The organism is Corynebacterium sp. MSK019, assembly GCF_030232425.1.
GTDB lineage: Bacteria > Actinomycetota > Actinomycetes > Mycobacteriales > Mycobacteriaceae > Corynebacterium > Corynebacterium jeikeium_D.
In genome coordinates, this window is the sequence record NZ_JASPJT010000008.1 from 1 (window position 1) to 57,671 (window position 57,671).

The following is a 57,671-nucleotide window of genomic DNA, read 5'->3' on the forward strand; positions in this document are numbered from 1 at the left end:
CAACCTCGGCATCCAAAAAGGCTGGATCAAATAACCGCAACACGCCCGGAAAAGACACACTTTTCTTTACTTAACCCGCATGTAGCGCGCACAAATAGCAAAAGGCCAGGTCAGAAAACTCTCTGACCTGGCCTTTTGGTGCCCCCAGTGGGACTCGAACCCACACTGAAAGGATTTTAAGTCCTCTGCCTCTGCCAATTGGGCTATAGGGGCCCCTAAGAAAGATTAATGGGCGATATGGGTGTCTACCAAACTCGCCACAATTCCGTCGAGGATATCCTTCTCGCTGATGTAGAAAAAGCGCTGCTCTTCCTTCGCTGCCTCGGAAAGCGGCAGCGCCTCAAACATGTCCATCAGACCGTCCACAATGATGGAACCGCCGGCGAAGACATCCGCGCGCTTCGGATGCATCACGGGATTGGCAGCGAGGGACTCCGCGTCGGTCTCAATCACGGACGCGGTCAGCGCACGCAACGCCGCAAAGCGCAGCTGCGACAGGTGGATTGCCTCCGGGTCGTAGGTTTCTAGCCCCTGTGCCAGCGCCGACAGCGTGGTGAAGGTCCCGGCGCAGCCGACGATGGTGCGAGCCTTGTCGACAGGCACCTTCGCAACAATCTCGTCGGCCAGCTCCGCAACATACGAACGCGCCTCCTGGACCTGTTCCGCCGTCGGTGGCGAGGCCTGCAGGAACCGTTCGGTCAAGCGCACACTGCCCATAGCCACGGAATCAGAACCGGCTACCGTACCATCGTGGTCACCGACAATAACCTCGGTGGAGCCACCGCCGACGTCAATGACGCAATACGGACCGAGCTCGGGCTCCAAGTCATCTACCGCCCCGCGGAAGGACAGCGCGGCTTCCTCGTCGCCGGAAATAACCTCGGCCTCTGCACCCCACGGAGCGAGAATCTCGCGGGTCATGGCGAAGAAATCGTCGCGGTTGCTTGCGTCGCGTGTCGCCGATGTCGCCACCATTCGGACTGCTTGCACTTTTTCGACCTGCATAAGCTCCGCATACTTCGTCAGAGCCTCCCGCACGCGCTCCAGCGCCTCTGGAGCCAGCATGCCAGTGGCATCCACGCCCTGGCCAAGGCGGACGATTTCCATCAGTCGGTGCAGTTCTGTGATTTCGAGAACTCCATCGACAACCTCGACCCGGCTGATAAGCAGGCGAAGCGAATTAGTGCCGCAGTCGACGGCAGCGAGGGTCGTCATTTATCCCTCCACCCCCGGATACGCAATACCGAGCTCGGCAATCGTGGGCCAATCTGCGGGAATCGCGGTGCCGCGCAGCTTCTCGTTCTCCGCCGCCAGCGCCACCGACTCAGTACCCAGTCGGAAGTGATTCGGCCCCTTGGCCAGCGCGTAGGCAATAAGAACGTGGAGGCACTTCACGCGCGTCGGCATGCCGCCACCGGAGAAGTCCGTGCCCAGGTCTTCCATCTCATTGCGCTCTGCCAGAAACGCCTCGTGCGCGCGCTGGTAATCGGCGGCGAGCTCTTCGTCGCTTTCCAGACGCGCGGTCATTTCTTTCATCACGCCGGTCGTCTCCAACCGAGAGGCCTCGGCGGTGAGTCGCGGATCAGTTAGGTAAAAGAGCGTGGGAAACGGAGTGCCATCGTCCAAGCGCGGCTTCGTCTTGACCACACCAGGAGTGCCGTCGGGGCTGCGGTAAGAGATGTCCACTACACCGCGCGGTTCACGTCCGAGCTGCTCCGCTATCACTTCCAAATCTGCGGTATCCACAGACATCGGTCACACTCCTTTTGCTTCCGTTTTTACTGACACATAATCTCACAGTCGCCTTACAAGCGCGTTGCTTCGCTTTACGACGGCACACTCCGCCGCGCATGCAACCTCACCGAGAGGCTCAGGTAGCCGTATGGAGGTTTAGGACTCCGGTACCGTCGGCAAGCTCTCTGGCCTCGTTGCCTGATCGCGCCCCGGATTCGGGCGAGTCTCTTCGGGTTCGGGCGGGATGGAAATGGAATCCCACAGCGTCTCGTACCACTTCTTAGCCTGGTGCTGCGGAATTTCCTCCGGCTGCGTCACAGGCTGTTCGCCCACGGCCGGATCGAGGATACGGAATGGGGTCTCCCCCGGCTCTACCAGCCCCAGGCGCAGACGTGCCTGCTCCTTAACGTAGGCGGGGTTGGAGTAAAGCTCCTTTTCATCCTCTAACTGCTTAATTCGCTGTTCCATGCGAGCAATATTGTCCTGCGTGGCGGCTACATCCGCCTGCTGTTGTGCAAAAGTCCGCAGCGGAATTGCGAGAACAGAAACTAAGAAAAGCACCAGCAGACCAATACCGATCTTCTGTGCCGTGCTCAGCGAGCGCATTCCTGATGCGATTGCCGCTGCCGAACGCTGCCCCGCCCCTGCGGGGCGCGACTGTGTTCCGCGGCGAGATCGGTCCGATGCACTCATGCCCCACACTCTACCCGACCGCCAGCCGATGAAATAACAAAAACCCGCCCACAACCACGTGCGTGGTGCGGACGGGCAGTGCTAGACGCAGCTTTCGCAGCGCCTCAGCTCTTTACTTGAAGCGCGGGAAAGCGCTGCGGCCAGCGTAGACTGCGGCATCGCCGAGGTACTCTTCGATGCGCAGCAGCTGGTTGTACTTAGCAACGCGCTCGGAGCGAGCCGGAGCACCGGTCTTAATCTGGCCACAGTTCAGGCCGACGGCCAGGTCAGCGATGGTGGTGTCCTCAGTCTCACCGGAGCGGTGGGACATCATGGACTTGTAGCCGGCGTTGTGAGCCATTGCGACGGCCTCGAAGGTCTCGGACAGGGTACCGATCTGGTTGACCTTGACCAGCAGAGCGTTAGCGGCCTTCTTCTCAATGCCCTCTGCCAGACGCTTCGGGTTGGTGACGAAGAAGTCGTCGCCGACGATCTGGACCTTGTCACCAAGCTGAGCAGTCAGGGTGGTGTAGCCCTCCCAGTCATCCTCCTGCAGCGGATCCTCGATGGAGACGATGGCGTAGTTCTCAACCAGGTCAGCGTAGACAGCTGCCATCTCCTCAGCGGTATGCTCGCCGCCCTCGAAGTGGTACTTGCCGTCCTTGAAGAACTCGGAAGAAGCGACGTCGAGAGCCAGAGCGACATCGTCGCCCAACTTGTAGCCTGCGGCCTCAATTGCCTCAACAATCAGGTCAAGAGCAGCCTTGGTGGAGTCAACCGACGGAGCGAAGCCGCCCTCATCACCGAGGCCAGTGGACAGGCCCTTGTCCTTAATGACCTTCTTGAGTGCGTGGTAGACCTCAGCACCGACGCGCAGTGCTTCCTTGAAGGTCGGGGCGCCAATCGGAGCAATCATGAACTCCTGGACGTCAACGCCGGAGTCAGCGTGTGCGCCACCGTTGAGGATGTTCATCATCGGAACCGGCAGAACGTGACCGTTCGGGCCGCCGACGTAGCGGAACAGATCCAGGCCAGCGGACTCAGCAGCAGCCTTGGCAACAGCCATGGAAACACCCAGGATTGCGTTAGCACCCAGGCGGGACTTGTTGTCGGTGCCGTCCAGCTCAATCATGGTCTTGTCAACCAGACGCTGGTCCTCAGCCTCGAGGCCAATAATTGCGTCCTCAATCTCCTCGAGCACAGCGCGGACAGCCTTCTCGACCCCCTTGCCCAGGTAACGGTCTCCGCCATCGCGGAGCTCGTGTGCCTCATGAACGCCGGTGGAGGCACCGGACGGAACCGCAGCGCGGCCCACAGCGCCGTCTTCCAACAGCACCTCAACCTCAACGGTCGGGTTACCACGGGAGTCCAGAATTTCGCGTGCGTTCAACTCGATGATTGCAGCCATAGGTCACCTTTCCGCCGGAACCGTTCCGGCACATGACTCCAATTGTGGCACGGTTTGCCAACCTTCGCCTTAAATCCTTTTCACCCTATGCGGGCTGATTCAGCGCATAGTTCGCCGCAGCATCCCGAACATCGCGAAGATACTGCTCAGACTGGTTATACGAGCGAATTGCAGATGCCCACCCTTCCGGGGTGGCGAGGTCGCGTTCCCCACTGCAGAGCATCCGTGCCGTGGTCGCAGTTGCGTCGTCGATGTTGTTGGGGTCGGCGACGCCATCACCAGAAGCATCCATCGCAAAACGATGCCAGGTCTCGGGAATAAACTGCATCGGCCCCACAGCGCGGTCATACTCTGTGTCACCGTCGAGTTCACCGTTGTCAGTATCGAGAACCTCAGCAAACCCACTCGTGCCGTCCAGCGGCGGACCGATAATCGTCGGACTGACTACCCCATCGGCGCCGATATGAGCCGGCTTGAGCCAATTGCCCGAGTACGTGCCGTGATTAGTCTCCACTTTGCCCAGTCCTGCAAGCGTGTTCCACTCCAGGTGGCAGTTCGGGAACTGTTCTGCCGCAATCACATATGCGTTGCCGTAGGCGCGGAGAGCGTCCTCAGAAATACCCGTCTTCGGGGAAATCTGCTGCGCCCACTGTCGGAGCTGTTCCGAGGTGCGCCCGGGCGCGTTGACATCAATCATCGGCGGTGGCTCAGCCGCAGCAGGCGGCACATTTTCCGGAATCGGCTTCTTGGTCAACGACGGGATTACGGGTCCAGTGAACATAGCCAACGCCCCAACCGTGCCAATGATGATCAGCACCGCCAGGGAGGTTAGACCGAGGCAGCCACAGCCTCTCGAGGACTTCTTTTTCCCCTTACTGCGGCCACGCGGCTTCGCCCCGCGGGGTGCGGGGTGCGCGTATTCATCAAAGGGAGAATTAGAAGGCATGGGGAATTACTCTACGGGGTAGACCGTAAAAATCACTCAAACTCGAGGACAGAAATCACTTTTGCTGGAAACTAGCTGTCGCTTTCCGACGGGCCGAGGTCCTCAGCCTCTTCGTTATCTTCGCTGCCCGCTGCCCACTGCTCAGCACTGCCGGCCTGCTGATTCTCCATCTGGGCCAGCTCAGTCAGGAATGCGCGTGAAGCCTGTCGGGTCCGTTCTTCCGCACCGGACTCAGTCTCCAGCCCCGGGGTCGGGACCAGAATCTCCACTGGAATGTCTGCATCGGACAGTCCCAGTGCACGTGCGCGGCGGATGGCTTCCTCAGCCAAAGTCAGAGCTGGCAGCTGTGTGGCCGGGTTCGAGCGCGGACGTCCGCGGCCGTAAGCCCACAGTCGCTCCTGTTCTTCCTCCGACACCATCTCTCCCTCGGCCACAGTGCCGTCGAAGAGGTACGGCTGACGAGCGCGCATCTTCAAAATAAAGTCGGTCGCCACATCGTCGAAGTCGAAGTCCTCCGCGATTTCAGCGTGGAAGAGGATCTGCAGCAGCAGATCTGACAGCTCGCTACGAATGTCACCGCCCTCGTTGACTGCGTCGACAAACTCGTAGGTCTCTTCAATGAGATACGGCAGCAGGCTCTTGTGCGTCTGGCGAGCTTCCCACTGCCCCGTGCGCCGTGCTGCCGCCATGATGTCCACGGCCTCGACGACGTGGGGCAGACGAGCTGCGGCAAGCTGTTCCTGCGGAGTCAGCGGTTCTGCAACAGGCTCTGCCCCTGGCTCTGCAACCGGTTCTGACTCAGGTTCTTTCACCGAGTCCTGCTGGGGAGCCGCCGCAACCTGAGCTGCCGGAGCTGCTGGGTCCTGCGCATCATCCAGCTCGACCGAGTAGACCTTCTCGCCCGCATCGAGGCGATCGAGTACCTCGTCGTTTTCCATATCGGTGGTGACCAGAATCTCCGCCTGGGACACCGAGTGCCCACCGGCGTCGGCGATTGCCCAGCGCACACGGATCGGGACTTCTTCGGTGTAGCTGACTTCACCGGTCAGCAGGCTAGCGGCTTCCAGCGGAATCGCTGTTGGAAAGCGGCTATCGAGCTTGATGATAGTCATACGGTTTCTAGTCCTTTCCCATGTGCGAGATATCCATACGTGGAATTCCCGCCATCGATGTCAAGAAGTCTGCTACCCACTGCACCAATGCAATATCGCGGACAGGTTTTGCCCGCAACCCTCGCCCTTCCTTCGGCATTCCGACGGAAACCGTGCGCGTTGCCGCACGATAGGTCGCCTGTGGATACAGGCGCTTGAGACGCACCTGCTTGGAGTCAGCAAGCTCCATAGGGGTTATTCTAATGTGCGCACCCATGGCTTGAACTTCATGCACGCCGAATTCCCGGCAAATAATTCGAAGTCGTGAAATAACCGCCAGTCTCTCCACCTCAATGGGTGGGGTTCCGTAACGGTCAACAAGCTCTTCGAGCACTACGTCGATATCGTCCAGCGCACTGGCGGCAGCAAATTTGCGGTACGCCTCTAGACGTAGGCGTTCCGACGACACATATTCGGCCGGAATATTCGCATCGACCGGCAAATCGATCCGCACTTCCTTCGGTTCGTTATCGGAAGCATCCGGAGTTTCACCATCGGCCACTGCCTTCAGCGCGGCCACGGCCTCGCCAACCAGTCGGACGTACATATCGAAGCCGACACCGGCAATGTGACCGGACTGCTCCGCACCGAGGATATTTCCGGCACCGCGCATTTCCAGGTCCTTCATGGCCACAGCCATACCGGCACCCAAGTCATTGTTCTGCGCGATCGTGGACAGACGGTCGTAGGAAGTCTCCGTCAGCGTCTGATTTTCCGGGTAGAGGAAGTAGGCATAGGCGCGCTCACGGGAACGGCCCACACGACCACGCAGCTGGTGCAGCTGGGAAAGGCCCATATGGTGCGCGTTTTCCACAATCAACGTATTGGCGTTGGCAATATCCAGGCCGGTCTCCACGATGGTGGTACACACCAGCACGTCGTACTCGCGCTGCCAGAAGCCATCGACCGTGCGCTCCAGCTGCTCCTCCCCCATCTGACCGTGGGCCACTACCACGCGGGCCTCGGGCACCAAATTGCGGATAGTCTGGGCGACTTTGTCAATGGTTTCCACCTTATTATGCAGGTAGAACACCTGGCCGTCGCGAAGCAGCTCTCGCCTGATAGCAGCGGCGACCTGCTTGTCGGACTGCGCGCCGACGTATGTCAGCACCGGGTGACGGTCCTGCGGCGGGGTGAGAATCTGGCTCATCTCGCGGATGCCAGCAATCGACATTTCGAGCGTGCGCGGAATTGGCGTTGCGGACATGGTGAGTACGTCGACGTGGTGCCGTAGCGCCTTGATGTGTTCCTTGTGCTCGACACCGAAACGCTGCTCCTCGTCAACGATGACCAGGCCGAGTTCTTTCCACTGCACGCCGGTCTGCAGGAGACGATGCGTGCCGATAACAATGTCGACCGTCCCGTTCTTCAACCCTTCGAGGACCTCCTTGGAGTCCTTCGGCGAGGTGAAGCGAGACAGTCCACGGATGGTGACCGGGAAGCCCTCCATACGTTGGGTGAAAGTGGTCAAGTGCTGCTGCGCCAGAAGTGTGGTCGGCACCAACACTGCCACCTGACGGCCATCTTGAACAGCCTTGAAGGCAGCACGCAGTGCCACCTCGGTCTTGCCGTAGCCGACATCGCCGATGAGCACGCGATCCATCGGCACCGGCTTTTCCATGTCGGACTTAATTTCGTCGATGGCCTGCAGTTGATCTTCGGTCTCGGTGAAGGGGAAGTTATCCTCCATCTCCTGCTGCCATGGCGTATCCGGCGCGAACGCGTGGCCCGGCGCGGCTTGGCGCTCGGCGTAGAGCTTGACCAGCTCTTCCGCAATCTCGCGGACGGCACCACGGGCCTTGCGCTTGGTGGACTTCCAGTCCGACCCGCCCATCTTCGACAGGGTGGGCTTTTCGCCGCCGACATAGCGCGACAGCAAATCCAGGCTCTCCATCGGCACGTAGAGCTGGTCCGAGGGACCTCCGCGCTTGCTCGGTGCGTACTCGAGCACCACGTACTCGCGGCGTGCCTGATCCTCGCCCGTGCCGATGGTGCGCTCAGTGAGCTTCACAAACCGACCAATGCCATGCGTGTCGTGCACGACATAGTCACCGGCCTTCAGCGCCAGCGGGTCCACCCGACCACGGCGCTTCGCCGGCTTGCGGCGCCCACCAAGCGCGCCTTCCGCGATGCGGTTACCTGTGATGTCCTGCTCGGTAATCAGAGTCAGCGCGCCACCGGGAATACGCGGGAATACCAGACCACCGTGCAAAACACCCTGGTAGACGGTAATTCTTCCGGACTCGGGATACTCCGGGCCTGCCGCCATGCGCGTCGCAATTCCGGCTTCCCTAAACTTTTCCGCTTGCCGACGCGCCCCCGCGGGCGTCGCCGCCACGTACGCCACTCGCTCCCCCGCGATCGTGGCATCGCGCAGCTGCTTCATCAGGTGACCAATTTCCTTTAAGTCGCCGCGTGGCGCGGGCCCAGGCTCAAAGGTCAGTGGCAGCACATCATCTTCAGTGACTCCCGCCTCCAACATGCCGGGCGGGGAAATATGCCACGAAGTGGGCATCGGGATAGAGGCCAAGCTGCGGTACGCGCTGGGCTCCAGCCCATCGGTGGCAATTGGCGCCGAGCCACCCATCGCAGCAGTTTCCCACGCCGCGGCCATAAACTCCTCGCCTGCACTGATAAGGTCCTGTGCGCGAGAGCGAATGCGCTCCGGCCCGCACATGAGCACATGCGTTTTCTCCGGCATGACCTCAGTGAGCATCTTCATCGGATGCTGACTAATCAGTGGGATCAGCGATTCCATGCCCTCCACCCACTGGCCATCGCCGATGCGGGTGAGCATTTCTTGGACCTGGCCAGAGCGCGTGGTGGCGAGTTTCTCCGCGGCGGCCTTCACATCGTCGTCGATAAGCAGTGCACGACACGGGAAGATATCCAGCTGGTCGACCTCTACCTCAGAGATCGTGCGCTGGTCAGCGACGGAAAAAGCGCGCAGGTCGGTGACCTCGTCACCCCAGAGCTCGATACGTACCGGCAGCTCTTCGGTCGCAGGGAAAACATCGACGATGCCGCCACGCACGGCAAACTGGCCACGCCTGCCGACCATGTCCACATGCGAATAGCCGTGATGCACCAGCCGCTCAACCAGGCTCTCGCAGTCCCGGTCCAGTTGGACGTGAATGGGGGCGCTGGCTTCAGCCTCAAGGTCGTCCACAATCGGCTGCACCAACGAGCGCACCGCCGCAATCAGAACGTCGACCTTGCCCCGGCGAACGTCGTAAAGCGCCTTACGACGCTGCGCCACGGTATCCACCGCTGGCGAAAGCTTCTCATGCGGGAGCGTCTCCCACGAGGGGAACATAGCTACACGGTCGCCGATCATCGACTTGACCTCGGCGGTCAGGTCCTCCGCCTCGCGGCCGGTAGCCGTGACGACCAGCACCGGCACCTTCGTAGACATGGCGTAAATAAGGTGCGAACGCACCGCGTCCGCACCCGTGAGCGCCAGCTCGTCTTCGCCGATGCGCCCGAGCACGCCGACAAATTGAGGATCCGTGACAACGAGGCTTTCCAGCCCCGACAGCGGGTTCGGCAGAATGCTGGGTGTGGCTTTCGCCGAGGAGGACGCAGAAGTTGGCATAGCCCCAATATAACCATGCACCCCGGATCCACCCTGCGTGCTGGTTAGCCGTTCTCCGCCACCTGCATCGGGTCTGCTGCAGCACCTGCCCCGAACTTCGCGCCCTCAGCGGCCGCTGGCACATCAGCGGAACCATGGAGAGTCGGAGAACCCTCCATGCCGGCCAGCCCGTTCCAACACAGGTTCACGATGTGCGCCGCCACTGTCTCCTTATCCGGACTGCGCTTCTCCATCCACCAGCGAGCGGTCTGCGAAACCATACCGACCATGCAGTTTCCGTAGAGCACCGACATGGCCGGGTCGAAGCCGGCGCGTTTGAAAGCCTCGGCGAGGATAGGCGTAACCGACTCAGTGGCATTATTCAGCAGCGTCTCATAGCCACCCGCCACGCCGGGGTCGCGAGAAATAATGGAGAATCCCTCCGGGTTTTCCTCCACATAAGTCAGCAGTGCCAACACCGCCTGTTCGATGCGGTAACGCGAGCGCCCCAGGGACAACGCTTCCCTAATCGTGGCCTCCAGGGTCTTCATCTCCTGGTCGACAACTGCCTGGTAGAGCCGCTCTTTGGTGCCGAAATGCTCGTAGACAACCGGCTTTGAGACCCCGGCTGCGGCAGCGATCTCCTCCATTGAGGCGGCATCAAGCCCCTTGGCGGCAAAGATTCCACGGCTGACTTCTGTCAGCTGAGCTTTGCGCTGTGGACCGGTCATACGTCGTCTCGGAGAATTGGAGGCCATGCTTTTAGATTAGTGGCTAAAGTCTTGCTATCGTATATCGCAGGCGCAAGCGAGTTGGCTGAGTCGAATCAGCCATGCAATTTTTCGCGTTTGCCCCATTCTCCCATGGTGTAATGGCAACACTCCGGTTTTTGGTACCGGCATTCTAGGTTCGAGTCCTGGTGGGAGAGCAAGCGGGGGGCCGGCCCCTTAATTAAGAAGTGACTTTTCGCCCCGCCGTGACCGTGATGCACCCTGACCGAGGAGTAGCAAGTTTCATGTCGAACGGTTCGGCCACCGCTGTGGTCATTCTCGCCGCGGGTCAAGGCACCCGAATGAAATCCGATACGCCGAAAATGCTGCACGCTATCGGCGGTCGTACCATGTTGGAGCACGCGCTCTATGCCGCCAAGGGCATTAATCCGGATGAGATTGCTGTTGTCGTTGGCCACCAGCGCGAAAAGGTAATCGACGCCATCGGGACTTGGGCTTCGGATACCGAGCACTCCAACGGTGTCGTCATTGCCCACCAGGACGAGCAAAACGGTACCGGCCACGCTGTTCAGTGCGCGCTGGAGCACCCCGAGCTGCAGAACTTCGATGGCACCATTCTGGTGACCACTTCCGATGTTCCGCTGCTGGATTCCGAAGCGCTCCAGGCGCTGCTCGAAGAGCACAACCGCAAGCCACGCGCAGCTGTGACTGTGCTGACCTCCACTGCTGACAACCCGCACGGCTACGGCCGCATCGTTCGCAACGCCGACGGCGAAGTTCTGCGCATCGTGGAGGAAAAGGACGCCTCCGACGAGGAACGCGAGATCACCGAGGTCAACTCCGGTGTCTACGCATTTGATGCCGAGACCCTGGCAAACGCTCTCAAGCAGCTGGACACCAACAATGCCCAGGGCGAGCTCTACCTCACCGATGTCATCGGCATCGCCCGTGAGGCCGACCGCTCAGTGCGCGGTCACCGCCTCGCCGACGCCACCGTCGTCGCCGGTGTCAATGACCGCGTCCAGCTGGCTACCCTTGGCCGTGAGCTCAACCGTCGCACCTGCGAGGCAGCTATGCGCGGGGGCGCCACTATCGTCGATCCGGACACCACGTGGATTGACGTTGAGGTGGAAATCGGCCGCGACGTCACGATTCTGCCGGGCACGCAGCTGCACGGCAAGACCGTGATTGGCGACGGGGCCACCGTGGGACCGGACACGACGCTGACCAACATGGTCGTCGGCAAGCGCGCCAGCGTCGTACGTACACACGGTTCCGATTCGGAGATCGGCGAGGATGCGACGGTCGGACCGTTCACCTACATTCGCCCGAACACCAAACTCGGTGTCGGCGCGAAGCTCGGCGGCTTCGTAGAAGCGAAGAACGCGCAGATTGGAAACGGTTCGAAGGTTCCGCACCTGACCTACGTCGGCGATGCGGAGATTGGCGAGCACTCCAACATTGGTGCCTCCAGCGTGTTCGTGAACTACGACGGTGTCAACAAGCACCGCACTGTTATCGGCTCGCATGTTCGCACCGGCTCCGACACCATGTTCATCGCTCCGGTGACCGTGGGTGATGGTGCGTACTCAGGTGCAGGTACTGTTATTAAGGACGACGTTCCTCCGGGAGCATTGGCGGTCAGTGGTGGCCGTCAGCGCAACATCGAGGGATGGGTCGAGCGGAAGCGTCCAGGTACCGCTGCTGCTGAGGCAGCGCAGGCGGCGCAGGTAGCTGACAACGCTGACAACAACAAGGAAGACCAGGAAGGCTAGACGGCAGATGACCGGCCAGTGGATCGATAACCAAAAGAACCTCATGCTCTTCTCCGGAAGGGCACACCCGGAATTGGGCGAGGCAGTTGCCAAGGAGCTCGGCACAGAGCTGACTCCGATGACCGCTCGTGATTTTGCCAACGGTGAAATCTTCGTGCGCTACGAGGAATCCGTCCGCGGTTCCGATGCCTTCGTGCTGCAGGCGCACCCGGCACCGCTGAACAAGTGGCTCATCGAGCAGCTGATTATGATTGACGCGCTCAAGCGCGGTTCGGCCAAGCGCATCACCGCTATCCTGCCGTTCTTCCCATACGCCCGCCAGGACAAGAAGCACCGTGGCCGTGAGCCGATTTCCGCTCGCCTGGTCGCTGATCTGCTCAAGACCGCAGGCGCTGACCGCATCGTCTCCGTGGATCTCCACACCGACCAGATTCAGGGCTTCTTCGACGGCCCGGTCGATCACATGCACGCCATGCCGATTCTGTCGGAGTACATCAAGAAGAACTACTCCCTGAACAACCTGGTCGTGGTCTCCCCTGACGCCGGCCGTGTGAAGGTTTCCGAGAAGTGGGCCAACACCCTGGGCGACGCCCCGCTGGCCTTCATTCACAAGACCCGTTCCGTCGATGTCGCAAACCAGGTTGTCGCCAACCGCGTGGTCGGCGAGGTCTCCGGTAAGACCTGTCTGCTCATCGACGACATGATTGACACCGGCGGCACCATCGCCGGCGCTGTCAAGGTGCTGCGTGAGGCTGGCGCTGAGGATGTCATCATCGCTACCACGCACGGCGTCTTCTCCGACCCAGCTCGCGAGCGCCTGTCGAAGTGCGGTGCCCGCGAGGTCATCACCACCGATACCTTGCCGCAGTCCACCGAGGGCTGGGACAACCTGACCGTCCTGCCAATCGCACCACTGCTGGCTAAGACGATCCACGAGATCTTCGAAAACGGTTCCGTCACCACTCTCTTCGAGGGCCAGGCATAAGCTCTTTCCGCTTGCTGACGGGCACCCCGCCGCGACCAGCAACCTAGTTTTGCTGGTGGTGGCGGGGTTTGCTGTTTGACCTGTTAGTCCACTACAATTTTTCCGGTAAGTCTCGGCGAGGGCGGCCACAGTAGGTGGTTGCCGTTATCGACGCGACGCTCGCAGCCCAACTTTTGCGCCCACGGTGGCATGGATGCGGCACGTGCTCGACTCGACGACTCAGTATCGAATCGTTTAGGAGTCCATTTTCATGGCAAAGCCCAACATCATCAAGATTGATGCTCGTAACCGCACCGAGTTCGGCAAGGGTGCCGCTCGCCGTGCCCGCGTTGCTGGCGACATCCCGGTTGTCATCTACGGCGCTGACCTGGATGCTCCGAAGCACATCCTCGTTGACACTCTGGATTTCCACGCTGTCATCCGTAACCACGGTGTCAACGCTGTTCTGGACGTCAACATCGAGGGCGAGTCCCAGCTGTCCATGGTTAAGGCTGTTGACCAGAACCCGCTGACTCTCGACATCGACCACGCTGACCTGCTCGCCATTCACCGTGACGAGAAGGTTGAGGTTGAGGTTCCGGTCGTTCCGACTGGCGAGCTCGCTCCGGGTGCCCTGCTCATGCAGGATGCCGAGACCATTCTGGTCAACGCACCGGTTCTGGCTATTCCGGAAGAGATCGAGGTCTCCGTCGAGGGTGCAGAGGTCGGCACCATGGTTCACGCCGGCGACGTTACCCTGCCAGAGGGCCTGGTCCTCACCGACGACGCTGACCTGCTCATCTTCAACATCGTCGAGCCGGAGGAGGAGCCGGCTGGTGACGTCGATGCCGACATCGAGGGCATGGGCGAGGCTGAGACCCCGGATGAGCCAGCTGAGGAATCCGCTGAGTAATGTAAGCGCTGAATAGCTCTAGCTGACTGAGCCAATACAGGCTTTCACGCTTAGCTAACAAAAAAGGGACGGACGCTCTTGTCCGTCCCTTTTTTGCACTCCCCAAAATCAAAAGATTGCTTACCGTGTGCCAAGATTGAACTCATGAACGCCTCCACCACGCCTCTACTTGTCGTGGGCCTCGGCAACCCTGGGCCCAAATATGAACTCACCCGCCATAACGTCGGACATCTGGTGCTAGATGAACTAGCTAGCCGGACTTCTCCGATGCCGTCGTCGTTTAGCGTGCACAAGAAGTCCAACGCTGAGATTGTGCAGACTCGGTTTAAAACCTCCGATGGTGGCGAGCGACAGGTGATTCTGGCTAAACCCCGGACGTACATGAATCTGTCGGGTGGGCCGGTCGCGGCGCTGGCGAAGTTCTTCAACATCGCACCTACCGACGTCGTGGTGGTCCACGATGAGCTGGATCTGGACCCGGGCGTGGTCCGTCTCAAACGTGGCGGTGGCGAGAATGGCCACAATGGGCTGCGTTCGACCTCGAAGTCATTGGGCACGAAGGACTACATGCGCGTGCGCATTGGCATTGGTCGTCCTCCGGGCCGCCAGGATCCAGCTGATTATGTGCTGCGCAACTTCAATGCCAAGGAGCGCGAGGAACTCGCTTTCACCCTGCCCACCGCGGCGGAGGCAGTGGAGCTAATCGCCAGCCACGGGCTGGAAATTGCTCAGAACCAGGTGCACGGGCGGTAGCAGATAGAGGCAAATGGCAGCAACGAGCCCCCTTCCCTCCCAACTTTCACTGGGATGAGAAAAGGGGGGCTATTTTCGCGTTCCCGGGAGCTTCATTCTTTACAGCTCGTCGGTGTTCGTGCTGCTCGGCGTTTTCGTCGGCGGTTTCGCTCTGTCCACCGAGCGCCTGGCGGTGGGATTCGGGAAGCTGCGGCAGGGCGCCCGTGAGGGCATCAACCAGGTGATGAGGATCAGGCGCCCGGGGAGCTCCCCGTCCGGCACGCCCACGACTCGGCGTAGCGACCGCCCTTCGCCAGCAATTCATCGTGCGTACCCCGTTCTGCGACCGTCCCGTCCTCTGACAGCACGACGATGAGGTCGGCATCGCGGACGGTGTGCAGGCGATGGGCGACGACGATCACGGTGTGATCGCCGCGCAACGCCTCCATCGTGCCGACGATCGCCCGCTCAGTGGCCGCATCCAGCGAGGATGTCGGCTCGTCGAGAAGCACCACCGGGGAATCCTTCAAAAGCGCCCGGGCGATGGCGAGGCGCTGCCGCTCGCCTCCCGACAGCAGCGTCCCCTCCTCCCCCACCGGGGTATCCCACCCGGAAGGCAGCAGCTCCACGATGCGGTCCACCCCGGAACGCCGGGCGGCCTCGCGCAAGCGGTCCCCGTCACCGGGCCCGGAACCGAATTCGGGGTCGGCGAAGACCACGTTGTCCCGCACGGACGCGTCGAAAAGGAACGTCTCCTGGAACACCGGGGTCACCAGCGAGTTCACGCCGTCGGTGCCGATCCGAGGCAAGGGCACCCCGCCGATGAGGATCTCCCCCGAGTCCGGATCATGAAAACGCGACAGCAGCCGCATGACCGTCGTCTTGCCCGCCCCCGACGGTCCTACTACGGCAACCAGCGCTCCCTGAGGTGCACGGAAGCTGACGCCGTCGAGAACCTTCTTATCCCCGTACCCGAAGCTCACGCCGCGGAACTCCACGTCATGCCCGTCGGGCGGCTCCGGTGCGGCAGGTTCGGGAAGGGCGGGGATTGCCCGCAGGTCACGCAACGCAGCCAACGTGTTGCGGCCCGCACCGAAACCGCCGGACAACGCTCCCGCCGTGGTGATCGGTCCGGTGAACTGGACGACCACGATGAGCATTGGCGCCAAATGCGCCGGCGCCATCCCGCCCGTCGCGGCGACTGCCACGGCGACGATTACCGCCGCCGTGAACACCGCATGGACGACCGAACTCAACCGTCCGATGGCCGCCCCCTGCGTCGACGTCGCCTTCGCGAACGCATCGTGTTGGGCCCGGATTGCCTCATCCACCATCGCGTCCGCCGCCGAACCGTCGCTCGCGGCGCGAATCGCCTGCTGGCAGCGGGTGAACTCGATCAGCCTGCCGGAGACGGCAGCGACGGCGTCAGCATGCGCTTCGTCCGACTCCCCGCCGACCCGGCCAATGGCCCGGTAGGCGAAGAAGAGCACCGGCGCCGACGCGACGAGAACCAAACCGACGCGCCAATCCACCGCCAGAATTCCGAAGGCGATGACGGTCGGCGCAACCACCGCGGCGATGACGGGCCGCAGGATCACGTGCGGCACGGACGCCGCGAACGCGATACCCGACGACGCCATCTCCGAAAAGCGGCCGGCCGTGGACTTGGTGACGTACCCGAGTGGCAACGTCAGCACCCGTTCGCCCAGGGAACGCAGCAGGGACGACAGCACCGCTGCGGAATTCGCCCTGCCGACCGTCCCCGCGGCGAGGGACAGCACCGCATGGGCGGCCGCGAGGCCGGCGATGACGCCGGTTAAACGCCACGCCGTCGCATCATCTCCCTCGGCCAGAGCCGACAGCAGCGGCAGCAGCGCGACGAACGCCGCTCCCTGGGCCAGCGCGGCAAGCGCGGCCAACGCAATGAGCCACGCCAGCGTCATTCTCGAGCGCCGATCTGTCATCGACCACAAGTCCCGAATCATCGGTTCCCCGCCTTTTCATCGTCTGATTCAGTGCCCCGCGGGGCGGATGGTTCGTCGTCGAGCGCGAACGCGCGCCACAAATCCCGGTAGCGGCCACCGCGCGCAAGCAACTCGTCGTGGGTACCCGCCTCCGCGACCGCTCCCCCATCGAGAACGAGGATGCGGTCGGCGTTGCGGATCGTGCTCAACCTGTGCGCGATCACAATCACCGTCCGCGAACGGGCCAAACGCTCGATTGCGGACTGGATGAGGGCCTCGGAAGCCGGATCCGCGTAAGCGGTTGCCTCGTCGAAGATGAGCACCGGCGCGTCCGTGACGATCGACCTCGCGATGGCCACGCGCTGCGCCTCACCACCGGAAAAGGTCACGTCGACGTTGACCACCGAATCCAGACGCTTCGGCAGCGCCGCGATGACCGCATCGAGGTTCGCGAGCTTCGCGGCCGCCATGATTTCGCCGTCGGTGGCGTCTCTCCTGGCCAGCCGGATGTTCTCCCGCAACGGCAGCGTGAGCAACTGCGGATCTTGGAACACCACCGACACCGAGCGGTGCACGTCGCGCACGGCAATGTCGCGAAGATCGGCGCCGCCCAGCAGCACCGAGCCTTCAACGGGGTCGTGGAAACGCGCCAACAGCCGGGCGACGGTGGACTTTCCGGAACCGGAGGACCCCACCAGCGCAGTGAGGGTCCCCGGTTCGAACGTCGCGGACATCCCGTCGAGGACCCGCGGCCCATCGCCGTAGGAGAAGACCAGGTTCCGGACCTCGAGCGCGCCTCCGCGCACGGGCACCGGATCGGCGGGCTCGGCGATCGGCGGCGTGCCCAGCACCTCCGCGATGGATTTCAGGGCGGCAATCCCCGCGATGATGGGTTCGGAGTTCATGGCTACCCGCACGATCGCCGCGGAGAGTCCAAGGCCGAGAACCAGCCCGGCGACGAGACCTTCCGGTGTGCCGCCCGCGGCGTCCCTCAGAGCGAGGCCGGCGCCGCACACCACTGCGAGGACCGTGATCGGAGACGTCACCACGTCGATGAGCCCAAGATAGATGTTCGACTGCCGGGACCAGGCGGACCACGCGCGGACGAACGACGACGCCGCGGCATCGTAGCGGCCCGAGCCCTGGTTGGCGCGTCCGAAGGACTTCATCACCGGGATGCCGCGCACCAACTCGATGACCGCGGCCGTCACTCCTTCGGAGGCTCGCTCGTAGTCGCGCTGAAGGCCGGCGCCACGCGACATCATTACGCCCATCAGGGCGAAGGTGACCAGCACCGGGACGACCGCCACCGCCGCGATTCGCCAATCCACCGCGACGAGCGCGATGAGGGAAAGCAGGGGAACCAGCACCGCCACCACGGTCTCACCGACGGTGTGGCCCATGAGCTGGTGGACAGCCGCGACGTCCTTCTCAACCGACCCGATGATTCCCGACGAGCGCCGGGCGTCTAGCCAGCCCAGCGGCAACTTCCGGATTTGGGCGACCAGCCGGCGCCGGAGGTGGAGCTGCAGGTCGTTATCCGCCCGGTGCGAGAGCATGCCGGCGGCGCCGTCCGCGGCCATGCGCACCGTTGCGGCGACGACGATGACAGCCACGGCCAACCACGTCCGATGCTCCGGGGCCTCCGGGTACGTCATCGCGATGTCGATGATGCCGACCAGCGAAGCGACGGTAGCCACCGACGACAGGACGGATAACGCGACCACCGCACGCATCCGGGTCCGGATCGGGGCGAGCAGCGACCACGGGCCTACGGTCCCGTCCACGGCGCTCACTTGCCCGCCTCCCCGATCGCGCTTTTCTTCGTGAGAGTGCAGAAGTACACCATGCCGGCGTGTGAGGCTCCGCCCAGCTTCAGCCCGTTGGCTTCGGCGAGGTCCTCGAGCTCGCTGCCCCGGAACACCCGGTGGCCCATCTTCGCCATGACGGCCATGTCGACCCGCTCGTTCACGTCGGGATCCTCGGCGAACGTCTGCACGTAAGCGATGCCGCCGTCGGCGAGCAGCCTGGCGACCCTGCCGAGCGCGGCACCTGCATCCTTCATTTGGTGGAGCGCGCCGCACACCCAGATTTCATCGGTCCTGCCGGGCTCTCCCGCGAGCGGCGCGAGGACGTCGGCGACGTGGAATTCCGTCCGGGCCCCGAGCCCGTCGACGGCGGCGGCGTCCATCGGTTCACGCGCATAGCGGCTGAGGAACCTCGGCTGGACCTTGTCCTGGTAGGCCGCGAGGAGTCTGCGGTTGTTCTGGACGATCTGGGCAATCGACTTCATCTGGTTCTGTCTCCGGGGTGTGTGGGCCGCGTCCGCGCGGCCGTTTCGGGTTAGGTGCTCGGGTTCGCGGGCCGTCGTCGGCGGCGATGCCCCCGTGGACGTGCCCGTCATGCAGACTCCCCCGGCCTCGTTTTCACGGCGATGCCCCACGCCGCGAGCACGGCGATGCCTAAGAACCAGGCCGCGCAGACCACCAGACCCGCAGCCCCGGTGCCGTTGACGGCCTCGCCGGCCGCGGATACGGGGGTGTGCCCGGCGATTCCGCGCAGGAGAGGACGGAAGTGGTCGGCGGGCATGAGCACCGTGTTGACGAACATCGCAACGATGATTAACGGGATGAGGGCCACGGAGCCCTGGGGGCTGGTGATGGAGAACGCGATGTACGTGCCGGTGCATGCGGCCGCCGCGGCAACCATCGCGCCGGTCATCGCGATCCTCCACCACCAGGACGCCTCAGGGGGGCTGTCGGAAAGCAAGGCGGCCACCGCCGCGACGACGGCCGTCATCGCCATGATCCGGATGAACTCGGCGATGATCCGTGCGGCCGGCACGGCCGCGTACGGCGCCGGCATGGTGATTAACCGCTCGTGGAGGCCATTGCTGCGTTCAACGAACACGGTGGACGATCCCGTGATGGCCAGGATGAACGCCCACGCCGTCACGACCAGGATGACCGCGTTCGGGAGTTCGAACTCTCCGGTGAGCTGCCTGACCAGGCCACCGAACATGCGGTTGACGATGAACAGGTACACGAGCGGAGCAATGAACGTCATGAACCAGAAGTCGGGGCGCCGCAGCCAAATGTGGGCGATGCGCCGCAGATGCACGAAGATGGGGCCGATCATGATTCGCTCCTCGAGGTGAACCGGCGGATGAACAGGACGATTCCGGCGACCGCCGCGACACCGAGCCACAGGGCGGCCTCTTCCCCGGCGCGATCCGGGAAGGCGTCCGGGGACGCCGCCCTAATCACCTCGATCACCGGCGAAAAAGGCATGTGGCGCACGACGTCGCGAAGGGAGCCGTCCAAAGCGGTCGCCGGAATGAACGCGGTGGAGAACATGAGCAGCAGCATTTCCAGCGCCTGGATCGATGAGGCCGTCGACACCGGGGCGGGCACCATCAGGATCACCCCGTCCGTGACCAGGGACAGGACCGCCGCGGCGAGCAGCGACCACAGGACAGTCCACGCGACGTCACCGATAGCCATGTCGAGGCCGCAGGACCACGCGACGACCAGCAGCGCCGCGATCGACGCGGACATCCGCAGCACATCGGTGGCGAGCCTGCCGGCGACATAGCCGCCTGTGGCCCCGGGCAACACGCGCACGCGGTCAACGAGCCCGGACTCGACGTCCTGTCCCACTGCCATCGCCGACGCCGCGGCGGTGAACATCGCCGCCTGGAACAGGCAGCCGCCGAGCACGAAACGCAGGTACCCGAAGCCGGATTGCCCCGCCGAGTACCCAAACACCGCGTACAGGCACAGCAGGAAGAGCGGCGGAACTACGAACATGGAGATCAGCGACGCGGTGTTGCGTCGCAACAGCAGCAGATCCCGGCGGAGAAACGCCGCGACCGACGTCGCACTCATCGCGCCGCACCCCCTGCGTTCATCGATATGAACACCTCGTTGAGGGTGGGCGGCGACACGCTCAGCGAATCCGGCGACGCTTCCGAGGCCTCCATCGCCTGCGCCACCGCCTCGAGGACCCGCGGTCCGGGGTCGACGTCGAGGGACACCGACTTCCCCGCGACGCGGGCGCCGTCCAGGCACGTTCCCCCGAGGCAGCGGGCGAACGCCTCCGCCTCGGCGGCGGTGGCAAAGGACACGCGGAGCACGTGCGACCCGAAGTCGCGGCGCAATTCCTCCGGCGTTCCGCTGGCGACGATGCGGCGATCCTTGAGCAGATGGACGTGGTCTGCCAGCGCCTCCGCCTCTTCCAGGTACTGGGTGGTCAGCACCAGGGTCATTCCGTCGTCCCGCAGTTGCCGGATGAAGCCCCACAGCTCTTCGCGGCTGACCGGGTCCAGCCCCGTCGTGGGTTCGTCGAGGAACAGCAGCCTGGGCACGACGCACAGCGACGCGGCGATGTCGAGGCGGCGCCGCATGCCACCCGAATAGGCCGACGCCAGCGTCGAGGCACTGTCCGCGAGCGAGAATTGCGCGAGCAGTTCCGTCGCGCGGGCGGCCGCGGCGGCGCGGTCGAGTCCGCGCAGCCGCCCGAAGAACTCCAGGTTCTCCCGGCCGGTGAGGTTCTCGTCGATCGCCGCGAATTGGCCGGTGGTGGCAATGTCAGCGCGCACGCCCGCCGGGTCCTCTTTCACATCGCGCGAGAAGATGCTCACCTCGCCGGAGTCGGCGGTGATGAGCGTCGACAGGATTCGGATGAGGGTGGTCTTGCCTGCACCGTTGTGGCCGAGGAACGACACGATCGCCCCGGTGGGCACGGTGAAACTCACGCCGTCGAGCACATGCTTGCGCATCCGGGCACCGCGCTTTCCCTTGCGGCCGCCGTCCGGCGGGGCACCTGCCCCGCCTTCGGGCGGGGTGCCCGCTTTGCCCGCAATCGGGTAGCTCTTCGTGAGGTCGCGGACGACAATCGCCGCACCTCGTTCAGCTTGATCCGTCATCGTTTCCCCTTTCCTTTGGTATCGCAGTGGGCCGCTGTCGGCAGCGGCCCCGTGGTCGGGTTGTCATGCGGCACCTCGATATGGATGCCCGCATCTCGGGCGAAGGCGAGGACCGGTTCGAGGAGCCGGGGGTGGCCGACGAGATCCCGGCACCCCGGCGCGACCGGCTTCCCCGCGACCGCCACAACGGTGGCGGCAGCAATCGCCGCGGTCATTTTGTAGGAACCCGGGCCGGTCGCCCGGACGACGGTCGTTTCGGCCGGTGCCTGGTCACGGCCTCGAACCACCTCGGGGGATCGGCGACCACCTCGGAAACCGGCAGCAACACCTGGTCGTAACCACGAAAAAGGGCGTAGACGTGGAAGCCGATCAGCGAAAGGTTGTGGGTCAAAGGTAGCCACGTGAGCATCTTGTTCTCGTACCGGTGTGCGTGGCGTGGGATCGTCGCGTGCAGACCGTTCAGCACGGACTCGTTGGTTACGATGACGCCCTTTGGCGATCCCGTGGAGCCGGACGAAAACTGGATAAGGGCTTCGCCGGCCGTCCCACCTCGCACCGGGAACGCGGGGACCGCCCCGGAGCCATCCCCGGAATCCACGTCCCCCGCCTGAGAGAAGTCCGATTCAGCATCACCCGGCATCGCCGCACCCGGTTCCGCGGCAGCGTCATTGACGATGGACACGTCGAGCAGCCGGTCCTCGCCCACGACCACGGCACCGTTTGCGCCGGTGAGCAGCGTGTGACTGCGTTCGTCGACCAGGATCGGGGCCCCGGGCATCATGTCCGAGAGCGTCCGCACCCTGTCGACGTCAACCGGGCCCGCCACCGCCTCCGCATGGACCCGGCCATACGGGACGAAGACGTCCCGCCGATTCTCGACGAAGGTGATCCCCTTTTTCGTCTCATCGGCCTTGTCCCGAAGCACGTCGCTGATGGTCCGGATCGTGTTCATTGGTACCTCTTTCGGTTGTCGGCGCCATGCCGGTGCCGGGCGGACCGGGCCGCATGGCGTGACCCGGCGGATGTGTCTGAAGGGTGGAAAGGGTGAAGAAACTGGGTGGGGCGCGTCTCCGCACAAGCTCGGAACCGCTCGTGGGCCCGGGACCCGCCGGTTCCGGGTGCCCGTCAAGTCACTGCGGACACCAGGGCGGCGACGAAGGCCGCGGCGGACGCTGCGGCCGCGAACCCGTCACGCACTCGCCAGGGGTGATTGGTGCGGAAGGTGCGCCACGGATGGCGGCCGAAGTTGCGCATCGCCAGGGTCAGGGACAGCTTTTCGGCGCAGCGCACGGCGCTGACGAACAGGGGAAAGGCGATGCGCGCGGGCGTCGTCGCGCGGATGAAGCCGGAGCGGAAAGACTGCTCCGGTCGCATCGAGCGCAATCTAATCGCCCATGTCAGCTGGGGGATTTCGCTGCGCAGGAACGCCGCGATGCTCACCCCGGCAATCGCTATGGTGCACCATGTGTAGGGCACCCGGAGGCGTTGCACCATGGCGTCGAAAAGCTCCTCGACGCGCATGCACGCGGAGACCAGGACCGTCCCCGCGAACACGGCCGTCAGCAGCAGTCCGTGATGGATGCCGTGGCGGACGGCCTCCGCCGGATCCCCACCTCCGTAGAACTCGGAGCGCCACCCGAGCAGGCCGAAGAACACCCCGATTAACAGGACGAGAAGGACCTTCCCCGCCGTCGCCCGAACGTCGCGTTCCGCGATCGCAGCGAGTGCGAGGAACGCCACCCCAGTCAGCGCGAGAACGGCGTCTCCGCCGGAGAGCAGCCCGGCGACGAGGACGAGCATCACCGCCGCGACGATCGTGATGGCGTTCAACCCCGCGCGCCTCCGAGCGGCGGATCCACCGGTCCAGGGGCTTTCGTCCCCGGACGTCCGTGCGCCGGCGGCGGGCAGTGCGCGATCCCGCCGGGACGACTCCGGGGCAGCCGGCACGGCGGCCGCGGGACCGGACCAGGCGACCTTCCCTTCGGCGACGATGCTCGCCCGATCCGCCCACGTTCGCGCGACACGGCGGTCGTGGCACGTGAACACAACGGTTCCGCCGGCCCCGGCGTATTCCGCTAGGGCATCCAGTACGATGCGCGAGCTCGGCGAATCCAGGTGCGCCAACGGCTCGTCGAGAAGCAGCAAACGGCGATTGGCTGCCACCGCCAGGAAGATGCCCAACCGTCTTTTCTGTCCGCCCGACAGGACGAACGGCGAGACGGGGTCAAGTGCCCGGGGGCACAGGGCTTCCCGCAGTTTCCGCAGCTCATCGGTGCCGAGTGGCCCGTGCGGGTCCGTGCCGGCCAGCGCGGAGTCGATTTCCGCGGCGACGGTCGCGCGGGTGAACTGGTGCTCGGGGTTCTGGAACGCCAACGACGCGAAGGCGTCGGGAGCGCGCCGGGCTGGCTCGCCGTCGATCCGGATGTCCGCTCCCGCCTTCATCTGGCCCGACAGCACCGCCAGCAAGGTGGACTTACCAGCTCCGTTGGTGCCGACCAGGGCATGGATCTCGCCCCGTTCCAGTGTCAGCTCGGCCCCGTTCAGGATCCGCTCCCTGCCCCGGGTCACATGGGCTCCGGTCAAGGCCAGCAGTGGAACGGCATCCGCCTCCGATTCCAAATCGGGACGGTCCGGTGCCCCCGTGCCCGGCGTACTGGCGTCCGGCGCTCCGGCGGTCGCGGCCGACGTCGCAATGCCCTTCACCGCGATGCCCTCCGGCGCTCCGTGCGCGGCGACGCTCCCGTCCGCATCGAGGATTGTCACCGTGTCAACCCACCCGTCGAACGGACGGAGGTCGTGCTCGATGAGCAGGATGACGCGCCCCGGGGCCCGCAAATCACGGATGGCGGCGAACAGCGCCCGCCGACCGTCCTCGTCGACGTGGGCCGCGGGCTCGTCGAAGATCATGACCTCCGGCGCCCTGGCCACCGCACCGGCGATGGCCATCCGCTGGCGTTGCCCACCCGACAAAGCCCACGGATCCTTCTCCGCGAGCTCTGACAGCCCGAGCTCCGATAGGGCCTCGGCTGATCGCTTGGCGACGATGTCGGCTTCCACGAGGGAAAACTCGAGGGCCATGGACGCGTCATCGACGACTCGGAGCGTGAGCACCTGCGTCGCCGGATCTTGCCCGACGAAGGTGACCCGGTCCCCGTCCACGGGGCGTTCGGTGCCGTCGGCATCGACGATGTGCACAAATCCGGCATGGTCGATGGGGATGTGCGAGGGGATCAGTCCAGCGATAAGGTGGGCCAGGCTCGTCTTTCCGCATCCCACGGGTCCCGTGATGGCGTTAATCGTGCCGAAATCGAAGGAGAGATCCACCATGTCGGGTGCCCATCGCCCATCGGCGTGCCGCACGCCCGCACCACTAACCCGTAACCGGGCCGGGGCCGTCCCGCGTGTCGCACCGGCGCACGCGGGTGCTCCGCCGGTCACCGGGTGACCCCGCGGCTGCGAAGCCCCTTTGCGACGGCAAAGCCCAGGACCAAAAACACCAGGCTCGATGCCAAGGCTACGGCGAAGCTGATCAGGGTCATGGGCGTGGTCGGCGAGTCGACGCCGACTGCGCGCGGGGCCATCGTTCCCATCAGCGCGGAGAACAATATCGCCGATGCTACGAACTGGGGACGCGTCCACCGCCGGTACAGGGTGATCATGAACGGAAGCTCGATGAGTAATCCTTCCATAATCAGCGCCCCGATTGCGGCGACGCCGAACGGGGTGGTCGCTGCGGACACGACGCCCATGGCAAGGCACGCGATAAGGCTCGCGCCAGGCTTGCGGACGACGATGAGGGGAACAACGCACGGCAGGAACCACAACCCGAGCGTCGCCGCGACGAGATAAACGTGGGCGATGCCAGCGAACACCTGCAGGTAAGTCAGGGGCACGACGATGAGAGACCCCGCGACGCCGATTGCGGCGGCGACGAGCATGTCGCGGGTGGATGGTCGGCCACCCGCTGCGACCGGTGCGACGTGCACCAACCGCCCGTCACCCGTCCCGTCTGGGCCCGCGTCCCCGGCTTCCCCTCCGGAGAGGGGTTCTCCGGTCGATCCACGTTTTCCGTTCATCGTCGCCGCCTCGCTTCCGTTGCCGATTCCCAATCGGGAACACCACCTGAAACAGTATTAGGTTAGGCAATGCTTATTGACTTACGCCAGGCTCAATTTGCTGACCTTACCCCCGCCCCCCGTTACCGTGATGGTGCCCCCTCACGGGGCGCGGTCACCGGGCCCGGCATGGCTTATCTGCGTGAACATTTCCATAATCCGGAGTGTTGCCGCCGGACACCGGGGACAACCGCTGACAGCTAATAGGGACACGGACCAAACAGAGGTCTCGTCGTAGCGTGGGTGCCTGCAACGGATGTCCAAGACACCGGCGACCAGCCGCAACAGAAGGACACCACCATGGAACCGTCCAGAACACCCGAAATCATCATCGGCCTCGACGTCGGCAAAACCGGCCACCATGCCTGCGCGCTGACCAACACCGGCGAGAGAATTTACGACAAACCACTGCCCCAAGACGAAGCCGCACGGCGCGAAATCTTCGCGTCCATGCAAGCCCACGGCAGCGTTCTCATGGTCGTCAATCAACCCAACACGATCGGCGCCCTGCCCATCGCCGTGGCCCGCGACTGCGGTTGCACGGTCGGAGACCTCCCCGACCTAGCCATGCGAAAAGCAGCCGACCTCTACCCTGGACGATCAAAAACCGCCGCCGGGATGCATTCATCATCGCCGACACCGCCCGCACCATGCCGCACACACTGCGGGCAGTCGACCGCGACGACGAGACACTAGTAGCGCTGAAGATGCTCGCCGGATTCCACGACGACATCGTCAAAGACGCCACCCGAACGAAAAACCGCCTTCGCAGCGTGCTCACACAGATTCACCCCGCACTCGAGCGCGTCTTTGCAGGCGAGATTCTCTCGCGCACGCTGGTGCTGGACTCGCTCATCCACTACGAAGGTCCGACAAAACTGGCCGCCGCAGGTCGAGGCCGGGTCCTGAAGTGGATGCGCAACCGCGCCAAGAAGGACCCTGTTGCCCTCGCAATTTTCGCCGCCCTTGCCGAGCAAACTGTCACGGTACCCGGCATGGCGGCAGCAGAATTGGTCATTCCCCAGCTGGCGGCGAACATCGAAGCGCTTCAAGCACAGCGCGACACGATCGCCGGACATGGCTCGGAGATGCTCGAATCGTTCCCTCTTGCCCAGGTCTTGATGTCGATGCCCGGCGTAGGCATCAAGACCGCCTCTAACATCTTGTTGTCCATCGGCGATTGCCAGGACTTCGCCGACGCCGCGCACTTGGCCGCTTACGCCGGCATCGCGCCGACCACCCGGCAGTCGGGTACGTCGATCCGCGGCGAGTTTCCCACCAGGGCCGGCAATAAACAGTTGAAAACGCGATGTTTCGATCGGCGTGGATCGCGTCGAACTGCCATCCCGCATCGCGCGACTACTACCCGCGTAAACGGGCTGAAGGACAGAAGCACAATGCCACGGTGATGTGCCTTGCCCGGCGGCGCTACAACGTCATTTATGCCCTGTTGACTCGGCGTAAGCTCTCCCGAGAAATCCCTGCTAGAAACATCGCCACGGCTGCGTAGGCCGCTGGGCTAATCACCGCCGACCCGCATGATACGGCCCGGCGATCAGTCATGGCTACCCCCCATACGATGTACGTGAAAGTCCCGCCTGACTATTGACAATCCACATAGGGACACCCCCCTGGGGTTAACGCCATGACTAGATCTGACGTGACCTTCCCCTCTGGAGATGGATCCTGCGCCGCGTGGCTGTACGTCCCCGACGACGCCCCTGCCCCGGGGCCGATCATCGTGATGGCCCACGGTCTCGGCGGGGTACGCCAGATGCGCCTCGATGCCTTCGCCGAGCGTTTCAGCGCCGCCGGCTACCGCTGCCTGGTGTTCGACTACAGGCACTTCGGTGCGAGCGCCGGGGAGCCCCGTCAGCTCCTGTCGGTGCGGCGTCAGCTCGAGGACTGGAACTCCGCGATCACCCATGCGCGGGGCCTCGACGGGGTCGACCGCCCTGATGACGGCGCCCGACTGCGTGGCGGGCATCGAAGCAATTGTGCCCGCCGGAGATGACATCCGCTCGGACATCACGGCACGATTCGGGTTGGATATTCTGCGCTATTTCCCGGGACGACACGCCCGCAAGATCCAGTCCCCGGCGCACTTCGCGGTCTGCGAGAACGACACGCTGGCCCCGCCGGGCCCCACCCTGCGGCATGTGCGGAAGGCCCCGAAGGGCGAAGTGCGAATGCAGCCCGGCGGGCACTTCGACATCTACGTCGGCGATGCCTTCGAGCACAACGTCGCCGAACAGCTGGCCTTTCTCGCACGGCACGTCCCGACTGCCGTCAACGAGCGGTGAGCCGCACCGCAGGCTGGCTTTCCCCAAGGATCAGACGCCCCTGATCTACGAATATGTGTACTCCGCACTCCCGGGTCATGCGCGGAGAACGAACTCCTCGACGTCGCCGTCGGAGATGCGGACGACGTCGGCCATGGTCTTGTCCATGTCGATCATAAAGCCCTGCCACCCGGCGCGCCGAGCCTCCGGGCCGAGAGGCTTCCGGGGGGACGAACATTTCCGCGGTTTGCAGGTCGCGGGGCAGGAAGTAGATGCTGGCCTGCCCGACCTCATTGACCAGGACGACGTAGAGGCTGAAGTAGATGCCCGCTTCCATGCGTTCACGCTGCGAGCCCCATGCGGCACCGAGGATCGTGCCGGTGATGGTGTCCGGCAGTTCCCCCTTGATCCGCTTCGACTTCACCTGAGCCAGGTAGCCGCAGAAGTCGCAGACGAGATCGGCACATTTGAAGTTCGGGGGCAGGAGTTTGAACGACTTGTCGGTGCGCTTGCACCCCGGGCAACGGGCATGCTTGGCGACGAGTTCTTCTCCCGCCGTGCCGAGTTTCTGCTTCGTCGTGGCCATGTCATGTTCCTCCTCAACGGTGCGCGCTCTTCTGCGCGCGTGCGTCGGCCCGTGGCCCAGCCTCCGATGCCGGGACATCCTGCCCCCATCTTGCTAGATTCTGGGTCAAGACCACTTGAACGAAGGAACGGTGCCATGACCACCTCGGCGGAATTGCGCGAGGTCTCGGCCGCACATGGGCTCACATGGCCCGAGGAGTACTTGACGATCGCCGACGACGGCATGGTGGGCATGTCCCCCACCGGCGACGAAGTCCCGCTGCTGCACTTCAGCACGAACTTCGAGCTGCTCGGGGCCAAGGACATCGCCCGCCGATTGGAGATGTTTGCGGAGCCGGACGATTTCCGGAACATCGATCCCGCCGAGGGCCTGTTGCCCTTCGGGATGGAGCCCGGCGGCAACCTCTATTGCTTCCGCACCGGGGCCGCCGGCGCGGGTCCGGTCCCCGTGGTTCTGCTGCAGAACGATGAGCAGGAGGATGAGCGTCTCGCGCCGGATCTCGCCGGGTTCATTTTCGCGGAGATGGTCGTCGCTTCCGCCGAGTTCTACGACGACGATTACCTGGGTGAGGGCGAGCCCCGTCGTAACGCGGAAGCCTGGCTCCAGTCGCACGAGCCCTACCTGGGGCAGGAGCAGGCCGCGGCGCTCCGCGAACTCTTCGCGCGTCCGCTGATCGTGCGTGACGACGACTCGATGGGGTTCCTCGAATTCTCGGAGGTGGATGAGCTGGTGGACCCGGTTCTGCGGTATCCGGAGCGCCACGAGCCGATTCAGCTCTGGGAGCGCGGGTAGCTCCACCTCCACCGGCCGGTGCGTGCGACTCCCCGACGGTGGCGTTACGCCTCGAGCACGTAGCGCAGGATCTCCACGACCTGGTCGGTGGTCGTGCACCACGCCTGGGCGGCGGCGTCGACTTCCTTGAGCGGGTGGACGATGTCCTCGCCGTGAAGCGTGACGTACGGCTTGTCCAGGGCCGCGCAGTAGCCGGCGTCGAAGGCGGCGTTCCACTGCTTGTACTGGTCGCCGAAGCGCACGACGACCATGTCGGCCTTCTCGATCAGCGTGCGGGTCCGGATGGAGTTGACCTTCGACGACTGGTGGTCGCGCCAGAACCCGGCGGGCGCCTCTCCCAAGTGGTCGCCGGCGGCATCGCTGGCGTCGTGATCGGTGACCGGCGCCGTGAAGACCACGTCCAGTCCGGCGGCCTCGACGCCGCGCTGGATTTCCTCACGTCAATCGGTGTGGATCTCGCCGGAAAGGTACACGTTGAAGCTCATGGCCGATTACTCCTTCACTGAAACTTGGATGTGCCCCCGCACCTCCCCCGTTCATCGGCGCACCATACCCGAGTGGCCCTCATTGATCGCGTTCAGCGGCGGTTGCGCAGTCGGGACGTGAGAGCGCCGAGGAGACTCGCGCCGTGGCCCGAGGAGTATCTGGTCCTCTCCGAGGCTGCCGACCGTTTCGCCGAGTTCGGGATCTTCGTCCGACGGCGATTCCGAAGACCTGCGCCTGGCCCCGGATCTGGCGGGCTTCGTTTTCGCCGAGATGATCGAGTCGGCCGCCGAGTTCGACGACGTCGACGAAGTCGTCGACCCGGCGCTCCGGTACCCGGCGCGCAACGAGCCCATCCAGCTTTGGGATCGAAGCAACTGGCATCAGGGCCGATCGCGGCTTCGCCGTTTGCCGCGCAACTGAGGGCGGAGGTGTTTCTCGGCGCGGCGAACCCGAATCCGATCAACTTGTCGACGTACGAGCTGATCATGTTGCCCGCGTGCGCCCGCCGGTTCCCGCGCACGATGCCCAAGTACGCCGAAGCTGACGGTGGCAATCGTCGACGCGCACAGGCCATGCGGGGGCGTGCCATCCCCGACGCTTTACGACGTCCCGTCGCCACGCAAACGGCCGACACCCGGGTCGGCCACCGGCCCCGGGGCCCGGCCCACCACCCGCCGGCTCATGCCGGCGCCCTGGACCGCCACCGGCGGGGCCCGGGACCGCTATCCGCTGACGCTCTGCGCCTCGCCAATCCCCCACGTCGCCGCTTCCCGCCACTGCTCCGCGATGCGGGCGAAGGGCCCATCGGCCTTCTCCAACTCATCGATGGGGCCAGCTTCCACCACCCGCCCCGATTCCATGACGATGACGCGATCGGCGATCTCCACCATCGCGGGGCGGTGGGCGACGACCACGGTCGTGTACGAGCCGCGCAGCCCAGACAGGGCATCGGTCACCGTCCGCTCATTGCGCCCGTCCAGGGCCGAGGTGCCTTCGTCGACAAGCAGGATCGATGCCGGCTTGGCGAGGGCGCGGGCCAGGCCCAGCCGCTGCCGCTCGCCCCCGGACAGCCGATTGCCCAGCTCGCCGACGGGAGTGTCCCAGCCATCGGGCAAGCGCTCGATCGCCTCGGCCAGGCCGCAATTGACGGCGATCGCATCCAATTCCGGCTGCGTCAGATCCGGGTTCACGGCGAGCAGGTTGTTGCGAATCGACCCCGTGTGCAGGACGGTGCGCTGGAACACCATCGCGGCGCGGCCGCGCAGGTCACCGGGGGAAGCCGGTTTCCCGTCAACGTCGACCGTGCCCACGCCGGGAACCGTCAGCCCGGCCAGCAGCGACACCAGCGTCGACTTGCCGCTGCCGGACGGGCCGACGACGGCCGTGATCGTGCCCGGCGCGAAGTCCACGTCGATGCCGTCGAGCCCCGTCGTGCCGTCGGGGAACGTGACATCGACGCCCCGGACCTCCACCGTGGCGGGGCCCTCGCCCGGGCCGCCGGCGCGGACCCGCTCGACTTCCATCAGCTCGCGCACTTCGGACAGGGAGCGCCGCAGCTCGACGACGGCCCCCACCGACCCCGCCTGAACGTTGGCCTGCTCGACGACCCGGAGCAACACCACAATCGACGCGGCAGCCGCGGCTCCGGTCAACGCCGAACGGTCGTAGGACCACCACACCGTGAACGCAAACGCCAACAGCACCAGCTGAACCACGACCGTGAACACCTGCTGCCCGGGGATCTGCCAAAGCAGGACCCTGCGGGTCTTCCGCCGCGCCTCGGCGATGGCCCGGTCAACCAATCGGGTGCTCGCGTCCACCCGGCGCGCGGTGCGCAAGGTCGGCTGCACGAGCGCGAACTCGAAAAGCCTGTCATCGAGACCGGCATTGGCCGCCGCAAACTCCGCCGTGGACCTGTCCTCCAGCTTCGCCGACGCCCACAGCGACCCCAGGCAAGCGATGCCGCCGAGGAACGTCACCGCGCCAAGCGCGGGAGAGACGAGCAGCAGCCCGATGCCCAACCCGAAGATGAACACAATCGAGGTGATCACGGGCCCGATCAGCAGGATCACCGCCGAGGTGACCGTGCTGGCCTTGGTGACCAAATCGCGGATGGCACCTTCCTTTTCGGAAGTCAGCCGAGCATCCGGCCACGAAAGCACGGCACCCGGGGCGTTGCTGTGGATCTCGCGCATGACGGCGATGCCCAGATCGAGCCCCCTGTGGGCGGCGAAGATGTCGACACCCCAACTGCAGGCCACGAACAGCAGCAACAGCGCCAGCCACGGCAACGCCGCCCCGGGGTCCGCCGAGAACAGCGCGCCCAACAGCGGGTAGAGGGTAACGACGGCCGCCACCTGGAGCAGTGCCGACACGGCAACCGCGCCGAAGAAGGACCACAGGGGACGACCTCCCCCGACGACGAAGTGCAGATCCCGCAACATCAGTTCTCCTCCGATTCAACGGCGACGGACACGGGTGCGCCGCAATGCGCATCCCACATCCGCCGATAAGCCCCACCCGCCGCGACGAGCCGGGAATGCGTGCCCTCTTCCACCACTTTCCCCTCGTCCAGGACGAGGATCCGCGAGGCATTCTTGATCGTGTGCAGCCGGTGCGCGATCATCAGCACCGTCTTGCCCGCCAGCAGGCGTTCGAGCCCACGGTGGATCGCGGCCTCGGAGTCCGGGTCGGCCGCGGCAGTGGCCTCGTCCAACACGACGATCGGGGTGTTCGCCAGCAGCGCGCGGGCGATGGCCACCCTCTGGCGTTCGCCGCCGGAAAGACGGTTCGGTTCGACCACGGTGTCGTAGCCGTCGGGAAGCGCTTCGATGACCCGGTGCACGTCCGCGGCCTCCGCAGCCTCGCGGATCTGGGCGTCGGTCGCCTCGGGACGGTTCAGCGCGATGTTGTCGCGGATGCTCGCATGCACCAGCTGGGCATCCTGCAACAGCACCGACACCGAGGAATACAGCTGCTCCTGGGTGAGATCGCGCACGTCGACCCCGTCGATGCTCACGGAACCGCCGGTGACGTCCCACAGCCGGGCCAGCAACGCCGCCACCGTCGACTTGCCCGCCCCCGAGGGGCCCACCAGCGCGGTGACGCTGCCGGGCTCCAGCGTGAGGGAAAGATCGTCGATGACCTTCCGGCCGCCGCCGTAGGTGAAATCGACGTGGTCGAAACGCACGTGGCCCGGGGGCGCGGGACAATCCACCGGGGGCGCGAGCTCCGGCGTCGCCAGTAAAAGCTCGACGCTGGCTTTGGCGTCAAGTCCGCCCGACAAACTGGCCACGCCCAACCCGAGGTTCAGCAGCCGGCCGCCGAAGGACGTGCCCAGGATGAGGAAGGGGATCAGATCCGTCGCCGGCATCCAGCCCGCCACGACCATCGCGAATCCCGCCACTAGAAGCACGCCCAGCACCGTGGTGGGGCGGTTCGTCATCACCGCGATGATCTTGCGGGGGCCGGTGTCGCGCTGCCAATCGGCCATGAAATCACCGGATTCCCGCAGCGTGCCCTCGAGGTCGACGACCGCTTTCGGCCCGAAGACCGCGGAGGTCCCGCGCGAGCCGATGAAGGCCTGGGTCTGGCCCGCCGCCAGCACCTCGTACCGCTGGTTCTGCAGCACCTTGTCCTTGTCGCGGCGCTGGATTCCCTTGATGACGTAGATGTAGGCGACGATCGGCAGCAGCAGTACCAGGCCCAATCGCCATTGGACGGCGAACAGGTAGATCAGGCTGCCCAGCGCCGCGACGACGGCGCCGACGATGTCGGGCACCGCGTGGGTGACCAGGTAATGCAGTGCCCTGACGTCATCGCCGGCAATCTTTTTGACGTCGGCCGCCCGGCCGCGCATGAACCAGCCCAACGGCAGCCGGGAGAATTTCGCCAAGAGGCGATGCCGCAGCGCCGTGGCGAAGTTGGCGTCCAGGAAGTGAAGCCACAGCACCAGCAGCGTCGTCCCCGCCGCCGAGACGGCCATCGCGACCACCGCCCAGATCGCCGGTTTGGCGAAAGCCTCCGCAGGTGCCCCTTCGACGAACAGCCGGGCCAGTTCCGCGAACAGGATGAAGGGGCTCAGCTGCAGCAGGGACAGCGCTCCCTCGACGATGCCTGCGGCGATGAGCGGACGCTTGAGCGGCCGGAGCACACCCCCCTTGCCGGCGTCGGCGCCGGGGGTTTGCCGGGGTTCGGGAGCGTCGGTGGAGCCGACGGCGCCGGCACTTGCGGACGTGGAGGCGCTGGACGAAGCGCCGGTGGTGCCGGCGGTGGCCGAGGCGCCGGAGGCAGCGGAGGCAGCCGCCATGACGTTGACATCGGAGGCGGCGTCCGCGTCGGCGGCGGCAGGCGCAGCCGACGCGCCCTTCGCCTCGGTTGCCTCCGGACCCGCCGAATCGATGGTCTGCGTCTTGCCCATCTGGCGTCCGCGGACCCAGTAGGCATGCGCGTGCAAGGTCGCTCGGTTGAGTCCGAATTTCTTCTGCAGCAGTGTCTTCGCGTGCCGGGTCGACGCGGTTTCCGCTGTCACCCAGGCGTACCAGCCGGCCCAGTCCCCGTCGCTGATCGCCTGGACCAGCGCCTGCCCGTCGGGAAGCTCGTCGACCCAGGACGCGGTGATGTTCGGGCCCTCGGGCAGGGCGATGTGGTCGTCGTCGGGGCTGTGCCGCTCCAGGTAGACGACCACGGGGCTGTCCTCGGGGATGGCGGCGACCAGGGCGCGGATCGCCGGATAGCCGGCGAGGTCCCCGAGCAGCAGGTACCCCGCCGGGGGCGGCTCGGGCAGGGCGAAGGGTTGCTCGCCGTAGCGCATGGCGACGATCCGGTCGCCTTCCTCGCAGTTCACCGCCCAGTGCGAGGCGGGCCCGGCGGGCTCGTGTATGACGAAATCGATGGAGAACTCGCCGGTCGCCGGATCGGGATCGACGAGCGTGTAGCCGCGCTGGAACTCCTTCGGGCCGCCGTCGGGGTCGGGGAACCAGAGGCGCAGCCAGTTCGCCGGCGCTTCCCCCTTCGGATCGAGCAGCCCTTCCGAGCGGCACGTGACCCGGATGAAGTGCGGCGCGAGCCGGCGTTTCCCGATCACGGTCACCGCATGTTCCTTGGCGCCCAGGCCACGGAGTACGACGGCCTCAAACCCCTTCGCCATCGACCACTCACCTTTCGAGGATGGGTCCCGTCGCAAAGCGCACGGGGCCGACGCAGACATTTGAAGGACAGCCTAGCCTAACTATATGACAGGTTCCATGGCGTCCGACCATCGGCAAGGTAGCGCCACTGCCCAATGCGGCCATCCCCGATCGAAAGGGCGGCACGATGAAGCTCGGCGAGCTCGCGGCGGCCACGGACACGTCGACCGCGACCATCAAGTACTACATCCGCGAGGGCCTGCTTCCGCCCGGGGCGAAGAAGAACCAGACCACGTCCGTCTACGGTCCCGCGCACCGCGAGCGCCTCGAATTGATTTCCGCTTTACGGGTTCTTCACGATTTAGAGTGCGTTGATCCGGGTGTGCAGCTGCCCGGAGTGAATCAGGCACCGCAAGATGTAGTGGTCGAGGTTGCGGAACCCCAGGGCGATCCCCCGTAGATTCTCTAACCGGCCATTGATGGCCTCGACCGGCCCGTTGGACGCCCCGATGTCGAAGTAAGCCAGCACGTCCTCGCGCCGGCGCCACAACGTCCGACCCAGCTGGGCCAGCTCCTCCAGACCTTTCGGCACGCCCTTACGCAGGGTGTTGATGATCCTCAACTTCTTGCCCTCCGATGTCTTCGGGTGCCCGTAGGCCTGGATCATGTCCTGTGAGAGCCATCCACGTGACCTCGAGTGCCACGTATTCGTCATCGGTGGCCCACAACAGGTCCAGCCGCCTGTTCTGCCGCTCGGCGAGGTAGTTCCTCCTGGCCAGCAAGGTCCGCCGGTGCTTGTACAGCGGATCATCCTTGCGTCCACGCCGCCCCGTGATCTCACGTTGGAGCCTCCGCCGGCAGCCAGTGAGCTTGTCCGCGGCCAGATGCACGACGTGAAACGGATCCATCACCTTCCTCGCCTGCGGCAGAACCTGGTCGACGGCGGTGGCGTAGCCGGTGAAGCCGTCCATGGTCACCACCTGCACCTGGCTGCGGAAACCAGGGTCGCGTTCCTGCAGCCACGTGCGCAGCACGTCCGCGCTGCGGCCAGGCCGGATATCCAGTAGTCGGGCCGGCCCACGGCCATCGGCCAGCGGGGTAAGGTCGACCAGGATCGTCACCAGGTTCGACGGCTGGCCTGGCTTTCGGGTGTGCTTCCACACGTGCTCATCCACCCCGAGGATGCGCACCCCGTCCAGATGGGAGGGGTTGTCGTAGACGAACTTGCGGCAGGCGTCCACAGCTACCTGATTGACCAGTTCCCACCCCACCCCGAGGGCCTTGGCGGTGGCGGCCACGCTCATCCAGTCGATGGCCAGTCGCTGGAGGATCCAGCCGGTCACCCGGTCGGTGAGCTTGGCCCCGTCATTGGCGCAGTTGAGGGAGGCTTGGAAGATTTTCCTCCGACATTGTTGATTGGTGCAGGTGAATCGGGGGACACGAACGTGCAGGCGGGTGGGAAACCCCACGACCGGCAGGTCAACCAGTCGGCGGACAGTGTGATCACGCAGTTTCCCGGGTTGGGTGCAGTCGGGGCAGTGCCCCTCGACAGCGACCGGGGCGGCGTCGATGATGGTGAAGGTTCCGGCGTCGGCGGCTCCGGTGATCGTCAAGCCGATTTCTGGGTGCTGTTGCAAAGTTGGGGCAGTAGGAAGAGCGACGTGAATTAATCACAGCCATGGGTATCTTCTCCGGTCGTCATTTCCCCCGTGACATCATTCTGTGGGCAGTGCGGTGGTACTGCCGCTACGGGGTGAGCTACCGCGATCTGGAGGAAATGATGACCGAGCGGGGCGTGCCGGTCGATCACACCACGATCTACCGCTGGGTCCAGAAATACGCCCCTGAGCTGGACAAGCAAACACGGTGGTACCGGCAGGTACCTGACTGGCAGGCCAGTTCCTGGCGGGTGGATGAGACCTATATCCGGGTCGGCGGGAAGTGGTGCTATCTCTATCGGGCGATCACCGCCGGTGGTCAGACCCTGGACTTTTACCTCTCTCCGAAGCGGAACGTGGCCGCAGCGAAGCGTTTCCTGGCCAAGGCCCTCAGATCCAATGCATCAGCCGGGTATCCCAGAGTGATCAACACCGATAAAGCACCCTCCCTAGCCAGGGCAATCGCCGAGTTGAAGTCAGAGGGAATCTGCCCGCCAACAGTGGAACACCGGCAGGTGAAATACCTCAACAACATCCTGGAAGGCGACCATGGTCGGCTGAAGCGGATCCTCGGGCCGAAAGGCGCGTTTAAGAACCGGACATCTGCATATCGGACGTTGAAAGGGATGGAGGCGATGCACTCATTGCGGAAAGGGCAAGGCACGATGTTTGCCCACGGGCAACCGAACCCGGACGCGGTGATCGTCAACCGGGTGTTCGAGACGGCCTGAGAACGCCCACACGCAGCGGCCATCAGGGAATGAGAAACTGAGTCTTCGCTGCTCTCCGCCCAACTTTGCAACAGCACCGTCGGTCCGCGGCGAGTTTCCCACCAGGGCCGGCAATAAACAGTTGAAAAACGCGATGTTTCAATCGGCGTGGATCGCGTCGAACTGCCATCCCGCATCGCGCGACTACTACCTGCGTAAACGGACTGAAGGACAGAAGCACAATGCCGCGGTGATGTGGCTTGCCCGGAGCCGCTGCAACGTCATCTATGCCCTGTTGACTCGGTGTGAGTTCTTCCGAGAAATCCCTGCTAGAACCATCGCCACGGCTGCGTAGGCCGCTGCGCTAATCACCGCCGGCCCGCACGATGCGGACCGGCGATCAGTCACGGCTACACCACCATACGATGTACGTGAAAGTCCCGCCTGACTATTGACAATCCACATAGGGACCCCCACGCGGATCGGGACCGAGTGGCGACCGTCACCTAGACGCCGAACAGGGCCACTTCCGCCGAGCCGTATTCGACGATCCCGAAATCACTTTCCCGGATCTTCATCCCCCGCCGGTGCTCGATGTCGCCGGAGGCCCGGAACTGGAGGCCGAAAACCAGATCCTCGTCGCCCAGTTCCGGCAGGATCACAATCCTCACCAACTCGAACGGCTCATACGCGGAATCCAGGTCGTCGTCGATGGACAGGAAAATCTCTCCGCCCCCGTCCGGCACGTCGACGAGCGCCTCGAAGCCCTCCCCATCGCCTCAACCCCCGTGGTTTAGGAGGGGGAAGAGGGCGTTCGAGGGCTCAACAGCTCAAGCCCAGGACCGCCGACTTACAGCTCGTCGATGTGCTTGCGCTTCGGGTAGACGCGCGGGCGAGCACCGGCAATCTCCTCAGCAATGCGGATGACCTGGTTGGAGTAACCGAACTCGTTGTCGTACCAGACGTAGAGCACTAGGTGCTTACCGTTGGCGATGGTAGCCAGACCATCGACGATGCCAGCGTGGGTGGAACCAACGAAGTCGGTGGAGACCACTTCTGGTGAGTGGATGTAGTCAATCTGCTGGCGCAGGACGGACTTCAGGGAAACTTCGCGCAGGTAGTTGTTAACCTCGTCGCGGTCGACCTCAGTGTCCAGAGTCAGGTTCAGCACCGCCATGGAAACGTCCGGGGTGGGAACGCGGATGGCGTTACCGGTCAGCTTGCCCTCAAACTCCGGCAGAGCCTTGGCGACGGCCTTTGCGGCACCAGTCTCAGTGAGAACCATGTTCAGGGTGGCTGCGCGACCACGGCGGGAACCCTTGTGGAAGTTGTCAATCAGGTTCTGGTCATTGGTGAAGGAGTGAACAGTCTCGACGTGACCGAACTCGACGCCCCACTTGTCATTGACGACCTTCAGCACCGGGGTGATGCCGTTGGTAGTACAGGAAGCTGCCGACAAAACATTGTCAGAGTCCTCGATGATGCTGTGGTTAATTCCGTAGACGATGTTCTTTACATCGCCCTTGCCCGGCGCGGTGAGCAGAACCTTGGAAACCCCCTTGGACTGAAGGTGCTGCGACAGTCCCTCACGGTCACGCCAACGACCGGTGTTGTCAATGACAATCGCATCGTTAATGTCGTAGGCGGTGTAGTCAACAGTTGCCGGGTCGTTGGAGTAAATGACCTGGATCGGGGTGCCGTTTGCCCAAATAATGTTGTTTTCGCGGTCAACCGAGATGGTGCCGTCGAATGCACCGTGGACGGAGTCACGGCGCAGCAGCGAAGCACGCTTGACGATGTCGTCCTCACCATTCTGGCGAACCACAATCGCGCGCAGGCGCGGGCCGTTGAACAGTGCCTCACGAGCCAGCAGAATGCGGGCCAGCAGACGACCGATACGTCCGAAACCGTAGAGGACAATGTCGGTCTTCGGGGTGTGAGTCCCGGCACCGATAACCTCGGCAAGCTCCCGCTCGAGGAATGCGCGCAGGTCGCCGCCTTCCTCTTCGAAGCTGGTAGCCAGGGCGCCCAGGTCGATGGAGGCGGTGCCGAGATCCATCTTCACCAGTTCCTGCAGAATCGGCAGAGTCTGGCTCAGAGGCAGCTCCTGCGAGGTAATGCGACGGGCGTAGCGGTGCGACTTAATGATGCCGGTCTCGGTGACGTTTTCCAGTCGGCGGCCGAAGATTGAAGTCACGACATCGTTGTTGCGTCGCAGCTGTCCCAGGAGGGGGATCATCTGCTCTGCAAGGCTGATGCGCTCATTCCAGTCATTGCGCTTGATGGGGGCCGAATCCGACATAAATCCTCCTGGCTTAAATGAATATGAGTTCCCCCTCAAAATACCCCGCACACGCCGTTCACCGGCTATCGCCCTCAACTGGGTACCCCGTATTGTGGCCCAGCTTTCACCCAATCGGGGGAGGCACTGGGAGGCGACCTGAGGAAGAAAAGTGAACCCTACTTACCCGTTAGAATTAAAGCCATGACGGAACCCCTGGATATCCAGCAGCAATCTCCCGCCCAGCCGCCATACCGCCTTGTAGTCACGGATATGGACGGGACTCTATTAAATGAAGACAAGGAAATCCCGGATTCCTTTTGGCCGGTAGTCACCGAACTGCTCGACCGCGGTGTCCACTTCGCTCCCGCATCGGGCCGCCAGTACGCCACTCTGGCCGACCAGTTCGCCCCCATTGCACACCGCATCCCAATCATTGCGGAAAACGGCAACTATGTCGCGGATGCGGGCGAGGTGGTCTCGGTTACCAGTATCGACCACGACATCGTCACCCAGTTGGTACACGCGATCCGCCAGTTCAACGACAACCGCGTGGCAGCGGGGCGCACTCCTCTATCGGTTATCATCTGCGGCGCTGCCAGCGCATACGTGGAGTTTTTCCCGCCGCATTTCAATATTCCGGAGGAAGTTCAGCAGCTGCAATTCAACGAGGCCGCCAAGTACTATTTGAAGCTGCAGAAGGTCGATGATGTCATCGCCGCCGCCGCCGAGGACGGCATCGTCAAAATTGCCGCCTTTGATCCTTACTCCGTCGAAGACGAATCCGCCGATTACTTGCGTTCCCAGAGCCCGCACCTGCGCGCGGTAGTCTCCGGTGCACATTGGGTCGACCTCATCGACGCCAACACCAACAAGGGCACGGCACTCGCCGCCCTGCAGGAGGCCCTCGGTGTCTCTTCTGCCGAAACTGTCTGCTTTGTTGACTACCTGAATGATCTCGAGCTCATCGACCACGCAAGCCGTTCGTTTGCCATGTCCAACGGTCACCCGGAAATCAAACGCCGCGCCACCGACATCGCACCATCGAACGCGGAGGAAGGCGTCATCACGACGCTGCGCGAACTGTTCAACCTCTAACGCCGCCCCAACGTAATTGACCCCTTACCCCACTGGAGCGGTAAGTTAGAAAGGTTGAACCCGATTCCCTTATTCCGATTTTCTTTTTAAGGAAAGCGTAGTCTCCCTGTGACCACTCTCGCCGAAGAAGCAGCACGCCGCCGCACATTTGCCGTCATCGCACACCCGGATGCCGGTAAGTCAACGCTCACCGAGGCGCTGGCGCTGCATGCTCATGTCATTAACGAAGCCGGTGCTGTCCACGGCAAGGCCGGCCGCAAGTCGACTGTGTCCGACTGGATGGACATGGAGAAGGATCGCGGCATCTCGATTGCCTCTTCCGCGCTTCAGTTCGAGTACCAGCCAGAGGGGCACGACGGCGAGCCGTACATGATCAATCTCGTCGATACGCCTGGTCACGCTGACTTTTCCGAGGACACCTACCGTGTGCTCACCGCTGTCGACGCCGCTGTCATGCTTGTCGACGGTGCCAAGGGTCTCGAGCCTCAGACGTTGAAACTGTTCCGGGTTTGTAAGTCCAACGGAATTCCCATCGTCACCGTCATCAACAAGTGGGACCGCCCGGGTAAGGCTCCCCTGGAGTTGATGGATGAGATTGTCGCGGAGATTGGTCTGCAACCGACTCCGCTGTACTGGCCAGTTGGTGAGGCCGGCGACTTCCGCGGTCTATTGGAGCGTGGTGAGGACGGCCAGGCCAAGCAGTTCATTGGCTTCGAGCGCACTGCCGGTGGCGCCACTATCGCCGCTGAGCGTCACCTCACCCCAGATGAGGCCGCCGCGGAACAGGGCGATGCCTGGGAGACGGCAGCCGAGGAGTCCGAACTGCTCTCCGCCGATAGCGCTGACCACGACCAGGAGATGTACCTAGCTGGCGACACCTCTCCGGTGATTTTCGCCTCGGCCATGCTGAATTGGGGTGTCCACCAGATCCTGGACACTCTCTGCGAACTGGCTCCGGCACCTGGCGCCCGCGAGTCCGACCCGGCTGCCGTTGCCGCTGCTGCGGCTGGCGGCCAGGGAGCTATCGTCGAAAAGCGCGAACCGACGGATGATTTTTCGGGCGTCGTGTTCAAGGTGCAGGCGGGTATGGATACGCACCACCGCGACAAGCTGGCATTCATGCGCGTTGTCTCTGGTGAGTTTGACCGCGGCATGCAGGTCACGCATGCGCAGTCGGGACGCAGTTTTTCTACAAAGTACGCCCTGACAGTGTTCGGTCGGACGCGTTCGACCGTGGAGACGGCCTACCCGGGCGACATTGTCGGCCTGGTCAATGCGGGTTCGCTGGCGCCGGGTGACACCATTTACGAGGGCCGCAAGGTTCAATTCAAGCCGATGCCGCAGTTCGCGCCGGAGCACTTCCGCACCCTGCGCGCCAAGAGCCTGGGCAAATACAAGCAGTTCCGCAAGGCTGTCGATCAGCTCGATGCCGAGGGCGTGGTGCAGATTCTGCGCAACGATGCCCGCGGCGATGCCGCCCCGGTCATGGCCGCGGTCGGACCGATGCAGTTCGAGGTAATGATGGCGCGCATGGAAAACGAGTACAACGTCGAGACCATCGCAGATCCCATCCCCTACTCCGTCGCCCGCCGCACGGACGAAGAGACCGCGCCGGAGCTTGCAAAGCAACGCGGCGTGGAAATCTTCACGCGTTCCGACGGCGCCCTCATCGCCCTCTTCGGCGACAAGTGGAAGCTGTCATTCATTGAGAAGGAGCACCCGGAGTTCACGCTCGAGACGCTGGTCGCAGACTAGAGTTTTAAGGAGATTTCACCAACATTGAGCCAAACGGTTGAGCTTCCTCCACAACCAAGTGCATGGCAACTTTTTACTGCCTTCCACTCCCGTGCGCAGAGATGGCCCGGTGCCCTCCGCGCAGCACTCGCGCTATTCCTGCCGGGTGCCGTGGCACTTCTCACCGGCCATGGCTCGGAGATGCTCCTTATCGCCGCTGGTGGTTGCGTGGTCATCTATGGCGAAGGCCACCCCTACCGCAGTCGCCTGCGCGTGATGGCCATCGCCGGACTATGCCTGGTCGCCGGCGTTATGTCCGGCAGTTTTGTTGGCTCAGTGGTCCACAGTGAGATCGCTTCCGGCGACAGTAATCTATGGCTGCTGCTCATCGCACTTTTTACCACGGCGTTGGCTACAGTCGGGGCCTTTATCCAAAACGCACTGCGCCTGCCACCACCAGGTTCATTCTTCATTGTGATGGTCTCAGGCGGTACCACAATGGTCGCCCGCCTTGGCTTCAACCCGGTTGAAACCGCCATGTGGGCTACCGTTGGTGTGCTTTCGGCGATAGTCATCGGCATGGCACCGCGGTTGTGGAATCCGCACGGCCCCGAGATGGCGGCCGTCCAATCCCTTGAATCAGCCATCGAGGCGATGGAAAAGTCAGACTCGACATCGTTCGCCGTTCATCACCAGGCGCAAACTGCACTCACCGACGCATGGGAATCGCTTGCCGACGCAGGCATCATCCGTGGCAGCAAAATCGTCAAGCCCTCCCATACGGAACTGGTCAACCGTGTCATTGCTGCTCATCAGCGGCTGATTGCTATCCGCGGCCGCTTGGGCGTGCACGGCAGCGCTGTGGACATCGTGGACACACCTAACCTCTTCGACGAGACACAGACAACCATTCCACTCGCACGACCAAGCGTGAGTTACCGAATCTTCCGCTCTTTCGACCGCTATTCTCACGCATCGATGACTGCGACAAAGGTGGCTATTACTGGCGGCTTAGCTGGTCTCATTAGCGTCCTTGTCGGCCTCGACCGGCCTGACTGGGCGGTGGTCAGCGCATTAATGACGCTACAGTGGGGCCCCGACCGCACCGCCGGTTCGATTCGAGGGATTCACCGCATGGTGGGCTCGATTATCGGCATTTTCCTCTATGCGCTGCTCTTTTCCTTTGGCCTGGACAGCTGGACGCTACTTATCGCGCTTGCAGCCTGCCAATTCGGCGCGGAGATTCTCGTGGTGAAGAACTATGCGCTGACGACGATCGTCACCACTCCGCTGGCGCTGCTGCTGGGCGGAAATGTCGCTGGCGAGCTCGCACCGATTGTGACCGATCGTGTTTTGGAAGTCGGTATCGCCTGCGCGCTGGCTCTCGCTGTCCTGCACTTCTGGCCGACCGAGAGCATTGAGAAGCACTACCTGCGTCATATTCCGCGCTGCTATCGACAGATGGGTGCTCTTCTCGGCGCGCTGCTAACCGGCACTCCGAATCAGGCACTCGATATTCGTCGCGATCTCCAGTACGAGCTGCTCAGTGAGCGCCAGGCCATCTCGTCTCTGGCCACCAACGACCCCAAAACCGCCGCTCCACACTGGGATGGGCATCGTCGCATTCGCACGGCCGGTTACTTGCTGTTGGACTACTGCCGTACGCATCCGAATATTAGGCCTTCTCACGAAGAGATTTCCAAGCTCGCCGAAGTGGTTCAAGCAGCTAAGTCCGAGGAATACTAGTCCTCCGGCAGCGGAGGCTCCTTGCGTAGGTCGCGGGCGGTTGCCCGCCGTACCTCGCGCGGTTCCTCCTCCGAGCCCCTCGAACGGAACTTGGCCGCGATGTCCTTCAACGAAGACGACAGTGGCGGCAGCTTCTCTAGCGCGTCACGGCCCGCGTCCCACGCGTCGGCAGCAATGTTTTCCGCTTTCCGACGGAACTTGCGGACCTTCTCCTCGCGCTGACGCTTAGTCTCTGCCGCGTCATTTTGCCGCTCGCGCTCACGCTCAAAGGCGGCGACATCGCGGGCCTCCGCGTCGGAAAGCCTCTTTGAAGCGTGTGCCGCGGCGTCCCACGACTCCTCCAGCGACTCCGCGAGGTGCAACATGGCATCGATGCGCTTTTCAACTTCGCGCAACTTCTCGCGGTAGCCCCGTTGAATGTCGTAGCGGCGCATGATGCGGCGGGCACGAGTGGCCTCATTGCGCCAGGTGATGATTGCGCCCTCAGAAATCGACTCATCGACGACGAAACGCATCGTCCACGGGTCGACATCAGCGCTGGCCAGATTGTTGCGTACCCGCTCCTCGCGGTCGAGGACGTCCTGCACGAGACTGCGGGCACGCTCTTCGGCTTGATGGGCGCGGTTGGTACGGGAGTTATCTGGTCGGAAGCTCACCTGGACTATCCTACCGCTCGGCTGCTGCCAAAGCCGGTACTTGGTCGGTCGCGGAGCTCTTCTGCTGGTCATTGTCGCTCTGGTGCTCGAGGCGAACCCAGGAGACAAAGCCCCAAATAACGAAGCATCCGTAGAAGAGGTACAGCGCCGCCGACGGGTAGTAGCCACCCTTGAGCAGCAACGGCACTCCCACGGCATCAACGGCAATCCAAATTAGCCAGAATTCGTTCCACCCGCGGGCCATACCCCAGGTCGCCAACATCGAACCGACGAAAATCCAGGCATCGGCCCATGGCCCCCACGAGCCCAGCATCTCAAAGATATTGGCACAAATCACAGTGGCGAAGATAGCCACGGTAATCATCCCAATGCGTTCCGATGCCGTCGCCCACCGAGGCTCAATTGCGACCTCGTCACCGCTCTGATTGCGGCTCTTGACCCAGCTGAACCATCCGTAGAGACTGACGACGATAAACATGACCTGACGCCCCGCCTGGCCATAGAGATCAAGATTTTGCGGCGTGTGGAAAACTCCGCCGAGGAAGACGGTAAACAGCAAGGCATTTCCGATAATGCCGACCGGCCAAGCCCATACCTTCCGTTTCATACCTAGGAAGGCACACGCCAGGCCAAAGAGGTTACCGACAATTTCTCGAATCAAGATTGGTGCTCCCGCCACACTGAGCTGTGCAGTGAGGAAACCCACCAAAAAATCCGACACGTATTCCACGAATTATTCAACTCCTTCTCTTTCATCCGGACTATGACCGTCGGTTTCGGATTCCAACCGAAATCTGCTTGTCCCCTACCTGACGACCCTTCTGGCCACAGGTAGGGCGCTCGTGGACTTGTCTGCGTCAGCCGCAGCATCACCACCGGTGAGGAATTTCACCTCGCCCTGAGAATGCGAGTTCAACGTTAGCACTGTCGCCTTGCGCGCATGTGCATTTTATTCAATGAGGTTTCAATATGAGGTTCTAATACAGCCTCGACATAATTACGCATCTACAATGCGTAGTATGAGCCAAAAGCCCCGCCAACCACGTCCTCCCCGCCCCGCCCGCCGCTCCCATCACAAGCGCTCCGCTGGCTGGGTTCCGGACCAGCACGGCGCCTGGTTCATGGTCACCATTCCCCCGCTGACCGCTCTCGCCCTCACCCCCACAGGGACAGGCCTTGCCGTCACCGCGACCTGGCTGCTCGGCTACTTCGCATTCTTCGCCGTGAGCGTCTGGCTCCGCTCTCGTCGCCAACGCCGCCACCTCGCACCCGCCGCCACATACACCGCGCTCACTGCCGTCGCCGGCTGCATCACACTGCTTGCCGACGTTTCCCTCCTCACCTGGGTCGCCCTCATTGCCCCTCTTGCCGCTATCGCTATTTGGGAGACCTACCGCCGCCGACCGCGCTCACTTCTCTCTGGTGTCTCCACCGTTCTGGCCGCTAGCCTCATGGTGCCTATCATCGCCGGACCAACCCCGAAAGCTTGGGCAATTGCGGCTATCTACGCTGGATATTTCGTCGGCACCGTGCCCTATGTAAAAACTATGATTCGCAAGCGCGGCAACCGCCAGTGGCTCATTGGCTCGGTCACGTATCACGTTCTCATTACCGCCGTGGCCATCATCGGGTGGCTCCTCCTCCACGACCGGAACCTCATCAGCATCGGTGTGCCCATCGTCGCAATTGGGCTTCTCATCAGGTCTTTTGCCATGCCAATCTCCGGCGCTCGCCGCGCTCGGCCGTGGACTCCGAAACAGGTCGGAATTCTCGATGCCTTCTTTGGAGTCGCCGTCGTTCTGGCTGCGTGGTAAAAACGACGGCGGGGACATACTTTGGGGATTTTTGGGGAGGCGATGAAGTCTATGACTTCCACCAAACACGCAGTCAATCACGCAGTTTCCGTCTCAGACTTGGCCGCTAGCCTGAACTCGCGGCAGGCACCACAGTCGGGCTGGCGCAGCTGGGTTCATAAGGCCACCTGGGGCGCAATTTCACCGCGGGAATCATCGTCGGCACGCAAGCAACGCGAGCTGATAGAGCGGGTGCGACAGCCTATCTACGGTGACTACAACATCGCTGTTATCAGCGTGAAGGGCGGCGTTGGCAAGACGTCGACAACCATGTGCCTGGGCGCCACGCTTGCAAGCCTGCGCAGTGACCGAATCGTCGCGATCGACGCGAATCCGGACTTTGGCACCCTCGGCGCACGCGTCACCGCAGCCAATCCCGCATCTATTCGCGATCTGCTCCGAGCTCCGGATACGGACAAATACGCGCAGGTCCGCGCATATACATCACACACGCCGTCACGGCTGGAGGTTGTCGGCAGCGACCAAAATCCGACATCGACGATCGCGCTTTCCGACGGCGAATACTGCGCGGCCCTCGACATCCTTCGGCGGCATTACAACGTGAGTCTGACTGACTGCGGTACCGGCCTGACGCAGCCCATCTCCGCTTCGATTCTGTCTGCGGCCAATTGTCTGGTGCTGGTCACCACGCCTGCACTGGACGGCGTGAAAAGCGCCTGGACGACATTGGATTGGCTTTCAGCGCACGGCTTCGAACGGTTGGTTTCTACCACTGTCGTGGTGGTCAACGAGCTAAATAAACAGGGACTGTCCACAGAGACCGTGCACGAGTTATTTGCCCAGCGCTGCCGTGCAGTGCAGGTCATCCCCTATGATCCGCATATCGCGAATGGTGCCAATATCGAGCTGGACAATCTCCAGCCCGCCACCACCCAGAGCTATCTCGAATTGGCGGCCATGATTGCCGATGATTTCGCGCCGACGACTGGCCGCCACAGCTTTGTCTAACGCATAGCCAGCTAACGAAGGTGCTGACGAATCCCCTCGACATCGACCTCCTGAACGGAGGCGGGCTTGAAGGTGGCGTCGCGGTCCTTGTCCACCAAAACCGCCCGCACGCCTTCGGCAAAATTGGGGTGCTGACGCATGTAAGCGCCGAGCTTCATCTCCCGGTTCAGAGCCTCCTGCAGCGTAACCCCCGGACCCGCGTTCGCTGCATAGAGCTCCGCTGCCGCCACGAGACTCTCCGGGTTGGCGGGTGCCAGCAGATCGCGGAAGGTCTCCACTGTTGACGACGCACAGGAGCCAGCCTCAGCGGCTTCGTTGAGAGCTCGCTCAATCTCCGCCCAGGTATCAGCCCCAAAGCAAGCCTCAATGCAGTCGCTCCACTCGGCCAACTGCGGATCCCCGAGCAGATCACGAGCCTCAGCTGAGTCCACATCGAGCGCATACTCCGCGAGCGCCGAATCAATTCCATCGCGGTCCAGAGCCGCAACAAACTCGTCCAGCTGCGCGGATGGCACCGCATGTGTCGCCCATCCAGACCACAGCATGTCCGCCGCAGTTAGGCGGTAACCGGTCAGCCCGGTAAACCTCGCGATTGCCGACGAGGGCCCTCCTAACCGCGTGTTCACATGCTGCGAAAAGTGGGTAATTCCAACGTCGGGAATAAAGCCGATTGCCATTTCTGGCATGGAAGCGCTGGCACGCTCGGTCACGATTCGGTGGGAGCCGTGCATGGAAACACCAAGGCCACCGCCCATAGCGATGCCATCAATAATCGCGATATATGGCTTGGACTGCGCGAATTCCGCAATCATCGCGTTCATCTCGTACTCATCCCGGAAAAACTCCTCCCCCTGCTCCGGAACGCCATCGAGCACAGCCTGCCGAACTGCGCGCACATCACCACCGGCACAAAACGCCTTGGGGTGACCGGATGAAACAACAATGTGGTCCACCGAGTCGTCGTCACGCCATGCGCGGAGCCCCTCGACGACCTCGGTGACCATATCCAAATCGAGCGAATTAAGTGCCTTCGGCCTATTCAGCCGAAGGTGACCAGATCGCCCGTGGACTTCTCGCAGCACCTTCGGCTCATCGACCTCGGTGCGTGCAGTGCCAGAACCGTTATCAGTAGCAGTCATGTCACCCAGTGTGACACAGATAACTAACCAGGGAAAGGTTCTGACGGGAAGGTTCTGCTGCGAAGGTTCTGACGACCAGAACCTCACTGAGACTAAGGAGCTACTTCTTCTTGCTCTTCTTGTCCTTCTTGTCCTTCTTGTCCTTCTTGTGCTTCTTGCCCTTCTTATCGGACTTGCCTGCACCCTTCACACGGTCAGCTTCGAGCTTCGCGGCAATGTCCGGCACATAGCGGAATTCAGTACGCGGCGGACGCTCGTAGCTCCCCTCAGACTCCGGACGCTCCGGAATTTCCGGAACATCCCGCTGAATGTGCTCGTACGGAATGGTGGTCAGCAGGTGGTTGATGACATTGATACGCGAGCGCTTCTTGTCCTCGGACTCAACCGTGAACCACGGTGCGGACGGGATGTCGGTGTGGATGAACATCTCATCCTTTGCACGGGAGTAGTCCTCCCAGCGAGTGATGGACTCCAGGTCCATCGGCGAGAGCTTCCAGCGGCGCAGCGGATCTTCACGACGGGACTTGAAGCGAGCAACCTGCTCCTCGTCCGACACGGAGAACCAGTATTTGCGCAGGATAATGCCGTCTTCAACCAGCAGACGCTCGAAGATTGGAGCCTGGTGCAGGAAGCGACGGTACTCCTGCGAGGTACAGAAGCCCATGACGCGCTCAACGCCGGCGCGGTTGTACCAGGAGCGGTCGAAAATCACGATTTCGCCGGCAGTCGGCAGCTTTTCGACATAACGCTGGAAGTACCACTGACCCTGCTCACGGCTCGTCGGAGCCGGCAGAGCCTCAATGCGACAGGTACGGGGATTCAGGTACTGCGTGATGCGCTTAATGGCCGACCCCTTGCCGGCGGCGTCACGACCCTCCATCACGATGACAATTCGGGCACCGGTTTCTACCACCCACTGCTGCATTTCGACGAGCTCTGCCTGGAGCTTTTTGAGCTCGGCCTCATAAGCCTTCTTGTCGAGCTTCGGTGGGCGCTGGACGTCGTCATTATTCATAGCTTTCAGCTTACCTGGCACCCTGCCCTGACCCTATTCACCGGGTTTAACCGAGGGGTCTAATCGCAAACCTAATTGGAACCCTAGTCACGCGAGTAAAGACGCAGCGTGACCTGTGCAACAAGCCCAGCAAAGACCATGCCGATAATGACCACGATTGGCGCCACCACACCAATATCGCCGTTGGTCAGCGGCGCCAGAAGCTGTGCCTTGTACAGGTTACTCAGCGCCGGATCGATGACCGTCGCCTTACCCAGGAACAGCGCACCGATAGCCAGCAGACCACCAATCAGCGACGCAATCACAGCCTCGAGGACGAACGGCGCCTGTGTGAACCAGCGGCTGGCACCGACCATGCGCATAATCTCAACTTCCTTACGACGCGAGAACGCCGCAATCTGGACCATGTTCGCAATCAGGAACACAGCGGCAACGGCCTGCACCGCCGCCAGCAGGAAGGTCGCATTTCGCACCGAGTCCAGGTTCTGAGCTGCAGTACCGATCTCTTCATGCTGGTCAGTAACGTGGTCGACCTGTGGCAGCTCCCGAATCGGATCGAGCGGGCTGACATCGGTCGGGTCGCTCAGACGCACCATCACGACAGCCGGCAGCGACTCCGGCGTCGCGTTTTCCACGAGCACGGGGTCGCTATCCTTGAACATCTCCACAAAGTGGTCAAAGTTTTGCTGACGATTTCGGAAGGTCACCGAATCAACGCCGTCAGTCTCTTCAAGCTTGCCGACGACCTCAGCACACTCCGGCGAGGAGCAAGTTTGGTCTTCGGCGGAGATTTGTTCATTCAGTTCGATCTGCACTTCTACGCGATCGAGATAGAGATCCTTCGTGCGGCTGGTCTGCTCAGTAACCAGGATGCCCGTCGCAAGCAGCGCCAACGACACCGCAGTCGTAATAATCATCGCGATGGTCATCGTGATGTTTCGGCCCAAGGAGGAGAAAGCCTCACCGAGGACAAAGCGAGTCTTCATAGGTCAGTAATACCTTTCGAATGAGTTCTTCTACCGATGGACTGTCTGCTAGTTGTTCAGGCCGTAAACACCCGTGGCGTCGTCACGCACGAGACGCCCCAGCTCCAGCTCCAGCACGCGGCGACGCATGGAGTCCACGGCATCGTTGTCGTGAGTCGACACAATAACGGTCGTGCCCATGCGATTGATGCGGTCAAGCAGGAGCATGATGTCACCGGAGGTGCTTGGGTCGAGGTTGCCGGTGGGCTCGTCGGCAAGCAAGATGAGCGGGCGGTTGACGAAGGCGCGAGCAATGGCGACGCGCTGCTGCTCACCACCAGACAACTCGTGCGGGTAGCGGTTTTCCTTGCCCGAGAGCCCGACCATTTCGAGCGTTTCCGGAACTGCCTTGTCGATTTTCGCCTTCGGCTTGCCAATTACCTGCAACGCGAACGCGACATTTTCGTACACCGTCTTCTTTGGCAGCAGGCGGAAGTCCTGGAAGACATACCCCACTTTTTGACGCAATTTAGGGATGTTGCGACGAGAAATCTTGGTTAGATCCTGGTCTGCAACCGTCAGTTTTCCTGAATCCACTTTCTCTTCACGCACCATAAGGCGCAGGAAGGTCGACTTACCAGAGCCCGACGGTCCAATGAGAAAGACAAACTCACCTTTATCTATGTGGACTGAAACGTCGTCGAGAGCTGGTCGGCTAGAAGTCGAATAGGACTTGGTAACCCCGTCGAAAGTGATCATAAGTAGACACTCTAATCACTTAAGCCACTCAAGTCACTCTGGAATGCGCGAAACTAGACGCTGGGATGGCGGGATTGCGGGGACGAGCAGCGGCTAACACTAACCCCCAGAGCGTGCGACCGCACAGAAGTACACACTACGACAGAATTCGAAACCATTTTCCCCAAAAATCTTTACCCCCCCCCCCTTTACTTCGCTTACCTGTTCGATTAAAATGAGCGATGAAAGATTAAACGCGAGGATTAAAAACACCAAATAACGTCGCCGAGCTGCTTAAAGCTCGGAAAATTCGCTCAGAGTTAGTCGAAAATATTTTCACTACCTCTTCCTTATTTCAACATTTCAACGTCCAGGCCTTATCTTTCAGGGGGATTCAACAATGGCCAGCGGGGAACATATACCACGGAAACGCACTTACGCTGCGGCGATGGAAGCAACAGCGCCACGCTTTCACCATGAGATTTCTCAAACAGCACCAGCACGTCTTGGAATTGACCGTAATCGAGCTGATCTGCAGCTTGCCCTTGCTTGTGTTCCGTCTTCTTCAACAAAAGATGTCGAAGATTACATCGCCAAAATCGCTCCAGCTCTTGGCATGTCGCGCGGGAGAACACTCCAGTACATCGATATCGGGATGCAGCTAGAGCGGCTCCCGCGGTTGAAAGAGCTTCTGCTCAAACGCGCACAGCTACCGCTTCCCCACATGCGGGTCATTGCCACAGCCATCCTCCCCTTGGATGACTCCTCTACTGTGAAATATTTCGAAGACCATCTCCTCGAACTGATCACGCCGAGAGTCAATGGTGAAGTTCTTCGCGGAGTTCGGAGTCTTCAACAGAATATTCAGCGATTTATTAATGAAGTCAGCCCGCTATTGCGCCCTAAAAATGAGTACGACCCGCCGATTACTTCGTTTCAAAAAGGCATCGAGCAAAAAGCTGGCGAATCTATAAAGTTCGAGTTAAAGAACAACCTCACTGAAGTCACCATGGAACTGATGCCTGAGCGGGCAATTGAGTTTCAGAAAGTCTTGGAAGAAATTACCGCTGATCAGGACTGCGACTTCGTCGAGGCTTTTTCACACCTTCTGCACGGGACTGCTCAGGTCACCGCCACATTGAATCTGTACTGCCCACTTACTCAAGACAAGCCGCAGGAGGCATGGATCGGCGGTCTGGGGTGGATCAACAAAATCGCCACTGAATCCTGGCTCGATCGAGTCACTAGCATCCGGCTACTAGCGGACGAGAAAACGGAAAAGTACTCGCCAACAGAGCGACAGCGTACTTACGTCCAAGGTAGAGACGGCACCTGCCGCTTTCCCGGATGCGATGTCGATGCAACGAAGTGCGACATCGACCACATTCAGTCGTATAACCACGAGAATCCCGAAGAAGGTGGCCAAACCGAAACGCCTAACCTCCATTGCCTATGCCGCCGCCACCACAATCTAAAAACGGCCGGTCTTTGGAATGTCGTGCGCGATATCGACGGCGTGGAGTACTGGACCTCCGTCACTGATCAAAGCACCGAAAAAGCTGCGCTTATCAGCACAGAATCAGGACCGCTCTCCGGCCACGGTCGCTACTCTTTCGACCTGCGCAAGACAAAGAAAGCACAGACACTCAAGGAATACAACGAGCAGAGGTTGGAACACCTCCGCGAATCACAGGAGCTGACAAATCAGGCTCGCGAAGAACTGGGAATGAACAAAACCGAGAGAAACGGAGAAGCCGACGAACCCACCACACCGGAAACACCCGAGGCACCGGAAGCGCCCGAAGACGAACCGCCCTTCTAGCGCTACTCGCCTTCGGACTGCTGAGCCATGCGCCAGCGAATACCGGCCTCGATGAAACCGTCTAGGTCACCGTCGAGGACCGACTGTGGGTTGTTGACTTCGTATTCGGTACGCAGATCCTTGACCATCTGGTACGGGTGCAGCACATAGGAGCGCATCTGGTTACCCCACGAGGCATTGCCGCCTGCGCCGAGAGCATCCAGCTCCGCGCGCTCTTCCTGGCGCTTCTTCTCCAGCAACTTCGCCTGCAGAACTCGCATGGCAGATGCCTTGTTCTGGTGCTGGGACTTCTCGTTCTGACAGGTCACCACGATGCCGGTTGGGACGTGCGTAAGTCGGACCGCGGAGTCCGTGGTGTTCACCGACTGCCCACCTGGGCCGGAGGAGCGGTAGACGTCGATACGCAAATCTGACTCGGGGATGTCGATGTGATCCGTTTCCTCCACAACCGGCAGCACCTCAACCTCAGCGAAGGAAGTCTGGCGGCGCCCCTGGTTGTCGAAAGGACTAATACGAACCAGACGGTGCGCACCCTGCTCGACCGAGAGGGTGCCGTACATGTACTCGCCATGGACGACGAAAGTAGCGGACTTAATACCGGCCTCTTCAGCGTAGGACGTGTCGTAAACCTCGACCTTATGCCCATGCTTGTCGGCCCAGCGCAGGTACATACGCATGAGCATCTCGGCCCAGTCAGCGGCATCCACGCCACCGGCACCGGAGCGGATGTTGATGACCGCCTCGCGCTCGTCGTAAGGCCCCGAAAGCATCGTAGTGACCTCGAGGGATTCGATGTCGGCACGCAGCTCAGCGCGTTCGGCATCGGCCATCTCGACGGCGTCGGGGTCGCCCTCCTCTTCCGCGAGTTCGTACATCACAGAGAGATCGTCGAGGCGCCCGCGCAGCGAGTCGATCTTTTTCTTCTTCGCCTGCGCCTGCGATAGTGCGCTGGTGACCTGCTGCGCGTGGTCGGGGTCATCCCACAGCGACGGGTCGGCGGCCTGGGCTTCCAACTCCCTGATCCGGTCGGAAAGCTCGTCGACATCAACCACCTTCTCAATGGTGGTCAGCGTCGCGTCGAGTTCTTTGAGGTCAGCATTCAGATCCGGGTTCACGGGTACTACCTTAGCTATACCGCCTGTTTCGGTGCACAATAGGACGTATGTCTGAAGCCACCGCCAGCCAAGATTCCAGCCAAGACCCGCACCAAGATTCCAGCCAAGACCTAGAACTCTTTCTCTCCCAAGTATCCGAGTCGATTGTGGCATCGGATACCAGTGTTGCGGTTGCCATCGTGAAGCGTGCCGCTACCATTGCCGCTCGTATGCGCGACGAAGGCCTGGTCACGGAGTACAAGACATCGATTTCCGACGTCGTCACCGCGGCCGACCGCGCAGCGGAGAAATTCGTCGTCGAGGCTTTGGCCGCGCTCCGCCCGGAGGACGGCATTCTTGGCGAGGAAGGGTCCGCGAAGGAGTCCCAGTCTGGTCGCACGTGGGTGATCGATCCTGTCGATGGCACCTACAACTTCACCACTGGTTCGGACTACTGGTGCAGCGCATTGGCGCTGGTTATGGGCGATGCGAACAATCCGGATGAGGTCGTCCTCGGCGCGGTGCACCGCCCGGCAACGGGCGAGAGCTGGATTGGTGGCCCCAATCTCCCGACCACTCGTATCAACCTCGATGGCACTGTTGATGACCTCCGGGTCACTGACCGCCCCCTCTCGGAAGTCTGCGCAGCGACCTACCTCCACACCACGGTGGTGAGCTCGAGCGAGGAATCCGAGGCCACGGCTACAAAGTCCTGGCTGGATGCGGTGTCCCGCAGCGCTACCTGGCGCATGCTGGGCTCAGCGTCGGTGGATATGGCAGGCGTTGCCGACGGCCGCATCGGCGTATGGTTCCAGCGCGACGTCGCAGCCTGGGACTGGCTGCCTGGGTATGCGCTTATCTCGGGCGCAGGCGGCGAATGTACGTCGGTGGGGCGCTGGAAGCTTGCGGGCTCGAGTGGCCAGGTCGCAGAGCTGAGTGAGGTTCTGCGCTAGAATTTCGGCCATGACCACCTCTTACTCCGAAGATCTCGCCCTCGCACTCTCGCTTGCCGACGCAGCCGACGACCTCACGATGTCCCGCTTCGAGGCGGCCAATCTAATCGTCGAGTCCAAGCCCGACCTGACTCCGGTCTCCGATGCCGATATCGCGTGCGAGAAGCTGCTCCGCGAGATTCTGTCGGACAAGCGCCCGAGCGATGAAGTTCTCGGCGAAGAATTCGGCGGCGAAGCTGTGTTTGAGGGCCGTCAGTGGGTCATCGACCCCATCGACGGCACCAAGAACTTCGTGCGCAATGTCCCGGTCTGGGCCACCTTGATTGCCCTGCTGGAGGACGGCAAGCCGGTTGTCGGCGTAGTCTCTGCCCCAGCACTGGGCCGTCGCTGGTGGGCATCCAAGGGCGACGGCGCATTCAAGCGCACCCACGTCGGTGGCCGGGAGGCCACCGAGCGCCGCATTGAAGTCTCGAAGGTAGCAGATGTCGCGGACTGCTCAATCTCCAACTCTTCGCTCACAGGTTGGGCCGAGCGCGATTTGCGCGACAACTTCATCGGTCTCACCGATGACGCCTGGCGTCTGCGTGGCTATGGCGACTTCTTCTCCTACTGCCTGGTAGCGGAGGGTGCGGTCGATGTCGCCGCCGAGCCAGAAGTTTCCCTGTGGGATCTGGCAGCTCTTGCAATCCTGGTCGACGAAGCTGGCGGCCGCTTCACTTCCCTAGCGGGTGTCGACGGGCCGCACGGCGGGGACGCAGTTGCGACGAATGGGTTGCTTCACGACGCTGTCGTCAAGCGCCTGAACGGGTAAACAGGGTTTTCCAACCTATCGCAATTTGCGACGAGCGCCCCACTAGCTCCCGTTCGCGTGACCGATATCCAGGATACGTCGCAGCTCAGCAAATACTTCAGGGCGTACCTCATGGGTTACTACCCGTCCACTCTTAGACCTAGTAAGCAGCCCGGCATCCGCCATGGTCTTTAAATGATGCGACACCGTCGGCTGACTAAGCCCAGAAACAGCGGCCAGCTCACCCACGGTCATCGGACTACAGCCAGCGGCAGCGAGCTGAGACAAAATTTGCAGGCGCGCCGGTTGCGCCAGCGCTTTGAAGAGCGTTGCCGCAGCTTGCGCTTCCGCCGTGTCGAGAGGCCGACCGCCAAGTGCACAGCATTCTGAGATTTCGTCCATACCTGTTGAGGCTACACGCCCCCCCTAAATATATTGACAATCATCGATATATTGATTACACCGGAAACTATGACACAGACTACAAAGTCACTCAGCTTCCTAGATCGCTTCTTGCCGCTATGGATTGCAGCTGCAATGGCAATTGGCCTCATTCTGGGCAAAATTGCACCATCATTTGTGAACTGGCTGGCAGAGGCAAAAATTGCGACAATTTCCGTACCAATCGCCATCGGCTTGCTGGTCATGATGTACCCACCGCTCGCAAAGGTTCGATACGACAAAACGGGCGAAATTTTGACATCAAGGAAGCTGATGGGCATCACAGTCTTCCTCAATTGGATTCTCGGCCCCGCACTGATGTTCATCCTTGCCTGGATATTCCTCAGCGATAGTCCAGAACTGCGCACTGGCGTGATTATCGTCGGTCTCGCCCGCTGCATTGCAATGGTTTTGGTCTGGAACGACCTATCTTGCGGCGATACTGAAGTCGCTGCCGTACTGGTGGCCGTAAACTCGCTATTTCAAATTCTCATGTTCGGCGCTCTGGGGTGGTTCTACCTGCAGATTCTGCCCTCCTGGTTGGGACTGGAAACCACTTCCGCCACCTTTTCTTTTTGGGCAATCGCACTATCCGTAGTGGTATTCCTCGGTATTCCGCTTCTAGCTGGCGCAGCATCACGCATAGTTGGTGAACGCGCCCGTGGTCGCGACTGGTATGAAAATGACTACTTGCCCAAAATCTCACCATTGGCGCTTGCCGGCCTTCTATACACAATCGTGTTGCTCTTTGCACTTCAGTCACAGCAGATTCTTGAGAATCCCTGGACCGTTGCGAAAGTGGCGCTACCACTAGTGATCTACTTCCTCGCCATGTTCGCGATCGCTCTCACTTCGGCCAAGGCCGCGGGCATGAACTACGCAACCTCCGCATCGATTGCCTTTACGGCCGCCGGAAATAACTTCGAGTTGGCAATTGCGGTTGCGATTGGCACCTTCGGCCCATTGTCCCAGCAAGCACTTGCGGGAACGATTGGACCACTTATTGAAGTACCCGTACTCGTTGCACTTGTCTACGTCACCCGCTGGCTCGGGCCGCGCCTTTTCCCCAATGACCTTTCCGTACCGGACAAACTATAGAAAAAGGGTTCTGAAGTGAAGGAAATCCCG

At 62.4% G+C, this 57,671-nt stretch carries 48 protein-coding genes, 2 tRNA genes, 4 pseudogenes and 1 riboswitch (1 of these 55 running past the window's edge); of the genes and pseudogenes, 21 read left to right on the top strand and 33 right to left on the bottom strand.

The features are described 5' to 3' along the window. Positions 1 to 136 precede the first annotated feature (136 nt). The 9 genes from QP982_RS06780 to QP982_RS06820 all read right to left on the bottom strand — a co-directional run bounded on the left by QP982_RS06780 (position 137) and on the right by QP982_RS06820 (position 10,243). Positions 137 to 213: transfer RNA gene (locus QP982_RS06780), tRNA-Leu, on the bottom strand. A 12-nt stretch (positions 214 to 225) separates the two neighbouring features. Then, the gene (locus QP982_RS06785; protein WP_049172251.1) at positions 226 to 1,215 is read right to left on the bottom strand and encodes a Ppx/GppA phosphatase family protein; all 990 of its coding nucleotides are present in this window, start codon (positions 1,213 to 1,215) and stop codon (positions 226 to 228) included. Next, positions 1,216 to 1,752, bottom strand: coding sequence for a DUF501 domain-containing protein (locus QP982_RS06790; RefSeq protein ID WP_048733959.1), 537 nt, complete (start codon positions 1,750 to 1,752; stop codon positions 1,216 to 1,218). Between the two features lie 138 nt (positions 1,753 to 1,890). Continuing rightward, entirely contained in the window at positions 1,891 to 2,427 is a 537-nt protein-coding gene (locus tag QP982_RS06795; RefSeq protein ID WP_048733957.1) for an FtsB family cell division protein, read from the bottom strand. Positions 2,428 to 2,539: 112 nt separating this feature from the next. Next, a complete protein-coding gene (eno, locus tag QP982_RS06800; RefSeq protein WP_048733955.1) occupies positions 2,540 to 3,814 on the bottom strand; it encodes a phosphopyruvate hydratase in 1,275 nt (424 codons plus the stop codon). A gap of 85 nt (positions 3,815 to 3,899) precedes the next feature. Further along, positions 3,900 to 4,760, bottom strand: a complete 861-nt coding sequence (locus QP982_RS06805) for a lytic transglycosylase domain-containing protein (protein WP_284870343.1) — start codon at positions 4,758 to 4,760, stop codon at positions 3,900 to 3,902. A 71-nt stretch (positions 4,761 to 4,831) separates the two neighbouring features. Next, on the bottom strand, positions 4,832 to 5,872 hold the full coding sequence (locus QP982_RS06810; RefSeq protein WP_284870344.1) for a MazG nucleotide pyrophosphohydrolase domain-containing protein: 1,041 nt from the start codon (positions 5,870 to 5,872) through the stop codon (positions 4,832 to 4,834). A 7-nt stretch (positions 5,873 to 5,879) separates the two neighbouring features. Further along, positions 5,880 to 9,506: a transcription-repair coupling factor gene (gene mfd, locus QP982_RS06815; protein WP_284870345.1), complete on the bottom strand. Its 3,627-nt coding sequence runs from the start codon at positions 9,504 to 9,506 to the stop codon at positions 5,880 to 5,882. A gap of 44 nt (positions 9,507 to 9,550) precedes the next feature. Further along, complete coding sequence (locus QP982_RS06820) at positions 9,551 to 10,243, bottom strand: TetR/AcrR family transcriptional regulator (RefSeq protein ID WP_141744756.1); 693 nt, start codon at positions 10,241 to 10,243, stop codon at positions 9,551 to 9,553. A gap of 99 nt (positions 10,244 to 10,342) precedes the next feature. On the opposite strand from QP982_RS06820, the gene QP982_RS06825 reads away from it, so the two are divergent. From QP982_RS06825 to pth, 5 genes are all read left to right on the top strand, one after another. Beyond that, positions 10,343 to 10,413, top strand: a tRNA-Gln gene (locus QP982_RS06825). Between the two features lie 87 nt (positions 10,414 to 10,500). After that, entirely contained in the window at positions 10,501 to 11,991 is a 1,491-nt protein-coding gene (glmU, locus tag QP982_RS06830) for a bifunctional UDP-N-acetylglucosamine diphosphorylase/glucosamine-1-phosphate N-acetyltransferase GlmU (protein ID WP_049172238.1), read from the top strand. A 7-nt stretch (positions 11,992 to 11,998) separates the two neighbouring features. Then, positions 11,999 to 12,976 carry a ribose-phosphate diphosphokinase gene (locus QP982_RS06835; protein WP_284870346.1) on the top strand — a complete coding sequence of 326 codons (978 nt, stop codon included), beginning with the start codon at positions 11,999 to 12,001 and terminating at the stop codon, positions 12,974 to 12,976. A 250-nt stretch (positions 12,977 to 13,226) separates the two neighbouring features. Then, positions 13,227 to 13,868 carry a 50S ribosomal protein L25/general stress protein Ctc gene (locus QP982_RS06840; protein WP_038626221.1) on the top strand — a complete coding sequence of 214 codons (642 nt, stop codon included), beginning with the start codon at positions 13,227 to 13,229 and terminating at the stop codon, positions 13,866 to 13,868. Positions 13,869 to 14,012: 144 nt separating this feature from the next. Further along, on the top strand, positions 14,013 to 14,621 hold the full coding sequence (gene pth / locus QP982_RS06845) for an aminoacyl-tRNA hydrolase (RefSeq protein WP_049189754.1): 609 nt from the start codon (positions 14,013 to 14,015) through the stop codon (positions 14,619 to 14,621). A gap of 230 nt (positions 14,622 to 14,851) precedes the next feature. Here the strand turns inward: pth and QP982_RS06850 are convergent, their stop codons facing one another. The 9 genes from QP982_RS06850 to QP982_RS06890 form a co-directional block, all read right to left on the bottom strand. Next, positions 14,852 to 16,585, bottom strand: a complete 1,734-nt coding sequence (locus QP982_RS06850) for an ABC transporter ATP-binding protein (RefSeq protein ID WP_147766732.1) — start codon at positions 16,583 to 16,585, stop codon at positions 14,852 to 14,854. Next, positions 16,582 to 18,360, bottom strand: coding sequence for an ABC transporter ATP-binding protein (locus tag QP982_RS06855; RefSeq protein ID WP_049189756.1), 1,779 nt, complete (start codon positions 18,358 to 18,360; stop codon positions 16,582 to 16,584). Before QP982_RS06855 ends, QP982_RS06850 begins: the two co-directional genes overlap by 4 nt. Further along, the gene (locus QP982_RS06860; protein ID WP_049189769.1) at positions 18,357 to 18,857 is read right to left on the bottom strand and encodes a methyltransferase domain-containing protein; all 501 of its coding nucleotides are present in this window, start codon (positions 18,855 to 18,857) and stop codon (positions 18,357 to 18,359) included. Before QP982_RS06860 ends, QP982_RS06855 begins: the two co-directional genes overlap by 4 nt. Before the next feature lie 107 nt (positions 18,858 to 18,964). After that, positions 18,965 to 19,702: an ABC transporter permease gene (locus QP982_RS06865; protein WP_049189757.1), complete on the bottom strand. Its 738-nt coding sequence runs from the start codon at positions 19,700 to 19,702 to the stop codon at positions 18,965 to 18,967. Beyond that, positions 19,699 to 20,451 carry an ABC transporter permease gene (locus QP982_RS06870; RefSeq protein WP_070438218.1) on the bottom strand — a complete coding sequence of 251 codons (753 nt, stop codon included), beginning with the start codon at positions 20,449 to 20,451 and terminating at the stop codon, positions 19,699 to 19,701. Before QP982_RS06870 ends, QP982_RS06865 begins: the two co-directional genes overlap by 4 nt. Next, positions 20,448 to 21,491 (bottom strand): ABC transporter ATP-binding protein, encoded by a 1,044-nt coding sequence (locus tag QP982_RS06875; RefSeq protein WP_049189759.1) that lies wholly within the window; start codon positions 21,489 to 21,491, stop codon positions 20,448 to 20,450. Before QP982_RS06875 ends, QP982_RS06870 begins: the two co-directional genes overlap by 4 nt. Positions 21,492 to 21,702: 211 nt before the next feature. Beyond that, complete coding sequence (locus QP982_RS06880) at positions 21,703 to 22,443, bottom strand: AMP-binding protein (RefSeq protein WP_049189760.1); 741 nt, start codon at positions 22,441 to 22,443, stop codon at positions 21,703 to 21,705. A 173-nt stretch (positions 22,444 to 22,616) separates the two neighbouring features. Then, complete coding sequence (locus tag QP982_RS06885; protein WP_241482400.1) at positions 22,617 to 24,818, bottom strand: ATP-binding cassette domain-containing protein; 2,202 nt, start codon at positions 24,816 to 24,818, stop codon at positions 22,617 to 22,619. A gap of 107 nt (positions 24,819 to 24,925) precedes the next feature. After that, entirely contained in the window at positions 24,926 to 25,429 is a 504-nt protein-coding gene (locus QP982_RS06890; protein WP_224370287.1) for an ECF transporter S component, read from the bottom strand. 477 nt (positions 25,430 to 25,906) lie between these two features. Here QP982_RS06890 and QP982_RS06895 point away from each other — a divergent pair. Both QP982_RS06895 and QP982_RS06900 read left to right on the top strand, forming a co-directional pair. Continuing rightward, a pseudogene (locus QP982_RS06895) lies at positions 25,907 to 27,116 on the top strand (IS110 family RNA-guided transposase). 135 nt (positions 27,117 to 27,251) lie between these two features. Continuing rightward, positions 27,252 to 27,909 (top strand): annotated as a pseudogene (locus QP982_RS06900) (alpha/beta hydrolase). Here QP982_RS06900 and QP982_RS06905 read toward each other — a convergent pair. After that, on the bottom strand, positions 27,896 to 28,474 hold the full coding sequence (locus tag QP982_RS06905) for a PDDEXK family nuclease (protein ID WP_070706060.1): 579 nt from the start codon (positions 28,472 to 28,474) through the stop codon (positions 27,896 to 27,898). The pseudogene QP982_RS06900 and the gene QP982_RS06905 sit on opposite strands and share 14 nt — an antisense overlap. A 135-nt stretch (positions 28,475 to 28,609) precedes the next feature. On the opposite strand from QP982_RS06905, the gene QP982_RS06910 reads away from it, so the two are divergent. After that, the gene (locus QP982_RS06910; RefSeq protein ID WP_070706058.1) at positions 28,610 to 29,266 is read left to right on the top strand and encodes an SMI1/KNR4 family protein; all 657 of its coding nucleotides are present in this window, start codon (positions 28,610 to 28,612) and stop codon (positions 29,264 to 29,266) included. 44 nt (positions 29,267 to 29,310) lie between these two features. Here the strand turns inward: QP982_RS06910 and QP982_RS06915 are convergent, their stop codons facing one another. From QP982_RS06915 to QP982_RS06925, 3 genes are all read right to left on the bottom strand, one after another. Then, positions 29,311 to 29,697 carry a YtoQ family protein gene (locus QP982_RS06915; protein ID WP_241482403.1) on the bottom strand — a complete coding sequence of 129 codons (387 nt, stop codon included), beginning with the start codon at positions 29,695 to 29,697 and terminating at the stop codon, positions 29,311 to 29,313. A 777-nt stretch (positions 29,698 to 30,474) separates the two neighbouring features. Then, entirely contained in the window at positions 30,475 to 32,196 is a 1,722-nt protein-coding gene (locus tag QP982_RS06920) for an ABC transporter ATP-binding protein (RefSeq protein WP_284870347.1), read from the bottom strand. Continuing rightward, positions 32,196 to 34,901 carry an ABC transporter ATP-binding protein/permease gene (locus QP982_RS06925; RefSeq protein ID WP_070706057.1) on the bottom strand — a complete coding sequence of 902 codons (2,706 nt, stop codon included), beginning with the start codon at positions 34,899 to 34,901 and terminating at the stop codon, positions 32,196 to 32,198. The genes QP982_RS06920 and QP982_RS06925 overlap by 1 nt, the downstream gene beginning before the upstream one ends. Positions 34,902 to 35,068: 167 nt before the next feature. Between QP982_RS06925 and QP982_RS10670 the strand changes: the two genes are divergently transcribed. Continuing rightward, a complete protein-coding gene (locus QP982_RS10670) occupies positions 35,069 to 35,341 on the top strand; it encodes a MerR family transcriptional regulator (protein WP_080969572.1) in 273 nt (90 codons plus the stop codon). On the opposite strand, the pseudogene QP982_RS06935 reads toward QP982_RS10670, so the two are convergent. Next, positions 35,243 to 36,548 (bottom strand): annotated as a pseudogene (locus QP982_RS06935) (ISL3 family transposase). The gene QP982_RS10670 and the pseudogene QP982_RS06935 overlap by 99 nt on opposite strands. 11 nt (positions 36,549 to 36,559) lie before the next feature. On the opposite strand from QP982_RS06935, the gene QP982_RS06940 reads away from it, so the two are divergent. Beyond that, positions 36,560 to 37,270 (top strand): IS6 family transposase, encoded by a 711-nt coding sequence (locus QP982_RS06940; RefSeq protein WP_049189768.1) that lies wholly within the window; start codon positions 36,560 to 36,562, stop codon positions 37,268 to 37,270. 79 nt (positions 37,271 to 37,349) lie between these two features. After that, positions 37,350 to 37,604 (top strand): annotated as a pseudogene (locus QP982_RS06945) (IS110 family transposase); the annotation flags it as partial. A gap of 151 nt (positions 37,605 to 37,755) precedes the next feature. On the opposite strand, the gene QP982_RS06950 reads toward QP982_RS06945, so the two are convergent. Beyond that, positions 37,756 to 37,995 carry a hypothetical protein gene (locus QP982_RS06950; RefSeq protein ID WP_049189549.1) on the bottom strand — a complete coding sequence of 80 codons (240 nt, stop codon included), beginning with the start codon at positions 37,993 to 37,995 and terminating at the stop codon, positions 37,756 to 37,758. A gap of 104 nt (positions 37,996 to 38,099) precedes the next feature. Next, positions 38,100 to 39,551, bottom strand: a complete 1,452-nt coding sequence (locus tag QP982_RS06955) for a glyceraldehyde-3-phosphate dehydrogenase (protein ID WP_284870348.1) — start codon at positions 39,549 to 39,551, stop codon at positions 38,100 to 38,102. Between the two features lie 183 nt (positions 39,552 to 39,734). On the opposite strand from QP982_RS06955, the gene QP982_RS06960 reads away from it, so the two are divergent. The 3 genes from QP982_RS06960 (at position 39,735) to QP982_RS06970 (ending at position 44,108) form a co-directional block, all read left to right on the top strand. Then, positions 39,735 to 40,628 carry a Cof-type HAD-IIB family hydrolase gene (locus QP982_RS06960; RefSeq protein ID WP_049189551.1) on the top strand — a complete coding sequence of 298 codons (894 nt, stop codon included), beginning with the start codon at positions 39,735 to 39,737 and terminating at the stop codon, positions 40,626 to 40,628. A gap of 108 nt (positions 40,629 to 40,736) precedes the next feature. Continuing rightward, positions 40,737 to 42,383, top strand: a complete 1,647-nt coding sequence (locus tag QP982_RS06965; protein WP_284870349.1) for a peptide chain release factor 3 — start codon at positions 40,737 to 40,739, stop codon at positions 42,381 to 42,383. Positions 42,384 to 42,407: 24 nt separating this feature from the next. Next, complete coding sequence (locus QP982_RS06970) at positions 42,408 to 44,108, top strand: FUSC family protein (protein WP_284870350.1); 1,701 nt, start codon at positions 42,408 to 42,410, stop codon at positions 44,106 to 44,108. On the opposite strand, the gene QP982_RS06975 is transcribed toward QP982_RS06970, so the two are convergent. Together QP982_RS06975 and pnuC are read right to left on the bottom strand one after the other, a co-directional pair. After that, positions 44,105 to 44,764, bottom strand: a complete 660-nt coding sequence (locus QP982_RS06975) for a hypothetical protein (RefSeq protein ID WP_150960744.1) — start codon at positions 44,762 to 44,764, stop codon at positions 44,105 to 44,107. The two genes, QP982_RS06970 and QP982_RS06975, sit on opposite strands and share 4 nt — an antisense overlap. A 10-nt stretch (positions 44,765 to 44,774) precedes the next feature. Further along, complete coding sequence (gene pnuC, locus QP982_RS06980) at positions 44,775 to 45,494, bottom strand: nicotinamide riboside transporter PnuC (RefSeq protein ID WP_049192843.1); 720 nt, start codon at positions 45,492 to 45,494, stop codon at positions 44,775 to 44,777. A 10-nt stretch (positions 45,495 to 45,504) separates the two neighbouring features. Next, positions 45,505 to 45,674: riboswitch (FMN riboswitch) on the bottom strand. Between the two features lie 109 nt (positions 45,675 to 45,783). Between pnuC and QP982_RS06985 the strand changes: the two genes are divergently transcribed. Next, positions 45,784 to 46,578 carry a YwiC-like family protein gene (locus tag QP982_RS06985; RefSeq protein ID WP_065421705.1) on the top strand — a complete coding sequence of 265 codons (795 nt, stop codon included), beginning with the start codon at positions 45,784 to 45,786 and terminating at the stop codon, positions 46,576 to 46,578. A gap of 51 nt (positions 46,579 to 46,629) precedes the next feature. Beyond that, complete coding sequence (locus QP982_RS06990) at positions 46,630 to 47,586, top strand: MinD/ParA family ATP-binding protein (RefSeq protein ID WP_016423229.1); 957 nt, start codon at positions 46,630 to 46,632, stop codon at positions 47,584 to 47,586. Between the two features lie 11 nt (positions 47,587 to 47,597). Here QP982_RS06990 and QP982_RS06995 read toward each other — a convergent pair whose 3' ends face one another. The 4 genes from QP982_RS06995 to ftsE all read right to left on the bottom strand — a co-directional run bounded on the left by QP982_RS06995 (position 47,598) and on the right by ftsE (position 51,464). After that, entirely contained in the window at positions 47,598 to 48,725 is a 1,128-nt protein-coding gene (locus QP982_RS06995) for a 3-hydroxyisobutyryl-CoA hydrolase (protein ID WP_284870351.1), read from the bottom strand. Positions 48,726 to 48,825: 100 nt separating this feature from the next. Then, positions 48,826 to 49,740: a polyphosphate kinase 2 gene (ppk2, locus tag QP982_RS07000; RefSeq protein ID WP_284870352.1), complete on the bottom strand. Its 915-nt coding sequence runs from the start codon at positions 49,738 to 49,740 to the stop codon at positions 48,826 to 48,828. An 83-nt stretch (positions 49,741 to 49,823) separates the two neighbouring features. Continuing rightward, positions 49,824 to 50,726 carry a permease-like cell division protein FtsX gene (gene ftsX / locus QP982_RS07005; protein WP_070545962.1) on the bottom strand — a complete coding sequence of 301 codons (903 nt, stop codon included), beginning with the start codon at positions 50,724 to 50,726 and terminating at the stop codon, positions 49,824 to 49,826. 48 nt (positions 50,727 to 50,774) lie between these two features. After that, entirely contained in the window at positions 50,775 to 51,464 is a 690-nt protein-coding gene (gene ftsE, locus QP982_RS07010) for a cell division ATP-binding protein FtsE (RefSeq protein ID WP_016423233.1), read from the bottom strand. A 427-nt stretch (positions 51,465 to 51,891) separates the two neighbouring features. Between ftsE and QP982_RS07015 the strand changes: the two genes are divergently transcribed. Beyond that, the gene (locus QP982_RS07015) at positions 51,892 to 53,265 is read left to right on the top strand and encodes an HNH endonuclease signature motif containing protein (RefSeq protein WP_284870353.1); all 1,374 of its coding nucleotides are present in this window, start codon (positions 51,892 to 51,894) and stop codon (positions 53,263 to 53,265) included. A gap of 2 nt (positions 53,266 to 53,267) precedes the next feature. Here QP982_RS07015 and prfB read toward each other — a convergent pair whose 3' ends face one another. Beyond that, complete coding sequence (gene prfB, locus QP982_RS07020) at positions 53,268 to 54,380, bottom strand: peptide chain release factor 2 (RefSeq protein WP_038626269.1); 1,113 nt, start codon at positions 54,378 to 54,380, stop codon at positions 53,268 to 53,270. Positions 54,381 to 54,427: 47 nt separating this feature from the next. On the opposite strand from prfB, the gene QP982_RS07025 reads away from it, so the two are divergent. Together QP982_RS07025 and hisN are read left to right on the top strand one after the other, a co-directional pair. Then, positions 54,428 to 55,312: an inositol monophosphatase family protein gene (locus QP982_RS07025; RefSeq protein ID WP_284870354.1), complete on the top strand. Its 885-nt coding sequence runs from the start codon at positions 54,428 to 54,430 to the stop codon at positions 55,310 to 55,312. 10 nt (positions 55,313 to 55,322) lie between these two features. After that, on the top strand, positions 55,323 to 56,123 hold the full coding sequence (gene hisN, locus QP982_RS07030; RefSeq protein ID WP_284870355.1) for a histidinol-phosphatase: 801 nt from the start codon (positions 55,323 to 55,325) through the stop codon (positions 56,121 to 56,123). A 42-nt stretch (positions 56,124 to 56,165) separates the two neighbouring features. On the opposite strand, the gene QP982_RS07035 is transcribed toward hisN, so the two are convergent. Beyond that, the gene (locus QP982_RS07035; protein ID WP_256882012.1) at positions 56,166 to 56,504 is read right to left on the bottom strand and encodes an ArsR/SmtB family transcription factor; all 339 of its coding nucleotides are present in this window, start codon (positions 56,502 to 56,504) and stop codon (positions 56,166 to 56,168) included. Positions 56,505 to 56,573: 69 nt separating this feature from the next. On the opposite strand from QP982_RS07035, the gene arsB reads away from it, so the two are divergent. Next, the gene (gene arsB / locus QP982_RS07040; RefSeq protein ID WP_076773203.1) at positions 56,574 to 57,641 is read left to right on the top strand and encodes an ACR3 family arsenite efflux transporter; all 1,068 of its coding nucleotides are present in this window, start codon (positions 56,574 to 56,576) and stop codon (positions 57,639 to 57,641) included. Positions 57,642 to 57,656: 15 nt separating this feature from the next. Next, positions 57,657 to 57,671, top strand: the 5' end (the start) of a protein-coding gene (locus tag QP982_RS07045) for an arsenate-mycothiol transferase ArsC (protein WP_016423240.1). 414 nt of this gene lie beyond the right edge of the window; 15 of the gene's 429 nt are visible here — the first part of the coding sequence; its start codon is at positions 57,657 to 57,659; its stop codon lies beyond the right edge, outside the window.

Excerpts from the sequence above, each read along its gene's own strand:
- QP982_RS06905 (WP_070706060.1), bottom strand. The coding sequence starts at position 28,474 with ATGGCCACGACGAAGCAGAAACTCGGCACGGCGGGAGAAGAACTCGTC.
- QP982_RS07035 (WP_256882012.1), bottom strand. The coding sequence starts at position 56,504 with ATGGACGAAATCTCAGAATGCTGTGCACTTGGCGGTCGGCCTCTCGAC.
- QP982_RS06810 (WP_284870344.1), bottom strand. The coding sequence starts at position 5,872 with ATGACTATCATCAAGCTCGATAGCCGCTTTCCAACAGCGATTCCGCTG.
- ppk2 (WP_284870352.1), bottom strand. The coding sequence starts at position 49,740 with ATGAATAATGACGACGTCCAGCGCCCACCGAAGCTCGACAAGAAGGCT.
- QP982_RS06850 (WP_147766732.1), bottom strand. The coding sequence starts at position 16,585 with ATGATTCGGGACTTGTGGTCGATGACAGATCGGCGCTCGAGAATGACG.
- QP982_RS06870 (WP_070438218.1), bottom strand. The coding sequence starts at position 20,451 with ATGAGTGCGACGTCGGTCGCGGCGTTTCTCCGCCGGGATCTGCTGCTG.
- eno (WP_048733955.1), bottom strand. The coding sequence starts at position 3,814 with ATGGCTGCAATCATCGAGTTGAACGCACGCGAAATTCTGGACTCCCGT.
- QP982_RS06875 (WP_049189759.1), bottom strand. The coding sequence starts at position 21,491 with ATGACGGATCAAGCTGAACGAGGTGCGGCGATTGTCGTCCGCGACCTC.
- QP982_RS06880 (WP_049189760.1), bottom strand. The coding sequence starts at position 22,443 with ATGAACACGATCCGGACCATCAGCGACGTGCTTCGGGACAAGGCCGAT.
- QP982_RS06960 (WP_049189551.1), top strand. The coding sequence starts at position 39,735 with ATGACGGAACCCCTGGATATCCAGCAGCAATCTCCCGCCCAGCCGCCA.
- QP982_RS06920 (WP_284870347.1), bottom strand. The coding sequence starts at position 32,196 with ATGTTGCGGGATCTGCACTTCGTCGTCGGGGGAGGTCGTCCCCTGTGG.
- ftsX (WP_070545962.1), bottom strand. The coding sequence starts at position 50,726 with ATGAAGACTCGCTTTGTCCTCGGTGAGGCTTTCTCCTCCTTGGGCCGA.
- QP982_RS06795 (WP_048733957.1), bottom strand. The coding sequence starts at position 2,427 with ATGAGTGCATCGGACCGATCTCGCCGCGGAACACAGTCGCGCCCCGCA.
- QP982_RS06890 (WP_224370287.1), bottom strand. The coding sequence starts at position 25,429 with ATGCTCGTCGCCGCCGCAATCGGCGTCGCGGGGTCTCTCATCGTCGTG.
- QP982_RS06955 (WP_284870348.1), bottom strand. The coding sequence starts at position 39,551 with ATGTCGGATTCGGCCCCCATCAAGCGCAATGACTGGAATGAGCGCATC.
- QP982_RS06940 (WP_049189768.1), top strand. The coding sequence starts at position 36,560 with ATGGGTATCTTCTCCGGTCGTCATTTCCCCCGTGACATCATTCTGTGG.
- QP982_RS06985 (WP_065421705.1), top strand. The coding sequence starts at position 45,784 with ATGAGCCAAAAGCCCCGCCAACCACGTCCTCCCCGCCCCGCCCGCCGC.
- QP982_RS06990 (WP_016423229.1), top strand. The coding sequence starts at position 46,630 with ATGACTTCCACCAAACACGCAGTCAATCACGCAGTTTCCGTCTCAGAC.
- pth (WP_049189754.1), top strand. The coding sequence starts at position 14,013 with ATGAACGCCTCCACCACGCCTCTACTTGTCGTGGGCCTCGGCAACCCT.
- QP982_RS06995 (WP_284870351.1), bottom strand. The coding sequence starts at position 48,725 with ATGACTGCTACTGATAACGGTTCTGGCACTGCACGCACCGAGGTCGAT.
- QP982_RS06790 (WP_048733959.1), bottom strand. The coding sequence starts at position 1,752 with ATGTCTGTGGATACCGCAGATTTGGAAGTGATAGCGGAGCAGCTCGGA.
- mfd (WP_284870345.1), bottom strand. The coding sequence starts at position 9,506 with ATGCCAACTTCTGCGTCCTCCTCGGCGAAAGCCACACCCAGCATTCTG.
- QP982_RS06835 (WP_284870346.1), top strand. The coding sequence starts at position 11,999 with ATGACCGGCCAGTGGATCGATAACCAAAAGAACCTCATGCTCTTCTCC.
- hisN (WP_284870355.1), top strand. The coding sequence starts at position 55,323 with ATGACCACCTCTTACTCCGAAGATCTCGCCCTCGCACTCTCGCTTGCC.
- arsB (WP_076773203.1), top strand. The coding sequence starts at position 56,574 with ATGACACAGACTACAAAGTCACTCAGCTTCCTAGATCGCTTCTTGCCG.
- QP982_RS06865 (WP_049189757.1), bottom strand. The coding sequence starts at position 19,702 with ATGATCGGCCCCATCTTCGTGCATCTGCGGCGCATCGCCCACATTTGG.
- QP982_RS06860 (WP_049189769.1), bottom strand. The coding sequence starts at position 18,857 with ATGAAGTCGATTGCCCAGATCGTCCAGAACAACCGCAGACTCCTCGCG.
- QP982_RS10670 (WP_080969572.1), top strand. The coding sequence starts at position 35,069 with ATGAAGCTCGGCGAGCTCGCGGCGGCCACGGACACGTCGACCGCGACC.
- QP982_RS06885 (WP_241482400.1), bottom strand. The coding sequence starts at position 24,818 with ATGGTGGATCTCTCCTTCGATTTCGGCACGATTAACGCCATCACGGGA.
- QP982_RS06840 (WP_038626221.1), top strand. The coding sequence starts at position 13,227 with ATGGCAAAGCCCAACATCATCAAGATTGATGCTCGTAACCGCACCGAG.
- QP982_RS07025 (WP_284870354.1), top strand. The coding sequence starts at position 54,428 with ATGTCTGAAGCCACCGCCAGCCAAGATTCCAGCCAAGACCCGCACCAA.
- QP982_RS07015 (WP_284870353.1), top strand. The coding sequence starts at position 51,892 with ATGGAAGCAACAGCGCCACGCTTTCACCATGAGATTTCTCAAACAGCA.
- glmU (WP_049172238.1), top strand. The coding sequence starts at position 10,501 with ATGTCGAACGGTTCGGCCACCGCTGTGGTCATTCTCGCCGCGGGTCAA.
- QP982_RS06785 (WP_049172251.1), bottom strand. The coding sequence starts at position 1,215 with ATGACGACCCTCGCTGCCGTCGACTGCGGCACTAATTCGCTTCGCCTG.
- QP982_RS06805 (WP_284870343.1), bottom strand. The coding sequence starts at position 4,760 with ATGCCTTCTAATTCTCCCTTTGATGAATACGCGCACCCCGCACCCCGC.
- QP982_RS06910 (WP_070706058.1), top strand. The coding sequence starts at position 28,610 with ATGACCACCTCGGCGGAATTGCGCGAGGTCTCGGCCGCACATGGGCTC.
- QP982_RS06820 (WP_141744756.1), bottom strand. The coding sequence starts at position 10,243 with ATGGCCTCCAATTCTCCGAGACGACGTATGACCGGTCCACAGCGCAAA.
- ftsE (WP_016423233.1), bottom strand. The coding sequence starts at position 51,464 with ATGATCACTTTCGACGGGGTTACCAAGTCCTATTCGACTTCTAGCCGA.
- QP982_RS06925 (WP_070706057.1), bottom strand. The coding sequence starts at position 34,901 with ATGGCGAAGGGGTTTGAGGCCGTCGTACTCCGTGGCCTGGGCGCCAAG.